General features: G+C 72.5%; 44 protein-coding genes (2 of these 44 cut by a window edge). 22 read left to right on the forward strand and 22 right to left on the reverse strand.

Annotated features, from left to right (window positions below; all coding sequences use genetic code 11):
* Both ACFZAT_RS23705 and ACFZAT_RS23710 read left to right on the forward strand, forming a co-directional pair.
* Positions 1-6,317: the 3' portion of an amino acid adenylation domain-containing protein gene (locus ACFZAT_RS23705; RefSeq protein ID WP_391267250.1), read on the forward strand. The gene continues 4,558 nt to the left of window position 1, outside the view; only the last 6,317 of its 10,875 coding nucleotides appear in the window; its start codon lies beyond the left edge, outside the window; the stop codon is at positions 6,315-6,317.
* Positions 6,304-8,004, forward strand: a complete 1,701-nt coding sequence (locus ACFZAT_RS23710; RefSeq protein ID WP_391266745.1) for an ABC transporter transmembrane domain-containing protein — start codon at positions 6,304-6,306, stop codon at positions 8,002-8,004. The genes ACFZAT_RS23705 and ACFZAT_RS23710 overlap by 14 nt, the downstream gene beginning before the upstream one ends.
* 12 nt (positions 8,005-8,016) lie before the next feature.
* Here ACFZAT_RS23710 and ACFZAT_RS23715 read toward each other — a convergent pair whose 3' ends face one another.
* On the reverse strand, positions 8,017-9,138 hold the full coding sequence (locus ACFZAT_RS23715) for an alpha/beta hydrolase-fold protein (RefSeq protein WP_391266746.1): 1,122 nt from the start codon (positions 9,136-9,138) through the stop codon (positions 8,017-8,019).
* 102 nt (positions 9,139-9,240) lie between these two features.
* Here ACFZAT_RS23715 and ACFZAT_RS23720 point away from each other — a divergent pair, with 102 nt between their 5' ends.
* Positions 9,241-9,453 (forward strand): MbtH family protein, encoded by a 213-nt coding sequence (locus ACFZAT_RS23720; protein WP_018102801.1) that lies wholly within the window; start codon positions 9,241-9,243, stop codon positions 9,451-9,453.
* A 5-nt stretch (positions 9,454-9,458) separates the two neighbouring features.
* Positions 9,459-9,965: a GNAT family N-acetyltransferase gene (locus tag ACFZAT_RS23725; protein ID WP_391266747.1), complete on the forward strand. Its 507-nt coding sequence runs from the start codon at positions 9,459-9,461 to the stop codon at positions 9,963-9,965.
* A gap of 48 nt (positions 9,966-10,013) precedes the next feature.
* On the opposite strand, the gene argB is transcribed toward ACFZAT_RS23725, so the two are convergent.
* A complete protein-coding gene (gene argB / locus ACFZAT_RS23730) occupies positions 10,014-10,856 on the reverse strand; it encodes an acetylglutamate kinase (RefSeq protein ID WP_391266750.1) in 843 nt (280 codons plus the stop codon).
* Positions 10,857-10,952: 96 nt separating this feature from the next.
* A complete protein-coding gene (locus ACFZAT_RS23735) occupies positions 10,953-14,327 on the reverse strand; it encodes a pyruvate carboxylase (protein ID WP_391266751.1) in 3,375 nt (1,124 codons plus the stop codon).
* A 265-nt stretch (positions 14,328-14,592) separates the two neighbouring features.
* On the opposite strand from ACFZAT_RS23735, the gene ACFZAT_RS23740 reads away from it, so the two are divergent.
* Positions 14,593-15,342 (forward strand): IclR family transcriptional regulator C-terminal domain-containing protein, encoded by a 750-nt coding sequence (locus ACFZAT_RS23740; protein WP_391266755.1) that lies wholly within the window; start codon positions 14,593-14,595, stop codon positions 15,340-15,342.
* Between the two features lie 14 nt (positions 15,343-15,356).
* Here ACFZAT_RS23740 and ligD read toward each other — a convergent pair whose 3' ends face one another.
* The 6 genes from ligD to ACFZAT_RS23770 all read right to left on the reverse strand — a co-directional run bounded on the left by ligD (position 15,357) and on the right by ACFZAT_RS23770 (position 19,150).
* Positions 15,357-16,325 carry a non-homologous end-joining DNA ligase gene (gene ligD / locus ACFZAT_RS23745; protein ID WP_391266757.1) on the reverse strand — a complete coding sequence of 323 codons (969 nt, stop codon included), beginning with the start codon at positions 16,323-16,325 and terminating at the stop codon, positions 15,357-15,359.
* A gap of 65 nt (positions 16,326-16,390) precedes the next feature.
* The gene (locus tag ACFZAT_RS23750; RefSeq protein WP_391266758.1) at positions 16,391-16,966 is read right to left on the reverse strand and encodes a hypothetical protein; all 576 of its coding nucleotides are present in this window, start codon (positions 16,964-16,966) and stop codon (positions 16,391-16,393) included.
* A gap of 3 nt (positions 16,967-16,969) precedes the next feature.
* Complete coding sequence (locus tag ACFZAT_RS23755) at positions 16,970-17,230, reverse strand: hypothetical protein (RefSeq protein WP_391266759.1); 261 nt, start codon at positions 17,228-17,230, stop codon at positions 16,970-16,972.
* A 128-nt stretch (positions 17,231-17,358) separates the two neighbouring features.
* Positions 17,359-17,991: a methyltransferase domain-containing protein gene (locus ACFZAT_RS23760; RefSeq protein ID WP_391266760.1), complete on the reverse strand. Its 633-nt coding sequence runs from the start codon at positions 17,989-17,991 to the stop codon at positions 17,359-17,361.
* Between the two features lie 114 nt (positions 17,992-18,105).
* Positions 18,106-18,840, reverse strand: coding sequence for an SDR family oxidoreductase (locus ACFZAT_RS23765; protein ID WP_391266761.1), 735 nt, complete (start codon positions 18,838-18,840; stop codon positions 18,106-18,108).
* A 142-nt stretch (positions 18,841-18,982) separates the two neighbouring features.
* On the reverse strand, positions 18,983-19,150 hold the full coding sequence (locus ACFZAT_RS23770; protein WP_391266762.1) for a DUF6381 family protein: 168 nt from the start codon (positions 19,148-19,150) through the stop codon (positions 18,983-18,985).
* Between the two features lie 150 nt (positions 19,151-19,300).
* On the opposite strand from ACFZAT_RS23770, the gene ACFZAT_RS23775 reads away from it, so the two are divergent.
* A complete protein-coding gene (locus ACFZAT_RS23775) occupies positions 19,301-19,987 on the forward strand; it encodes an RNase H family protein (protein ID WP_391266763.1) in 687 nt (228 codons plus the stop codon).
* Between the two features lie 152 nt (positions 19,988-20,139).
* Positions 20,140-20,871: a CDP-alcohol phosphatidyltransferase family protein gene (locus tag ACFZAT_RS23780; RefSeq protein WP_391266765.1), complete on the forward strand. Its 732-nt coding sequence runs from the start codon at positions 20,140-20,142 to the stop codon at positions 20,869-20,871.
* On the opposite strand, the gene ACFZAT_RS23785 is transcribed toward ACFZAT_RS23780, so the two are convergent.
* The gene (locus ACFZAT_RS23785; RefSeq protein WP_073969665.1) at positions 20,840-21,286 is read right to left on the reverse strand and encodes an adenylyltransferase/cytidyltransferase family protein; all 447 of its coding nucleotides are present in this window, start codon (positions 21,284-21,286) and stop codon (positions 20,840-20,842) included. The genes ACFZAT_RS23780 and ACFZAT_RS23785 overlap by 32 nt on opposite strands.
* 165 nt (positions 21,287-21,451) lie before the next feature.
* Here ACFZAT_RS23785 and ACFZAT_RS23790 point away from each other — a divergent pair, with 165 nt between their 5' ends.
* The 3 genes from ACFZAT_RS23790 to ACFZAT_RS23800 are packed head-to-tail and all read left to right on the forward strand — an operon-like array spanning position 21,452 to position 25,682.
* Positions 21,452-22,714 (forward strand): glycosyltransferase, encoded by a 1,263-nt coding sequence (locus ACFZAT_RS23790; protein ID WP_391266769.1) that lies wholly within the window; start codon positions 21,452-21,454, stop codon positions 22,712-22,714.
* Complete coding sequence (locus tag ACFZAT_RS23795) at positions 22,711-24,444, forward strand: lipopolysaccharide biosynthesis protein (RefSeq protein ID WP_391266772.1); 1,734 nt, start codon at positions 22,711-22,713, stop codon at positions 24,442-24,444. The genes ACFZAT_RS23790 and ACFZAT_RS23795 overlap by 4 nt, the downstream gene beginning before the upstream one ends.
* Positions 24,441-25,682, forward strand: coding sequence for a hypothetical protein (locus tag ACFZAT_RS23800; protein ID WP_391266774.1), 1,242 nt, complete (start codon positions 24,441-24,443; stop codon positions 25,680-25,682). Before ACFZAT_RS23795 ends, ACFZAT_RS23800 begins: the two co-directional genes overlap by 4 nt.
* On the opposite strand, the gene ACFZAT_RS23805 is transcribed toward ACFZAT_RS23800, so the two are convergent.
* A complete protein-coding gene (locus ACFZAT_RS23805; protein ID WP_391266776.1) occupies positions 25,657-27,129 on the reverse strand; it encodes a hypothetical protein in 1,473 nt (490 codons plus the stop codon). The genes ACFZAT_RS23800 and ACFZAT_RS23805 overlap by 26 nt on opposite strands.
* Before the next feature lie 114 nt (positions 27,130-27,243).
* Here ACFZAT_RS23805 and ACFZAT_RS23810 point away from each other — a divergent pair, with 114 nt between their 5' ends.
* Positions 27,244-28,428: a glycosyltransferase gene (locus tag ACFZAT_RS23810; protein ID WP_391266778.1), complete on the forward strand. Its 1,185-nt coding sequence runs from the start codon at positions 27,244-27,246 to the stop codon at positions 28,426-28,428.
* Here the strand turns inward: ACFZAT_RS23810 and ACFZAT_RS23815 are convergent.
* From ACFZAT_RS23815 to gmd, 4 genes are all read right to left on the reverse strand, one after another.
* A complete protein-coding gene (locus tag ACFZAT_RS23815; RefSeq protein WP_391266780.1) occupies positions 28,405-29,232 on the reverse strand; it encodes a glycosyltransferase in 828 nt (275 codons plus the stop codon). The genes ACFZAT_RS23810 and ACFZAT_RS23815 overlap by 24 nt on opposite strands.
* Positions 29,229-29,942 (reverse strand): hypothetical protein, encoded by a 714-nt coding sequence (locus ACFZAT_RS23820; RefSeq protein WP_391266781.1) that lies wholly within the window; start codon positions 29,940-29,942, stop codon positions 29,229-29,231. The genes ACFZAT_RS23815 and ACFZAT_RS23820 overlap by 4 nt, the downstream gene beginning before the upstream one ends.
* Positions 29,939-32,185: a LamG-like jellyroll fold domain-containing protein gene (locus ACFZAT_RS23825; RefSeq protein ID WP_391266782.1), complete on the reverse strand. Its 2,247-nt coding sequence runs from the start codon at positions 32,183-32,185 to the stop codon at positions 29,939-29,941. The genes ACFZAT_RS23820 and ACFZAT_RS23825 overlap by 4 nt, the downstream gene beginning before the upstream one ends.
* Positions 32,186-32,330: 145 nt before the next feature.
* Positions 32,331-33,344: a GDP-mannose 4,6-dehydratase gene (gene gmd, locus ACFZAT_RS23830; RefSeq protein ID WP_391266783.1), complete on the reverse strand. Its 1,014-nt coding sequence runs from the start codon at positions 33,342-33,344 to the stop codon at positions 32,331-32,333.
* 112 nt (positions 33,345-33,456) lie between these two features.
* Between gmd and ACFZAT_RS23835 the strand changes: the two genes are divergently transcribed.
* On the forward strand, positions 33,457-34,434 hold the full coding sequence (locus tag ACFZAT_RS23835) for an NAD-dependent epimerase/dehydratase family protein (protein WP_391266784.1): 978 nt from the start codon (positions 33,457-33,459) through the stop codon (positions 34,432-34,434).
* An 87-nt stretch (positions 34,435-34,521) separates the two neighbouring features.
* Here the strand turns inward: ACFZAT_RS23835 and ACFZAT_RS23840 are convergent, their stop codons facing one another.
* On the reverse strand, positions 34,522-35,976 hold the full coding sequence (locus tag ACFZAT_RS23840; RefSeq protein ID WP_391266786.1) for an exopolysaccharide biosynthesis polyprenyl glycosylphosphotransferase: 1,455 nt from the start codon (positions 35,974-35,976) through the stop codon (positions 34,522-34,524).
* 465 nt (positions 35,977-36,441) lie between these two features.
* Between ACFZAT_RS23840 and ACFZAT_RS23845 the strand changes: the two genes are divergently transcribed.
* The gene (locus ACFZAT_RS23845) at positions 36,442-37,704 is read left to right on the forward strand and encodes a D-arabinono-1,4-lactone oxidase (RefSeq protein ID WP_391266788.1); all 1,263 of its coding nucleotides are present in this window, start codon (positions 36,442-36,444) and stop codon (positions 37,702-37,704) included.
* 9 nt (positions 37,705-37,713) lie between these two features.
* Here ACFZAT_RS23845 and ACFZAT_RS23850 read toward each other — a convergent pair whose 3' ends face one another.
* The gene (locus tag ACFZAT_RS23850; protein WP_391266789.1) at positions 37,714-38,709 is read right to left on the reverse strand and encodes an MASE1 domain-containing protein; all 996 of its coding nucleotides are present in this window, start codon (positions 38,707-38,709) and stop codon (positions 37,714-37,716) included.
* A 67-nt stretch (positions 38,710-38,776) separates the two neighbouring features.
* Complete coding sequence (locus tag ACFZAT_RS23855; RefSeq protein ID WP_391266790.1) at positions 38,777-39,610, reverse strand: SpoIIE family protein phosphatase; 834 nt, start codon at positions 39,608-39,610, stop codon at positions 38,777-38,779.
* A 165-nt stretch (positions 39,611-39,775) separates the two neighbouring features.
* Between ACFZAT_RS23855 and ACFZAT_RS23860 the strand changes: the two genes are divergently transcribed.
* Positions 39,776-40,075 (forward strand): dsRBD fold-containing protein, encoded by a 300-nt coding sequence (locus ACFZAT_RS23860; RefSeq protein WP_391266791.1) that lies wholly within the window; start codon positions 39,776-39,778, stop codon positions 40,073-40,075.
* Between the two features lie 392 nt (positions 40,076-40,467).
* Entirely contained in the window at positions 40,468-40,959 is a 492-nt protein-coding gene (locus ACFZAT_RS23865) for a lamin tail domain-containing protein (protein WP_391266792.1), read from the forward strand.
* Positions 40,960-41,026: 67 nt separating this feature from the next.
* Here ACFZAT_RS23865 and ACFZAT_RS23870 read toward each other — a convergent pair whose 3' ends face one another.
* Positions 41,027-43,105, reverse strand: a complete 2,079-nt coding sequence (locus ACFZAT_RS23870) for a SpoIIE family protein phosphatase (protein ID WP_391266794.1) — start codon at positions 43,103-43,105, stop codon at positions 41,027-41,029.
* 192 nt (positions 43,106-43,297) lie between these two features.
* On the opposite strand from ACFZAT_RS23870, the gene ACFZAT_RS23875 reads away from it, so the two are divergent.
* Positions 43,298-45,187, forward strand: coding sequence for a rhamnogalacturonan lyase (locus ACFZAT_RS23875; RefSeq protein ID WP_391266796.1), 1,890 nt, complete (start codon positions 43,298-43,300; stop codon positions 45,185-45,187).
* A 53-nt stretch (positions 45,188-45,240) separates the two neighbouring features.
* Here the strand turns inward: ACFZAT_RS23875 and pgm are convergent, their stop codons facing one another.
* Entirely contained in the window at positions 45,241-46,881 is a 1,641-nt protein-coding gene (gene pgm / locus ACFZAT_RS23880; RefSeq protein ID WP_391266798.1) for a phosphoglucomutase (alpha-D-glucose-1,6-bisphosphate-dependent), read from the reverse strand.
* 46 nt (positions 46,882-46,927) lie between these two features.
* Entirely contained in the window at positions 46,928-47,662 is a 735-nt protein-coding gene (locus ACFZAT_RS23885; protein ID WP_391266801.1) for a 4'-phosphopantetheinyl transferase superfamily protein, read from the reverse strand.
* A 157-nt stretch (positions 47,663-47,819) separates the two neighbouring features.
* Between ACFZAT_RS23885 and ACFZAT_RS23890 the strand changes: the two genes are divergently transcribed.
* Complete coding sequence (locus ACFZAT_RS23890) at positions 47,820-48,299, forward strand: GNAT family N-acetyltransferase (protein ID WP_391266802.1); 480 nt, start codon at positions 47,820-47,822, stop codon at positions 48,297-48,299.
* A 30-nt stretch (positions 48,300-48,329) separates the two neighbouring features.
* Here the strand turns inward: ACFZAT_RS23890 and ACFZAT_RS23895 are convergent, their stop codons facing one another.
* Positions 48,330-49,058, reverse strand: a complete 729-nt coding sequence (locus ACFZAT_RS23895) for a TetR family transcriptional regulator (RefSeq protein ID WP_391266804.1) — start codon at positions 49,056-49,058, stop codon at positions 48,330-48,332.
* A 101-nt stretch (positions 49,059-49,159) separates the two neighbouring features.
* On the opposite strand from ACFZAT_RS23895, the gene ACFZAT_RS23900 reads away from it, so the two are divergent.
* The 5 genes from ACFZAT_RS23900 to ACFZAT_RS23920 all read left to right on the forward strand — a co-directional run.
* Entirely contained in the window at positions 49,160-50,020 is an 861-nt protein-coding gene (locus tag ACFZAT_RS23900; protein WP_391266807.1) for an NAD(P)H-binding protein, read from the forward strand.
* A gap of 329 nt (positions 50,021-50,349) precedes the next feature.
* A complete protein-coding gene (locus tag ACFZAT_RS23905) occupies positions 50,350-54,627 on the forward strand; it encodes a discoidin domain-containing protein (protein ID WP_391266810.1) in 4,278 nt (1,425 codons plus the stop codon).
* Positions 54,628-54,841: 214 nt separating this feature from the next.
* Positions 54,842-56,266, forward strand: a complete 1,425-nt coding sequence (locus ACFZAT_RS23910) for an extracellular solute-binding protein (protein WP_391266814.1) — start codon at positions 54,842-54,844, stop codon at positions 56,264-56,266.
* 91 nt (positions 56,267-56,357) lie between these two features.
* On the forward strand, positions 56,358-57,317 hold the full coding sequence (locus tag ACFZAT_RS23915; RefSeq protein ID WP_391266816.1) for an ABC transporter permease subunit: 960 nt from the start codon (positions 56,358-56,360) through the stop codon (positions 57,315-57,317).
* Between the two features lie 16 nt (positions 57,318-57,333).
* Positions 57,334-57,671 carry the 5' portion of an ABC transporter permease subunit gene (locus ACFZAT_RS23920; RefSeq protein ID WP_391266818.1) on the forward strand. Its footprint extends 622 nt past the window's final position, so 338 of the gene's 960 nt are visible here — the first part of the coding sequence; the start codon lies at positions 57,334-57,336; its stop codon lies beyond the right edge, outside the window.

Raw genomic sequence — 57,671 nt, forward strand, 5'->3', positions numbered from 1 at the left:
ATGTGGCCGCCCTGCGCGGCCCCGACGACGAGCTGGTCGTCTCCGCCCTCGTGAACGAGGGCGCCCCGCACTACCCGCTGACCCTGGTGGTGGAGCGCGCCCCCGACGGCCGCCCCCGCTTCAACCTGATCTACGACGGCGCCCTCCTGCGGGAACCGGCGGCCCGGCGCATCCTGGACGCCTTCACCCGCACCCTCACCGGGCTCCTCACCCGGCCCTCCACCCCGGTCCGGGAGCTGCCGGCCGAGGACACCGCGCGCCCTGCGGCCCTCGCCCCCACCACGCTGGACGCCCTGTTCGACGCCGCCGCCCGGCGCGACCCGGCCGCCACCGCCGTCACCCGGTGCGGGCTCGACGGCACCACCGACGCGCTGACCTACGGCGAACTCGCAGCCGCCAAGGACCGGTTGGCGGCGACCCTGCGCGCCGCCGGGGTCCGGCCCGGGCTGCGTGTCGCCGTCGCCGTACCGCGCTCGCTGGAGCAGGTCACCGCGCTGATCGCCATCGTCTCGGCCGGCGGCGCCTACGTACCGCTGGACCAGGCGTACCCCGACGAGCGACTGGAGTACATCCTCGGCGACGCCGCCCCGCAGGCCGTCCTGGTCGGCCCCGAGGAGCGCGAGCGCTTCACCCGGCTCCTGGAGCGGGCGGGCGTCCCGGCCCGGGTGCTCGTCCTCGGCGAGGAACCGGCCGCGACCGGCGAGGCACCCGCGACCCCGGCGGGTCCCGCCCCGCACGACCCCGCTTACGTCATCTACACCTCGGGATCGACCGGCCGCCCCAAGGGCGTCGTCGTCCCGCACCTCAGCGTGGTCGCGCTGCTCGCGAACACCCGCGCCGACATGGACTTCGGGCCCGACGACGTGTGGGTGCAGTTCCACTCGTACTCCTTCGACTTCGCCGTCTGGGAGCTGTGGGGCGCGCTGGCGCACGGCGGGGAGCTGCTGGTCCCGGACTACGCGCTGACCCGCTCCCCGGTCGACTTCCACCGGCTGGTGCGCGAGCGCGGGGTGACCGTGCTCAACCAGACCCCGTCCGCCTTCTACCAGTTCATCGAGGCCGACCGGCACGCCGGGGAACGGGTCACCGGACTGCGCCGGATCATCTTCGGCGGCGAGGCGCTGGACCCCGCACGGCTGCGCGGCTGGGCGGAGCGGTACGGCACCGGCTCGCCCGAGCTGGTCAACATGTACGGCATCACCGAGACCACCGTCCACGTCACCCACCGGGTCCTCACCGACGACGACCTCGGTGCCGACGTCAGCCCGATCGGCGGCCCCGTCCCCGGCCTCACCACCTATCTGCTCGACGACCGGCTCCGCCCGGTCCCGCCGGGCACGGTGGGCGCCATCTACGTGGCCGGCGACCAGGTGTCGCTCGGCTACCTGGGCCGCCCCGGCCTCACCGCCGGGCGGTTCCTCGCCGACCCCTTCGCGGACGACGGCTCCCGGATGTACCACACCGGCGACCTGGCCCGCCGCACCCTCGACGGCGAGCTGGAGTTCGCCGGACGCGCCGACGACCAGGTCCAGCTCAAGGGCTTCCGGATCGAGCTCGGCGAGGTCGAGGCGGCGGTCCGGGAGCTGGACGGAGTCGTCGACGTGGCCGTCACCCCGTCCGCCGAGGGCGACCAGCTCGTCGCACACGTCGTGGGCCGGGCACCCGGTGACCTCGCCGCACGGCTGGCCGCGAAGCTGCCCGTGCACATGGTGCCCGGCCGGGTCCTCACGGTCGACGCGCTGCCGCTCACGGTCAACGGCAAGCTCGACCGCAAGGCCCTGACGGTCCGGGCCGCCACGCAGCCGGAGACCGTCCCCGCACCCGAGGACGGCTCGCCGCTCGCCGCGCTGACCTCGATCTTCGCGGAGGTACTGCCCGGCACCGCCGTCGACGAGGACACCGACTTCTTCATGGCGGGCGGCGACAGCATCCTCGCGATCACCGTCATCAACCGGGCCAGGGCGCTCGGTCTGGCCATCGCGCCCCGGGACGTCTTCCTCCGCAAGACGCCGCGCGCCCTCGCCGGGGAACTGCGCTCGCGCGCCCCGCAGGCCGCCGCGCCCGAGCCCAGCCGACGCGACGACGGGCCCTTCGCGCCGACGCCGGTCATGCTGCGCCGACGCGAACTCGGCGGCAGCCTCGACGGGTTCGCCCAGGCCCGGACCATGGTCGTGGCCGAGGGGATCACGCCCGCCGACATCGAACGCGCCGCGCACGCCGTCGTGGCCGCCCACCCGGCTCTGCGGATGAGCCTGGACACCACGCACGGCGTCTGGACCCCGCGCATCGAGCCCGCCCGCGAGGCCACCGTCGTCCACGCGGACTTCGGCGACCCCGCGCTCGCCGCCGCCGCGGCCGCCGCACGCCTGAACCCGGAGACCGGCGACGTCGTCGCGTTCACCTGGCTGGCCGCCACCCGGACCCTCGTCGTCACCGCGCACCACCTCGCCGTCGACACGGTGTCCTGGCTGATCGTCCTGGACGACCTGGCGACCGTCCTGCGCGGCGCCCCCCTGCCGCCCGCGACCACGTCCTACGCCGAGTACGCCGACGCGCTCACCGCCCGGGCCGCGCACACCACCGAGGACCTGGGCGACTGGATCACGGTGCTCGACGCCCCCGCCACGCTGCCCGACGCCGGCGAGCTGCGCGAGACGACCGTGGTCCTCGGCCCCGAGGCCAGCGACCGGGTGACGCGTACCGCGCCCGCCGCCCTGGGCATCGGCCTCACCGAACTGCTCTGCGGCGCCCTGCGCACCGCCCTGACCCGCGTCCAGCCGGAGCCCACCGATCTCGCGGTCGACCTGGAGCGCCACGGCCGCGTCCCCGCCCTGGACGGCCACGACTACACGCGTACCGTCGGCTGGTTCACCTCGATCGCGCCCGTACGGCTCGGCCCGCACACCGACCCCGTCGCCGCCGCCCGCGAAGTCGCGGCGCGCCAGCCCGACGAGGACGGGCACGCCGCCTACGGCAGGCTCAGGTACCTCAACCCGCAGACCGCGCCCCTGCTGACCGCCCGCCCGCAGGTGCTGTTCAACTACCTCGGCCGGGGCGGCGAGTCCGACGTCCCGCGCATCACCGGGGGCGAGGGCGACAGCCCGTACGCCGTCGAGGTCAACGCCTGGACCGACGCCGCCACCGGCCGCCTGCACGCCGGGTTCGTGCTCGCCGAAGGCGTCCCCGAGGAGCTCACCGGCCACTGGCGGGCGGCCCTGGAACGCCTCGCCGACACCGCCGCGACCGCCGAGCGCACCGCACCGGTCACCCCGCTGCAGCGCGGCCTGTACTTCCAGGCCCAGCTGACCGGCGCGACCGGGCACTACGTCGCCCAGAGCCACTTCACCTTCGACCGGCGCCTCGACACCGACGCCCTGGCCGACGCGATGGCGCACGTCATCGCCCGGCACCCGGTCGTCGGCGCCGGCTTCACCACCGACGACGACGGCGACCCGGTCCAGATCCTGCGGCCCGGGACCCGCGTCCCCGTCCGCACGGTCGGCGTCGCCTCCGAGGCGGAGGCCGACGCCCTGCGCGCCCGGGACCGCGACACCGGCTTCGACCCGGGCGAGCCACCGCTGGTCCGGCTCACCGTGCTCCGCCTGCCCGACGGCCGCGACGGGCTGCTGCTCAGCTACCACCTGCTGCTGTGGGACGGCTGGTCCCGGGAGATCCTGCTGCGGGACCTCTTCGACGCCTACGCGACCCTCGTCGCGGGCGGACCCCTGAGCGACGCCACGCCCCGTACACCCGGCTTCGAGGACTACGCCCGCGAGCTCGCCGCGAAGGACCCCGCCGTGGCGGAGCGCTTCTGGGCGGAACACCTGAGCGGCCTCACCGGCCCGACGCTGCTCGCCGGGCCCCGGCCGCCCCGCACCGACGAACTGCCGCAGGCGCTCCTGCACACCCTGTCCGCCGAACTCTCCGACCTGCTGCGTGAGGCCGCCAAGGCGCACGGGGTCACCCTCAACACCGTGCTCACCGGCGCGTTCGGCCTGCTGCTCGGGGCGCACACCGGCCGCAGCGACGCGGTGTTCGGCGTGACCGTCTCCGGGCGCGAGGGCGAGGGCCTGGGCGACATCGTGGGCGTCCTGCTCAACACCGTGCCCATGTGGACCCGGGCCCGGCCCGGTGACACGGCCGGGGAGTACCTGGCAAGCGTCCAGGCGGCCCGGGTCGAGGCGATGGAGCACGAGCACCTGGGACTCGGCGAGATCCAGCGCGCCGGCGGCCACGACACCCTGTTCGACAACCTCTTCGTCCTCCAGAACTTCCTGGACCTGGACGCCCTCGCCGGGATCAACGCCCGGCACGGCATCACCTCGGTACGCGCCGACGACTCGACGCACTACCCGTACACCTGGGTCGTCACCCCCGGCGACCGGCTCACCGTCAAGCTGGAGCACCGCGACGACGACCCCGCCGCCGCCCGCCGTCTCCTCGACGACTACGTACGGCTCCTCGGGGACCTGGCCCGGGCCACCGGCCCGCTCGGCGCCCTGCCCGGCCCGGAGCGGGCACCCGAACCGGCCGGACGCACGGACGTCGGCACGGAGACCGTCGTCGACCGCTTCGACCGGGCGGCCGACCGCCACCCCGAGCGCGTCGCCCTCGTCGCCGACGGCGCCGCCATGACCTTCGGGCAGCTCCGGGACCGCAGCCGCGAGGTGGCCGGAGTGCTCGCCGGGCGCGGCATCGGACCGGAGCAGGCGGTGGGCATCGCCGTACCGCGCTCGCTCGACTCGATCGTGGCGCTGTTCGCCGTGCTGCGCACCGGAGCCGCGTACGTCCCGCTGGAACTGGACCACCCCGACGAGCGGATAGCGACGATCGTCGCGGACGCCCGGCCCGAGGTGATCCTCACCGTGAGCGCCGTCGCACCCCGCCTCACCGGCGAACTGATCCAGCTGGACCGCCCGTTGCCCGTCGCCGCGCCGTACACCACCTTCGCGCCCGGCGACCCGGACCGGCTGCGGCACCCCGCGTACACGATCTACACCTCCGGCTCGACCGGCCGGCCCAAGGGGGTGGTCACCGAGTACGCCGGGCTCACCAACATGCTCGTCAACCACCAGCGCCGGATCTTCGAACCCGTCCTGGCGGAGCACGGCCACCGCACCTTCCGGATCGCGCACACGGTGTCGTTCGCCTTCGACATGTCGTGGGAGGAACTGCTCTGGCTCGCCGACGGGCACGAGGTGCACATCTGCGACGAGGAACTGCGCCGCGACGCGCCCCGGCTCGTCGCGTACTGCCTCGACCACGGCATCGACGTCATCAACGTGACCCCGACCTACGCGCAGCAACTGGTCGCCGAGGGGCTGCTCGACAGCCCCGGGCGGCGGCCCGCCCTGGTGCTGCTCGGCGGCGAGGCCGTCACCCCGGCCCTGTGGCAGCGGCTCGCGGACACGGAGGGCACGGTCGGCTACAACCTCTACGGGCCCACCGAATACACCATCAACACCCTGGGCGTCGGCACCTTCGAGTGCCAGGCCCCGGTGGTCGGTGTGGCCATCGACAACACCGAGGTGTACGTCCTCGACCCCTGGCTGCGACCGCTGCCCGACGGGGTTCCCGGTGAGCTGTACGTGGCCGGCATCGGCATCGCGCGCGGCTACCTCGGGCAGCCCGCCCAGACCGCCCACCGCTTCGTCGCCTGCCCGTTCGGCGCGCCCGGCGAGCGCATGTACCGCACCGGCGACCTGGTCGTCCGGCGGCCCGACGGAAACCTCGCCTACCTCGGCCGCACCGACCAGCAGGTCAAGATCCGGGGCCACCGCGTCGAACTCGGCGAGGTGGAGGCCGCGTTCGCCGCGCACCCGGCGGTCCGGTTCGCCGCGGCCGTCGCCCAGCCCGATCCCCAGGTCGACGGGGCGTACCGGCTCGCCGCCTACCTCGTGCTCGACGGCGCCGATCCGGCCACCGTCGCCGCCGAAGTGGGCGCCGCGCTCCCGGACTTCCTGCGCCCGTCCCACTACGCCGAGGTGGACAGCATCCCGCTCACGGTGAACGGCAAGGCCGACACCAAGGCCCTGCCCGAGCCCAAGCCCCTCGGCGTCCTGGCCGGGGCGGGGGAGCGCGCACCGGAGACCGACACCGAGATCACGGTGTGCGAGTTCTTCGCCGAAGCGCTCGACCTGGACGACGACGAGGTGAGCGCGGTCAGCGACTTCGTCTCCCTCGGCGGACACTCCATGCTGGCGGTCCGGCTGACCGGGCTGCTCCGGCGGGAGTACGGTCCAGTGATCACCATCCGCGACCTGTTCACCCTGCGAACCCCCGAAGCGATTGCCGGCCACATCGATGACCACTCCTGACACCCCCCGGCCCCGCCGCGGCGCCGCCATCCTGCGCACCGCCCTGCGGCGCAACATCGGCGCCATGGCCTGGGGCACCGTCCTCATGGGCCTCTACCAGGCCGGGGAGACCGCGTTCCCGATCGCGCTCGGACTGATCGTCGAACACACCCTGCAGCACCGCAGCGCCGGCGCGCTCGGCCTGTCGATCGGCGCGCTGGCCGTGATCATCACGACCGTCTCGCTGTCCTGGCGGTTCGGGATGCGCATCCTGCAGAAGGCGAACACCACCGAGGCGCACCGGTGGCGGGTGCGGGTCGCGGCCTGCGGACTCCAGCCGGTGGCCCGGGACGTGGACCTGAAGTCCGGCGAGGTGCTGACCATCGCCACCGAGGACGCCGACCAGACCGCCGACATCATCGAGGTGGTGCCGCTGCTGATCAGCTCGATGGTGGCGGTCCTGGTCGCGGCCGTCGCGCTCGGGCTCGCCGACCTACGGCTCGGGCTGCTGGTGATCGTGGGCACCGTGGCGATCCTGTCCGTGCTGAGCGTGATGTCCCGGCGGATCGGCGCCAGTACGCAGGAGCAGCAGGCCCGGGTCGCGCGCGCCGGCGCCAAGGTCGCGGACCTGATCACCGGCCTGCGCCCGCTGCACGGCTTCGGCGGCAACCACGCTGCCTTCGGTTCCTACCTCCGGGTCAGCACCGAGGCCAAGGAGCAGTCGATCACCGTCGCCCGGGTCAACGGGGTGTACGCGGGCACGGCCCTGGCCCTCAACGCGGCCCTCGCCACCGCCGTCACGCTCACGGCCGGATACCTGGCCTTCGCCGGGCACATCAACATCGGGGAACTCGTCATGGCGGTGGGCCTCGCGCAGTTCATCATGGAACCGCTGAAGCTGTTCTCGGAGATGCCCAAGTACGTGATGATGGCGCGCGCTTCGGCCGAGCGCATGGCCCTCGTGCTCTCCGCGCCCCCGGTCACCACGCCGGGGACGGGGAGCCCGACGGCGGGCGGAACGCTGGAGATCGACGGCCTGCGGCACGGGACGCTGCGCGGGCTCACGTTCGAAGTGGCGGACGGGGAGTTCGTGGCCGTCGCCGCCTACCAGCCGCGCGCCGCTGCGGACTTCGCGGCGGTCCTCGCCCTCGCGGTGCCTCCGGAGGCGTACGGGGGAGTGGTACGGGCCGGCGGGCGCGACCTCGCGGACCTGTCGGCCGAGGCGGTCCGGGAACACCTGCTGGTGAACCCGTACGACGGGGAGATCTTCGCGGGCACCCTCCGTACGAACATCGACCCCTCGGGTACCAGCGCCATGTTCGCCGAGGCCGTCGAGGCGTCCCTGCTGACCGACGTGGTCGCCCTCCACCGCGAGGGCCTCGACTACCCCATCCGCGACCGGGGCGCGAACCTCTCCGGGGGCCAGCGCCAGCGGCTCTCCCTGGCGCGCGCCCTGGCCGCCGACGCGGAGATCCTGGTGCTGCACAACCCGACCACGGCCGTCGACGCGGTCACCGAACAGCTCATCGCCCGCAACATCGCGAAGCTGCGCCGGGGCCGGACCACCGTGGTCGTCACCAGCAGCCCGGCCGTCCTGGACGCCGCCGACCGGGTCCTCGTCCTGGACGACGGCCTCATCACGGCGCAGGACACCCACCGCAACCTGCTCTCCCGGGATGAGGCGTACTGCCTGGCCGTGGCGCGGTGACGCGGCGGTGACTCAGCCGAGCACCCAGGCGACGTCCCTCAGCAGCGCGTGCCGCCAGCCCGCGCGGTCGTGATCCGAGGGGGACCGCGACACGCGTACAGCAGCCCCGGCCCGCTCGGTCAGGGCCTCCACCGCCGTGCAGTGGGGGAGCATCCGCGTCTCGTGTTCCCCCAGGTCGAACGCGATCCGCAGGCCCGACAGGTCGGGGCGCTCCCGCAGCCGGCCGGCGAGGGCGCCGCCGACCGGGCCGTCCAGCGGGTCCGTACGGCCCGTGCGGTCGGGGGCCCACCAGAACGACCCCGACTGACACGCGACCCGCGACACCAGATCCGGGAACTCCAACGCGGCGTACAGCGCGCTGAGCCCGCCGAGGCTCTGCCCGGCGACCACCAGCGTGCCCACGTCGGCGGGCACACCGGACTCCGCCACCAGGGGCAGCAGTTCGTCGCGGACCGCCTCCCACAGCTCCGGCCGGCAGGCGAACTCGCCCAGCCGGTCCTTGGCCGGCAGGAAGACCAGCGTGACCGGCGGCAGCGCCCCGTCCGCCACGGCCGCCTCGAACGCGGTCATGGCCGGGTGCAGATACAGCCAGTCGTCCCCGTCGAGCAGCAGCACCACGGGCCCGCCACCGGCCACCGGGTGCACGCGCACCGTGCGGCGCCCGCCGAGCCGCGCGGAGGCCCAGCGCAGCCGGGTGCGGGGCACCGGCAGGACGTCGTCGGCCCCGACGAGGGGCCAGTACGGCTGCGCCGGAGTGTCCGGGGTGGCCGCGATCGAGCGGTCGCCCCCGGCGGCGGACGGGTTGAACGGGTCGGCGTGCGCCCCCTCGTCCGTGAGGAAGCGGTAGGTCACCCGCAGCCGCTCGGGCATGTCCACCTCCGCGTACCAGCAGTCCGTGGCGCCCCACCGGCGCAGCGGCAGCGGTTCCCGCTTCCAGCTCTCGAAGGCCAGGTCGGCCGGGCCGCCGCGCCAGAGGAAGAGAGTCGTCCAGCCGCCACCCCCACCGGGCCGGGACACCGGCGTCCGGGCCGCCGCCCAGAACGCCTCGGTGCCGGGTTCACCGGGCAGCCCGCATGCGGCGAAGGGGCTGCCGGTGGCGGCCAGGAGCTGACCCGTGCGATCACCGGAGGGCATCAGAGGTCTCCTTGTGCAGAAGGAAAGGAAAAGGCTAAGCTCACAGATTGTTAGGCGAGCCTAACCTAAGCTTGTTGTCCTTGACGAGGAGGCACTGCCCGCATGAGCACCAACCCGTTCGACGACCCCGAAGGCCGCTTCCTGGTCCTGGTGAACGACGAGGGCCAGCACTCCCTGTGGCCGTCGTTCGCCGAGGTTCCCGGCGGGTGGACGGTCGCCTTCGAAGAGAACACGCGCGAGGCGTGCCTGGAGTACGTCGAGGCCAACTGGACGGATCTGAGGCCCCGTTCGCTCGCCGCGTCGATGGACGCCTGACGCCCGTGACCACGGCCGCGCCGCGCCCCGTATCCCTGTCCCCGTCGCCCGGGCGGGCGCCGCGCGTCCGGACCGCGGGATCCGGCGACGCCGCCGCGCTCGCCGAGCTGTCCCGGCCGTTCGCCCGCTCGGGCGCCCTGCGCGAACGCCCCGACTCCCTCTACGCGGCACGCGCCGCCGAATTCCTCGTGGCCGTCGGCTCCGACGGCGGGATCGAGGGCTGTGCGGGCCTGCGGGTGCACGAGGGGGAGAGGGGCCGCGCGGGTGTCCTGTACAACTTCTGCGTGGCGGGCCACCGGCAGGGGTGCGGAGTCGGCGGCGCCCTCCTGCGGACCGCCCTGGCCCTGGGGCGCGCCCAGGCGCTCGGCGCCCTCTTCACCGCGACCACCGGGGACGGCCGGCTGTTCCGCCGGTACGGCTTCGTGCCCGTGACGGTGCGTCAGGCACCGCCTGTCTGGGCCGAATCCCTGGACCCCCGGCGCAACGCGCTGATCCTCTCCCGCACCCTCTGAACCGGGCGCCGGGCCGCACGTGAGCCCGGCCCGGCGCCCTCCCCCGTGTCAGACCGGGCTCACCGCGTGGTCCTCGTCCGGCACCACCGTGGTTCCCGCACCGTCCCCGCCGAGGACGCTTCGCAGCACCGCGTGCGGCACCCGGCCGTCCAGCACGTCCGCCCGGCCGACCCCGCCCCGTACCGCCCGCAGGCAGCCCTCCATCTTCGGCAGCATTCCGCTCGCCAGGCCCGGCAGCAGCCCGTCCAGGGCGTCCGCCGTCAGGCGACCGATCACCTCGGTGCCGGCCGGCCAGTCCGCGTACAGCCCCGCCACATCCGTCAGGACCACCAGCCGCTCCGCGCCGAGCGCCACGGCCAGGGCGGAGGCGGCGAGATCCGCGTTGACGTTGTAGACCTGACCGTCCGCACCCCGGGCCACCGGCGAGACCACCGGTATGTGACCCTGCGTCAGGAGCGCCCGCACCATGCCCGGGTTCACCTCCACGACGTCCCCGACCTGGCCGATGTCCACCGGCGCGCCGTCCACCCAGGCGGGCCGCCGCACGGCGGTCATCGTGTGCGCGTCCTCGCCGGTCAGGCCCACGGCGTACGGACCGTGGCTGTTGATGTGACCCACGAGTTCGCGCTGGACCCGGCCGGACAGCACCATGCGGACGACCTCCATGGTCTCCGCGGTGGTCACCCGCAGGCCCGCCTCGAAGTGGCTCTCCAGGCCGAGGCGGTCGAGCATGGCGCTGATCTGAGGGCCGCCGCCGTGCACGACGACCGGGCGCAGGCCCGCGTGCCGCACCTCCACGACGTCCTCGGCGAAGGCCTGTTGCAGCTGTGCGTCGACCATGGCGTTGCCGCCGAACTTGATGACGACGACCGGTCCCGAATCCTCTTCCATTTAGCTTAGCCTAACCTTAATTGGCTCGGTTTTGGACAAGAAGAGGCCCGCCGGCGGGAGAAGTTCCCCTCCGCCGGCGGGCGGCCCCGCGCGGGGTCAGCCGATCTCGATGAGCAGGTCGCCCGCCTCCACCTGCTGGACCCGGCCGATCGCCAGGCGGCGCACCGCACCGGCGGACTGGGCGGTGATCGACGCCTCCATCTTCATCGCCTCGATCGTGGCGACCGTCTGCCCGGCCGACACCGACGCGCCCTCCTCCACCTGGAGCGTCACCACCCCGGCGAACGGCGCCGCGACCTGCCCCGCATCGGTCCGGTCGGCCTTCTCCGCCGCCTTCACCTCGGTCGCCACCGACCTGTCCCGCACCGAGACCGGCCGCAACTGCCCGTTGAGCGTGGCCAGTACGCTGCGGAAGCCGCGCTCGTCCGCCTCGGAGATGGCCTCCAGCTCGAACAGCAGGGTGACCCCGGGCTCCAGCTCGACCGGGTGCTCCGTCTCCGGCTCCAGCCCGTACAGGAAGTCCGGCGTCGGCAGCACCGAGGTGTCGCCGTACGCCTCCCGGTGCGCGGTGAACTCCTTCGTCGGGCCCGGGAACAGCAGCCGGTTCAGCGTCGCGCGCGGCGATTCGCGCAGCGCCCGGCGGTCCTCGTCCGACAGATGCGGCGTCTTCGCCCTGTCCGGGCGGCCCTTGAGGGCCCGGGTGCGGAACGGCTCGGGCCAGCCGCCGGGCGGGTCGCCCAGCTCACCGCGCAGGAACCCGATCACCGAGTCCGGTACGTCGAACTTCCCGGGGTCCGATTCGAAGTCCGCGGCCTCCACGCCCGCGCCCACCAGGTGCAGCGCCAGGTCACCGACCACCTTCGAGGACGGCGTCACCTTCACCAGCCGGCCCAGCATCCGGTCGGCCGCCGCATAGCAGTCCTCGATCAGCTCGAACCGGTCGCCGAGGCCCAGGGCGATGGCCTGCTGCCGCAGGTTGGAGAGCTGGCCGCCCGGGATCTCGTGGTGGTAGATCCGGCCCGTCGGCGAGGCGAGCCCCGACTCGAACGGGGCGTACACCTTGCGGGTCGCCTCCCAGTACGGCTCCAGATCGCCGACCGCCTGGAGCGAGAGGCCCGTCGCGCGCTCGGTGTGGTCCGTGGCCGCCACCAGCGCCGACAGCGGCGGCTGGCTGGTCGTCCCGGCCATCGAGGCGACGGCCGCGTCCACCGCGTCCACCCCGGCGTCGATCGCCGCGATCAGCGTGCCCAGCTGGCCGCCCGCCGTGTCATGGGTGTGCAGGTGCACCGGCAGGTCGAACCGCTCGCGCAACGCCGTGACCAGGGTGCGCGCGGCCGGCGGACGCAGCAGCCCCGCCATGTCCTTGATGGCGAGCACATGGGCACCCGCCTCCACGATCTGCTCGGCCAGCCGCAGATAGTAGTCCAGCGTGTACAGGGTCTCGCCCGGGTCCGACAGGTCGGCGGTGTAGCACAGCGCCACCTCCGCGAGCGAGGTCCCCGTGGCGCGTACCGCGTCGATCGCCGGACGCATCTGCGACACGTCGTTGAGGGCGTCGAAGATCCGGAAGATGTCCATCCCGGCCGAGGCCGCCTCCGAGACGAACGCCTCGGTGACCTCCGTCGGATACGGCGTGTAGCCCACCGTGTTGCGGCCGCGCAGCAGCATCTGCGTACAGATGTTGGGCACCGCCTCACGCAGCTTGACCAGCCGCTCCCACGGGTCCTCCGCGAGGAACCGCAGCGCCACGTCGTAGGTGGCCCCGCCCCAGCACTCCAGGCTCAGCAACTGCGGGACGCTGTGCGCCACCTGCGGCGCCACCGCCAGCAGGTCCCGGGTGCGCACCCGGGTCGCCAGCAGCGACTGATGGGCGTCGCGGAACGTGGTGTCGGTGACCGCGACCGCCGACTGCGCCCGCAGCTCGGCGGCGAACCGCTCCGGACCCAGCTCGGCCAGCCGCTGCCGCGAACCGGGCGGCGGCGTGCCCAGGGGCAGTGCGGGCAGCTTGTCCGCCGGGTCGATGACCGAAGGGCGGGGCCCGTACGGGCGGTTGACGGTGGTCTCCGCCAGATAGCTGAGCATCCGGCTGCCCCGGTCGGCCGACGGCCGGGCCCGGATCAGCTCCGGGTGCTCGTCGATGAACGAGGTCGTGATGCGCCCCGCCCGGAACTCCGGGTGGTCGAGGACCGCGCCCAGGAACGGCAGATTGGTCGCCACCCCGCGGATGCGGAACTCGGCGATCGCCCGGCGCGCCCGGCGGGCCGCGTTGGCGAAGTCGTGGCCGTGACACGTGAGCTTGACCAGCATCGAGTCGAAGTGCGCCGACACCTCCGCACCCGTGTGCACGGTCCCGCCGTCGAGACGCACACCCGGACCACCGGGGGAGCGGTACGCGGAGATGGTGCCGGTGTCCGGACGGAAGCCGTTGACCGGGTCCTCCGTCGTGATGCGGCACTGCATCGCGGTGCCGTTGAGGGTGATGGTCTCCTGGGACAGGCGCAGTTCGGACAGCGTCATGCCCGCCGCGATGCGCAGCTGCGCGATCACCAGGTCGCGCCCGGTGACCTGCTCCGTCACGGTGTGCTCGACCTGGATGCGCGGGTTCATCTCGATGAAGACGTGGTTGCCGCGCTCGTCCACCAGGAATTCGACGGTGCCCGCGTTCACGTATCCGATGTGCCGGGCGAAGGCGACCGCGTCGGCGCAGATCCGCGCCCGCAGCTCCGGATCCAGATTCGGGGCCGGCGCGATCTCGACCACCTTCTGGTGGCGGCGCTGGAGCGAGCAGTCCCGCTCGTAGAGGTGCACCACGTTGCCCTCGGCGTCGGCCAGGATCTGCACCTCGATATGGCGGGGGTTGATCACCGCCTGCTCCAGGAACACCGTCGCGTCACCGAACGCGGACCGCGCCTCGCGCATCGCCGCGTCGATCGCCTCGCGCAGCTCACCGGCCTCCGCCACCCGCCGCATGCCGCGCCCGCCGCCCCCGGCCACCGCCTTCACGAAGACCGGGAAGCCGATCTCCTCCGAGGCCGCGACCAGCGCGTCCACGTCCTCGGACGGCTCGGACGACTTCAGTACCGGCACACCGGCCTCGCGGGCCGCCGCCACCGCACGCGACTTGTTGCCCGTCAGGTTCAGCACCGAAGCCGGGGGCCCGACGAAGGTGATGCCGGCCTCCGCGCACGCCGCCGCCAGGTCAGGGTTCTCCGACAGGAAGCCGTAACCGGGGTAGATCGCGTCCGCCCCCGCCTTGCGGGCGGCCTTCACCACCTCGTCCACCGACAGATACGCCCGCACCGGATGCCCCGGCTCACCGATCCGGTACGCCTCGTCCGCCTTGGCCCGGTGCAGCGAGTTGCGGTCCTCGTGCGGATACACCGCCACCGTGGAGATGCCCAGCTCGAAGGCCGCGCGGAACGCGCGGATCGCGATCTCCCCGCGGTTGGCGACCAATACCTTGTCGAACATCAAACTCCCCAGTCGTGTCGCGGCTGTGTGGCGTCGAGGACGGGCGGTACGGCACGGACACGCTGCTCCGCGTCGGAGACCGTACGACGGTGGCGAGGTGCTCCGTGACCTGCCGGGTACGGAGCGTTCGACACCGTACCGGAGAGTTCCCCCGAGATCGCGAGCGCAAAAGATGGCTTGCGTCACGCCCCAAAACGTCCCCCGTACGCAGTCCCGCCGCCGCGACGTTTTGCCGGTTCCCGGCAGCGGGGCCATGCTGGTGGGCATGGCCGACCACGCCGGCCCCGAACCCGTCGCCGCCGTCCGGCGCGCCCTCCGCCTGCTGGAGGCCGCGGGCGCGCACGGGGGCGAGGCCACCGCGCAGCAGCTGGCCCGGGAGGCGGGGCTTCCCTCGGCCACCGTGCGGGAACTGCTGCCCATGCTGATCGGCGACGGCTACCTGCGGGAGCTGGAGGACCACACCTACGTCCTCGCCGCCGACGCCCCGGGCGGCGGCCCAGCCGCGCAGCCGGTGCCCGCCCGGGTACGGCCCGCCCTCACCGCCCTGCGCAACGACCTGTGGGCGGCCGCCTATCTGACGCTCTACGTGGACGGCGAGATCCGGGTCATGGAGATCGTGGACAGCGCGCGCACCCCGCGCGTGGACCTGTGGGTGGGCCTCGAGGAGGCCGGGCACGCCACGGCGCTCGGCAAGTCCGTGCTGAAGGAGCTCGACGACGAGGCACGGGCCGACTACTTCTCCCGGCACGATCTGACCGGGCTCACCCCCCGGACCATCACGCACCCGGACGAGCTGGTCCAGCAGCTCGACGGCTCGCACGCACCGGTGGTCATGGACCGCGAGGAGTACGTACGCGGCACGACCTGTGTGGCGGTCCCGGTGTACAGCGGCGAGCAGATCGGCTCCCTCGGCATCTCCTTCCGGTCCGACCGGATGTACCGGACCTCGCGGGTCCGCGCGGAGCTCCTTTCGGCCGCCGTCAGTGTGTCCCGCAGGCTCACGCTGCCCGGCTGAGGGGCCGCCCGCGGTCAGTCCAGGCGGGTCAGGTCCGGCCGCAGCCGCTGCCACACCGGATGACGCAGCCGCCCCGCCGCCGTCCACTGCGAAGCGCTGACCTCCGCCACGAGCCTCGGCTCCACCCAGTGCGCCCCGGCCACGTCGACCGGCCCCGCGAACGGGGAGTCCGGACGCGCGATCACCGTCAAGTACTCCCTCAGCTCGCCCAGCTCCTGGTCGGACATCCCCGACCCGACGGACCCCGCGAACCGCAGCCCGGCCGGGTCGTCCAGCCCGACCAGCACCGCCCCGGGGACACCGGTGGGCGCGCCCTTGCGCTGGGTCCAGCCGCCGATGATCACGTCAAGCGTCTCGACCCGCTTGGTCTTGCGCCAGTCGGGTGAGCGGAGACCCGGCGTGTACGGAGACGAGAGCCGCTTGGCGACCACCCCCTCCAGGCCCCCGCGCACGACGGTGTCCCACGCCTTCGCACCCTGCCCGCGCACATAGGACGGCACCGACCAGTGCGGCCCCCCGGACAGCAGGCCGGACAGGACCGCGCGGCGCTCCTCGTAACCCAGCGCCGACAGCTTCCGGCCGTCCAGGTACAGCACGTCGAAGACCACCAGGTGGGCGGGGACGTCCAGCGCCAGGCGGGCGGCGCGGCGCGCGTTCAGGATGCCCATCCGCCGCTGGAGCAGCCCGAAGTCGGACCGCCCCGAGGCGTCCAGGGCCACGATCTCGCCGTCCAGGACCACGCTGCGGCCGCGCAGGACCTCGCCGAGCGCGTGCAGCTCCGGATAGGTCGGGGTGACGTCGTTGCGGGCCCGCGAGGTCAGCCGCAGAGTGCCGTCGCCCGGAGTCGCGACGACGCACCGGGCACCGTCCCACTTGGCCTCGAAGGCCCACTCCGTGTCCGGTACGGGGAGCGGGCCGGGCACGGCCAGCATCGGTGCGATCCACGGGGGTGCCCCGGAGGCGTCGGCGGGGATGGGGGCCATAGCCTCCATGATCGAACGGGCGGCGGTTCCCCGCAGTCCGAGTCCTGGGCCGTGTCCGGAGAGGCCTACGCCGCCCAGGCGGACACGGTCAGGGTCTGGGCCAGGACCTGCCACAGGGCCCAGGCGCCCGCACGGCTCGCGGCGCCGCACAGCACCTGCCTGGTGCAGTCCGTCTCCCGGTCCTGCCACGCGGCGACGTCCAGGTAGTGGAAGCCGAGTGAGCGGGTGAAGGTGAACCGGATGTGCAGGCCGTTGCCCAGGTCGTGGCCCGGGAGTGTGGCGATCTGGAGGTGGTCCCCGGCGGCGGACTGCACCCGCACCGGATTGCCGCCCAGCAGATCGCAGGTGTCGCCCGTGCGGACGCGGCCCGGGCAGCTCCCGCTCACCGGGAACAGCTTGAAGTTGTCGGTGAGCTGCCGGCGTACCGCCTCCGGCGTGGTGAACGGGTGTACGCCGAGCCCGTAGCCGTACCAGTACAGCAGGCGCCTGCCGTCGAGGCAGCGCTCATGGTCCGGGTCGCACGCGGTGGCGCGCCCCGCCCCGGTGTCCGCTCGGGCCGCCGGGGCGGCGAGCGCCAGGGCGAGGCACGGGGCCACCGCGAGCGCCAGGACGCGCCGGGCGGCCCGGCGCTCACGGGGCACGGCTCAGCCCGGTGACTCGTCCGGCACCGGATGCTCCGGGTGCACTCCGGCGTTACGGGCCGAACCGTGTCCCGAGCCGGACTCGTCGGGGTCGGGCAGTTCGTCCCCGCCGTCGTCCGCGTCGCCCCCGGTGCGCGGCGGCGCCTGCACGTCCATCGGGTCCTCGCCCTCCTGGACCTGCTGGTCGGGCATGTCCGCGGGCACCGGAGGGGGACTCGGGGAAGCGCCCTCGTGGACAGGGCCCTCTGGTCTGCGGTCGGTCATGGAAGATCCTCCGTCGTCGTCCCCGCGGGCAGCCGGCGGGGCATCGGTAGCCTCGCGGTGCCGGGTACCCACGGCGGGTCGGCCAACTCATTGTCGGCCGGTGCGGACCGCACGGCATGTCCGGCCGTTCAGCGCCGCCGGGCGAGCAGGAACATCTGCGGTTCGGGCACGGCCGCCGGGACGGCGGGCACGAACATCGTGCTCTCCCGGGACAGGACGGTGAACCCGGCGTCCTCCACCAGCGCCGCGAACGCGTCCTCGCCGAAGCTGGTCACCTCGACCTGCTGACCCATGAACGTCCCGCTGACGCCCTCCACGTCGAACGGCACCGTCGCCACGGCCAGATGGCCGCCCGGCCGCAGCACCCGCGCGATCAGGCGCAGGACCTCGCCCTGGTCCTCCCGCGGCATCTGCAACAGCGCGAAGTACAGGCACACCGCGTCGAAGGAGCCGTCCTCCAGCGGGAGCGTGCGGATGTCGGCGCAGCGGAACTCCGCCCCCGGCACCTGGCGCGAGGCGATGTCCACCATCACCGGCGAGACGTCGACCCCCAGCACCTCGTGTCCGGAGTCCACCAGGGTCTGCGCCGTCGGCCGGCCCGTGCCGCTGCCCACGTCCAGCACCCGCGCGTGCGGCGGCAGTACCTCCAGAAGCCGCTCCAGCGAGGCACGATGCGGGGCCGAAGCGGCGAACGCCGCCTCGTAATCGGTGCCGAGAGCGTCGAACACGGCGGCGGCGGTGCGACCTCGTCCCGCTGACATGGCAGGCCCCTTCCTGTCGGTTCCGGTGCACCACCACTTCTACTGCAACAGCCGCACCCCCGCCGCGAAACCACCGGAAACCGGTGTGCCGTGGCGAACGCGCCCCACCGGCCCTCAGCGCCCGCCCGACACCCGCAGCACCGTCCCCGTCGCGTACGAGGCGTCCGAGGAGAGCAGCCAGGCGACGGCGCCCGCGATCTCCTCCGGTTCGCCGGGGCGGCCGAGAGGGGTGGCGGGGCCCAGCTTGTCGGGGCGGGCCGGGTCCGCGTGGAATTCGGTGCGGATGACGCCGGGGGCGACCGCGTTGACGCGGATGCCGGACGGGCCGACCTCCTTGGACAGGCCGACGGTCATCGTGTCGACGGCCCCCTTGGCGGCGGCGTAGTGCACGTACTCGCCGGGGCTGCCCAGCGTGGCGGCGGCCGAGGACACGTTGACGATCGCGCCGCCGCCCGAGGCCGTCATGGAGCGGACCGCGCGGCGTGCGCAGAGCAGATAGCCGAGGACGTTGACCTCCAGGGCGCGCCGCATGCCCGCCGCGTCGGCTTCGGCCAGGGGGCCGACCGGGCCGCTCATGCCGGCGTTGTTCACCAGGCCGGTGACCGGGCCCAGCTCGGCGGCGGCGGTGTCGAAGAGGCGGTCCACGTCCGCCTCGTCCGCCGTGTCCACCCGGACCGTCACACAGCGCCGCCCCGTCCCGCGTACCGCCTCGGCGACCTTCTCCGCCGCCTCGGCGTCCGAGCGGTAGGCCAGCGCGATGTCGTGGCCCTCATCCGCCAGTCGTAGGCAGACCGCCGCACCGATGCCGCGGCTGCCTCCGGTGACCACGGTGACCGGTTGACCGTTCATGGCAGGCCCCACTTTCCTCGTACTCGCTTGCGGAGCCATCGTAGGCGCGGGTGATCGTCCACCCCGGAGGGGGCCGGAACGCGGCGGTGGACTGTCACCCACTCATGGAAGAGTGACAGTCCACCGGTCTGTGCGCCCTGCTTCACACGGGCATGCCGTCCTGGCGCTCGCTCTGCTCCTGGAGCTTGCGGGCCTTCTCCTGGAGCCGGCGGCGCTGCTCCGGGTCGCTGGTGCGCTCCGCGGCCTCGGTCAGGTGCCGCGCCTTCTCGCGCATCTGCTGGGCTCGGTTCACCTCTCGTGCAACGCTCATCGTCACTCCTCGGGGACGGTAGGGGAGAGCGGGCCCCTTCAGAGAAGCAGCGCCCCGTCACCGACGCACGCCGAAGCATCACACAACGTGAAGGCCGCAGGTGGGGGCGGGCGGACGGAACCGGTCCCGCGCGCTGGCATGATCGAGGGTATGAACGAGCGCATGATCGCCGCGTGTGACGGGGCGTCGAAGGGTAATCCGGGGCCGGCTGCCTGGGCCTATGTGGTGGCCGACGCCGAGGGCCGTCCCCGGCGGTGGGAGGCGGGGCCGCTCGGCACCGCCACCAACAACGTCGCCGAGCTCACCGCTCTCCAGGAGCTCCTGGAGTCCGTGGACCCCGCCGTGGCGCTGGAGGTCCGGATGGACTCGCAGTACGCGATGAACGCGGTCACCAAGTGGCTGCCCGGCTGGAAGCGCAACGGCTGGAAGACCTCGGGCGGCAAGCCCGTCGCCAACCGTGAGCTGGTGACCCGCATCGACGCGCTCCTGACCGGGCGCGCGGTGACCTTCGTCTACGTGCCCGCCCACCAGGTCGACGGCGACCCGCTCAACGCACTCGCCGACCAGGCCGCCAGCGAGGTCGCCGTCAGCCAGAGCGCCGCCGGCACCGCGCACGGCTCGGCCACCCCCGTCCCGGCCCCCTCCCGCGCCACCGAGGGCCGCCGGACCGGCGCAACGGCGAAGAAGACCACGGCACGGAAGACCGGGAGCGGGGCCACCATCCGGGCCAAGTTCGCCGGCCGCTGCCACTGCGGACGGCCCTACGCGGCCAAGGACATGATCGCGAAGAACGACCACGGCTGGGGCCACCCGGAGTGCCGGACCGCCTCCGCCTGAGGGCTGCTGTTCCCGGCCAACTGCCCCCGTAAGCCCACCAGATGGGGCGTTCCGCCCGCGCGGTGGACCTCCCCGTGCCATGATGCGCTCCGGCGGTGCGCGGGGAGCGCCGCCGGGGGAGCGGTGGCGACACCGGGACGCCTGGGGGGCGGATGGATACCACGACGACAGTGCTCGGCCGACTGCGCGGGGCGCAGAAGACGGCCAAGGGGGTCTCGCTCTACTCGCGGTACGTGAACCGCCCGGCCGGCCGGGTCTTCGCGGCCGCCGCGTACCGGCTCGGCATGACGCCCAATCAGGTCACCCTGACCAGTGCGTCGTTCACCTTCGCCGCCATCGCCTGCGTGGCGCTGGCGGCCCCAGGCCACGGGGTGGCCGTCCTGGTGTACCTGGGGCTCGCCGTGGGCTTCGCCCTGGACTCGGCCGACGGGCAGCTCGCCCGGCTGACCGGGCGCGGCGGGCCCGACGGCGAATGGCTGGACCATGTGGTCGACTGCGCCAAGATGATCCTGGTCCACACCGCCGTACTGATCGCGTTCCAGCGGCACTTCGCCCTGCCCGGCGACGGCTGGCTGCTGCTGCCGCTCGGCTTCCTGTTCGTCGCCGTGCTGACCTTCTGCGCGGGACTGCTGCGCGAACAGCTCGGCAAGGCGGCGGCGCACGGCGCGACACCGGCCCCCGGACCCGCCGCCCCGCCGTCCCGGCTGCGGGCCGTGGCGCTGCTGCCCGCCGACTACGGCGTGTTCTGCCTGGTGTTCCTGCTGCTCGGCGACGAGACGGCGTTCCGGATCGGATACGCCGTACTCGCCGCCGTGCACGCGCTGTTCCTCGTCCTGTTCCTGGGCAAGTGGTTCAGGGAGCTGAAAGCGCTCCGGGCGCACTGACGAGTGTGTCCAGCGCCCGGCGCAACTGGGTGCTGGAGGTGTGCACGGTGTACGGGAAGTACACGACCTCGACCCCCACCTCGGCGAAGTCGCGTTCGAGCTTTCTGCCCTTGTCCGTGTCCCGCCAGTCGTCCCCCTTGAAGATGACGTCGAACCTGACCTGCTGCCAGGTCTCCACCTTCTCCGGCACGGTCTCCACGAAGGCGGCGTCCACGTACCGCACGCTCCGCACGATCTCCAGCCGTTCCGGGAGCGGGATCACCGGCCGGTGTCCCTTGGCGAGCGTGGCCATCTCGTCGGAGACGACCCCCGCGACCAGGTAGTCGCACTGGCTGCGCGCATGACGAAGGATATTGAGGTGTCCCACATGGAACAGGTCGTAGACCCCCGGCGCGTAACCGACCCTGTGCACCATCCGTTCTCTCCCCCCACGGTGAACGCGATGTCCGCGATAGTCCAACGACCTTACTGTGAAGACCACTTGCTCATCTCATGAACGGATAAGCTCGCTTTTGGGGCTGTTCCTCGGTGGACACAGCCGGTGGAACACAGGTGGCTCCGGGGGGAAGGCGATCGTCCGATGGCAGACGAAGAGCACCACAGACCGTTCGAGCGGCGCCGCCTGCTGGTGGTCTCCACGAACTACGCGCCGGAGCTGACCGGCATCGGCCCGTACGCCGCCCAGCTCGCCGAGCACTGGGCCGCGTCCGGCGCCGACACCCATGTGCTCACGGGCATGCCGCACTACCCGGCCTGGCGGACCGACGCGGCCTACCGGGGGGTGTGGCGCACCGAGGAGCGGCGTGCGGGCGTCACCGTGCACCGCAGGCGCCACTACGTGCCGCCCCGCCAGAGCGCCCTGCGCCGGGCCGCCTTCGAGGGGAGCGTCCTGGCGCACGGCCTCCTCGCACCGCCCGGCGTCCGGCCGGACGCGGTGGTCTCCCAGATGCCCAGCCTCGCCGGCGGGGTCATCGGCGCCCGCCTCGCCCGCCGCCACCGGGTGCCGTACATCCCCGTCGTCCAGGACCTGATGGGCGCCGCCGCTGCCCAGAGCGGCATCCGGGGCGGGGACGGGGCGGCGGCCCTCGCCTCGAAGGCCGAGCGGTTCGCCCTGCGCGCCGCGACCCTCGTCGGCGTCATCCACGAGAGCTTCGTGCCCCGGGTCACCGCCTACGGAGTGGACCCGGAGCGCATCCGCGTCGTGCCCAACTGGAGCCATGTGAGCACCCCTTCGGCCGACCGGGCCGCGACCAGGGCCCGGCTCGGCTGGCGCGAGGGCACCCCCGTCGTCCTGCACTCCGGCAACATGGGCCTCAAACAGGGGCTGGAGGTCCTGGTCGACGCGGCCCGGCTCGCCCCCGAGATCCGGATCGTCCTGATGGGCGACGGCAATCAGCGCGACGCCCTGCGCGCCCGTGCCGCAGGGCTGCCCAACCTGGACTTCCTGCCCCCGGCCGACGCGGAGGAGTTCACCGACATCCTGGCCGCCGCCGACGTCCTCGCCGTCACCCAGCGCGCCTCGGTGCTCGACATGAGCGTCCCCTCGAAGCTCACCTCGTACTTCGTGTCGGGGCGCCCCGTCGTCGCCTCGGTGGCCGAGGAGGGCGGCACCGCCGAGGAGGTGCGGCGCTCCGGTGCCGGGCTCCTGGTCGCGCCCGAGGACCCGGCCGCCGTGCTCGGGGCCGTACGCAAACTCGTCGAGTCACCCGCCGAGGCCGACGCGCTCGGCGCCCACGGGCCGCGCTACGTGGCCCGCCATCTGGGACGGGAAGCGGCGCTGGCCCGCTTCGACGCCCTGCTCACCGAGGCCCTGCGGGACGGCCGGGAAGGCCCACGCCGATGACCGAAGCGATCCGCACCCTGGACGAGCAGGACGAACCCGCCCTGCTCCGGGACCAGTTCCGCCAGCTCCTGCGCTACCGGACGCTGCTCGTCACCGGTGTGCTCCTCGGACTCCTCGGCAGCGGCTGGCTCGCCCTCACCGGGGACGACACCTACGCGGCCACCGGCGAGGTGTCCGTACGGTCCGCCACCTCCGACCCCTTCGCCGCCGGGTCCTCCGCCGACAAGGGCATCAACATCGGCTCCGAACGCCAGACCGCCGTCAGCGACGCCGTGGGCACCATCGCGGCCGGTACCCTCGCCAAACAGGGCGACACCGTCGAGGTCGGCGCCCTGCTCTCCGGCCTCCAGGTCACCAACCCGCCCAACACCCTCGTCCTCAAATTCGCCTACACCGGCCGCACTCCCGAGCAGGCCAGGTCCCGGGCCGAAGCCCTCGCCGAGGCCTACCTGGAGATACGCCGGGAGCGCACCGAGGACAGCATCGACAACATGATCGACGGCTACCGCGCCCAGCTCAAACCCCTCACCGAACAGCGCGACCGGCTCGCCGAGCAGGAGACCGGCACCGGCAACGACGTCACCAGCGCCCGCGCCAACCTCATCGTCGCCATCTCCGCGCTCAACCAGAAGATCTCCGAACTCCGCGCCCTGGACACCACACCCGGCTACCTCAACAAGAAGCCCGTCGCCCCGCAGCACCCCACCGGGGCCGGCCTGCCGCTCCTCCTCGGACTCGGCGGCGTCGTCGGACTCGCCCTCGGGCTGCTGATGTCATGGGTGCGCCTCGTCTTCGACCCGGCCGTCCGCTCCACCAGGGAACTCGTCCGCTCCCTGGGCGCCCCGCTGCTCGGCACCCTGCCCCGGGAGCGCGGGACCGCCGGCACGCTGCTCGCGATCGGCCGTCCCGGCAGCAGGCTCGCCGAGGAGTACCGGGCGGTCGCCTTCCGGCTGGCCTACGACCCGTCCTTCGCCGAACGCCGCCGCCTCCTGGTCACCGCGCCCCGGGGCGACAACGACATGGCGCGGGCCGCCGCCGCCAACCTCGCCGCCGCCTTCGCCGAGATGGGCCGCGACGTCCTGCTGGTCGAGGCCGACCTGCGGACCCCGTCGCTGGCCGACGACCTCGGCGCCGCCCACCCGGGCCGCAGCCCCCGCTGGGCGACGGGCGGCCAGGACCGGGGCTGGCCCTCCGACAGCCGGGCCAACGTCGACGTGCCGGGGTCCGGCGCCTTCACCCTGGTCGCCGGCCGCCGCACCGACAACGTGCCGCGCGCCCTGACCTCCGCCCCCGTCGGCCGCATCATCGCCGAGGGCGGCAGGCCCGGCGCGGTCGTCATCGTGCTCGCCCCGCCCGTCCTGTCGTACGCGGACGCCGTCGCCCTCGTCGACCGCGTCGAAGGCGTCGTCATCGTCTGCCAGCCGCGCGAGGTGCACCGCAGCGACCTCGAACGCATCCGCGAGATCATCGGCGCGGCGGGCGGTTCCGTCCTCGGTACCCTGCTCCACCCCGGCCACGGAAGGCTGGACCGGCGGGCCCGCGGGAAGCGGGGCGGCGGCGGGGCAGCGGGACACCGTCCCGCCGGACCGGGGCCCGCCACCCCCGGCGGCCGCTACGGCGACCCCGACGTGACCGGCCGCACCGGCGACCCCGCCGAGACGCTGGGCCTGCGCACCGTGGACGGCGGCCACGGACGCGACGGCCACAACAGCGCGGCCGGACACCGATGAGAGCCCGTACCGCGATCGTCTGCTCGGTCGCGGACCAGGGGGTGGCCGCCCTCACCAACATCCTGGTGCTGGTGGCCGCCGCCCGGCTCTCCACCGTGGCCGGCTTCGCCCGCTTCTCCGCCGTCTACCTCGTCTTCACCGTCCTGCTCGGCGTCTCCGGGGCCTTCACGGGGCAGCCGCTCGTGCTCCGCCGGGGCGGTGGCGAGGACACCCGGTCCGCCTGCCGGTCCGCCGTCTGCTTCACGCTGCTCGCCGCCACCGCCCTCGGCGGCCTGCTCGCCGCCGTCTGCGTCCTGCTGCCCGGCTCCACGGCACGCGCCCTGCTGACACTGGGCCTGGTGCTGCCGGTGGTGCTGGGGCAGGACATCGCCCGCTACGCCTTCGCCACGCTGCACGCCCAGCATCTCGCCCTGGCCGCCGACACCCTCCGGCTGGTCGGGGTCATCGGCGCCCTGGCCGTACAGCCGCACGGGGCGCCGGCCGCCCGGCTGGTCGCGGTGTGGGGGCTCTCCGCCCTCCCCGCACTGCTGCTGTCCGCGGCCGCCCTGCACCGCAGGACCAGGGGCACCCCGGTGGTGCTGAGGCCGATGCTCGCGAAGGGGCACCTCGGCCGGAGGTTCGTGGTCGAGTTCGGCGTCGGCAACGCCACCTCCCAGCTCTCCGTGCTCGGCCTCGGCACCGTCGGCAACCCCCTCGTCGTCGGCGCCCTGCGCGGCGCCACCACCCTCTTCGGCCCGCTCAACGTGCTGTTCACCTCCGCCACCGGCTTCGGCCCCCCGCTCCTCGGACGGCTCACGACCGACCGGCTCCGGGTCCGTGCGACCGCCGCGCTCGCCGCCGTCCTGGCCCTGACGGCCGCCGCCTGGGCCACCGTCCTCGCCCTGCTGCCCGGCTCCGTCGGCCGCCACCTGCTCGGCGCCACCTGGCCCACGGCGGCGGCGCTGCTCCCGGCCACCGGCAGCCAGTACGCGGCGATGGCCGCCGGCACCTGCGGGCTGCTGGCCCTCCGGCTCCTCGACCCGCGCACCACCCTCTCGATCCAGGTGGTGTTCTCGCTCGCCGCCGTCGCCTTCCTCGCCACGGGCTACGCGATCGGCGGGGTGCCGGGGGCCGCCTGGGGCCTGTGCCTGGGCTCCGTCTGCAAGGCCGTCGCCACCTGGAGCCGGGTGGCCCGGCTGACCCGGGCGGGCGGCGCGCGGGCGCCGGAGCCGGTCAGCGCGGACGCCGCCCGGACCTGAAGCTCGTCACCAGGGCCAGGCACAGGGCCGCGATGGCCAGCTTCCCCGCCGCCTGCAACAACGGGCCGCGCAGCAGGATGAAGGTGTACCCGGCGATCAGCGGCGCCGCGATGGCCAGCACACTCCCCGGACCCGGCCCGTCCCGCGAGACCGCCCGCGCGTAACGCCGGTCGGTGCGCGCGGCCCCGTAGCCCGTCAGCGCCAGCCCGCCGACCAGGCCCACCATCCCGAAGTCGACCCACAGCTCCGTCCACAGCGGCGCGGAGAGGTTGGTCATGTTCATCCCCATCCACTGACCGACCCGCACCCCGGTGTCCTCCGGCTTCCCGCTCCACGCCGCCCTCGGCACGAAGAAGAACGCGGACCCCGCCAGCTGCCGCCCGTAGGTGTGTCCACGGGTGCCGACCCAGGTGACGGTGTTGGCGAACATCACCGTCTGGTCGTAGTCCTTCGTGGCCAGCGGCTCGAACACCGAGGACGACTGGACCGGCCGGTACCCCTCGTCGTCGTACCGGAACCGGTCCGCGTAAGGGAACAGCACCAGCGCCCCGATCACCCCGAGGGCCAGCACCGACCGGTACATCGCCGCACTGCGCGGGAACGCCGTGAACAGCACCGAGACCAGCACCGTCAGGAACCAGTAACGGGCATTGGAGATGGGGTTGTTCACGACCAGGTTGACGGCCACGAGGCCGCACCAGACCAGCACGGTCGACGGCGAGCGCCTGGCCCGGCGCGAGGTCACCAGCCTGCGCGTGTAGAAGAGCAGCGCAAGGAGGGCCGGCACCGTGCCGAAGCCTTTGAGGAACGCCGAGCCCACATTGGACTCGCCCGACGCCACTCCGCTCTCGGCGACCGAGGCGCTGATCTCCTGCCTGCTGGAGAAGAAGACCGCGGGCCCGCCCAGCTTCAGCACGTAGTACCCGCTCGCCGCGAACGCCACCAGCACCAGCAGCCGCAGCCGCACCGGGTGCGCGGTGGCACCGTGCCCGTCCCCGCGCGCCGTGCGGCGGCGGCGCAGCGGGCGCCGCGAGGCCAGAAGTGCCCCCAGGTCGAAGGCCGCGCATCCCACAAGCACCAGCGCGACGGCGGTCACCAGGTCGGCGCGCGGCCCGACCGCGGGCGTCGGCGTCTGGCCGATGACCACCTGCGCGAACGGCGCCACCCCCATCGCGATGTACACGAACATCCAGAAGACGCCCTGGAGGAGCCGCCGACGCGTGGACAGGATCATCGTCGCGAGCCGCGCCCCCGAGTAACAGGTCAGGACGAGCTGCAGCCAGTACGCGGTGTCCCGCACCCCGGTCCCGGGCTGGGCGGCGATCAGCGCGGGCAGGAAGCACACCAGGCCGAGGAGGATCGGCACGGCCAGCGCCCGCGACAGCATCGCCCAGGACAGCGGGCGGGCCGTCGCGGAGGGCGCCGCACCCTCATGCACGGATGCCATCAACTCCCCGTCCCCGAAGCTTGGTTGTCTGACCACACATTAACGAATCACCACACGTGAGGAGATGTGACGACTAGTCTGGGCAGGGCCGGAACGAGGGCAAGGGGGACCCTGGTGAAGATCCTGCACATCGTCACGCTGCACACCCCGGACCACGCCTTCGGCGGTCCGACCCGGGTGGCCCTGAACCTCTCCAAGGTCCAGCGCGCCGGGGGCGACGACGCGAGGATCATGGCGCTCGGCGACGGCTTCGACGGGCCCCTGCCGCGCGAGGTGGAGGGCGTCCCCGTCCACCTCTTCCAGGCCCGCCATCCGCTGCCGATGTTCGAGGTCAGCGGGATCACCTCCGCCGCCCTGCTGCGGACCGCCCGCCGCATGATGCGCGGCGCCGACCTCGTCCACGTCCACCTGATGCGCGACCTGGTCACCCTGCCCGCCGCCCTCCTCGCCCTGGCCTCCGGCACCCCGCTGGTCGTCCAGACCCACGGCATGGTCGACCCGACCGAGAAGCGGGTCGCCCAGCTCACCGACCTCCTGGGCGTCCGCCGGGTGCTGCGCGGCGCCGACGCGGTGCTCCACCTCACCGAGGCCGAACGCGTCGACGTCAACGCGGTCGCCGCCCCCGTGCCGCTGACCCGGACCGTACGCCTGGTCAACGGGGTGCGCCCGCAGCCGTTCAAACCGGCCCGTGAGCCCGGCCGGCCGCCGACCGTGCTGTTCCTCGCCCGCATCCAGGAGCGCAAGCGCCCCGAGGACTTCGTCGCCGCGATGCCGGCCGTCCTCGCCGAACACCCCGACGCCCGCTTCGTCCTCGCGGGCCCGGACACCGGCGCCCTGCGCGGCACCCTCGAACTCGCGCACCGCCTCGGCGTGACGGACTCGCTGGACCACGTGGGGCCGCTCGGCCACGAGGAGGTGCTGGCGGCGGGCCGCGAGGCCGACGTGTACGTCCTGCCGTCCATCGAGGAGCCCCTGGGCGTCTCGATCCTGGAGGCGATGTCCGTGGGCACCCCGGCCGTCATCACCCGCACCTGCGGGCTCGGGCCCGATGTGGCGCGGGCCGGGGCGGGCCGGGTGATCGACAGCCGAGTCGGGGAGGACGCGGCCAACGCGGACAAGGTGGCGCGGGCGGTCCTGGAACTCCTCGAACCGGGCGCCAACGCCGAGGCCGGCAAGGCCGCCTGGGAACTGGTCAACGAACACTTCACCATCGAGGTCGTCACCCGTACCCTCCGGCGGACCTACGAGGACGTGGTCCGCCGGAGGAGCGACGTGTCAAGGAGAGGGCTTCTCCCGTGACTTGAGGGCGATCTGCCAGCGGTAGAAGCTCATCGCCAGGGCGAAGTCGAACCCGGCGCGCCCGTCGAGGAACCCCCGCCGGTACACGTACATGTAGGCGAAGGACATCAGCGGCTTGAACGGCGCCTTGTGGAACAGCTGCCCCTGCCGCGACTTGGCGCGGCGCACCTGCTCCTTGACCTCCGGATGGTGGTTGAGCCACGCCTCCCAGTCCGAGTAGCGGTTGTGCCGCTCGAACCAGGCGGTCACCGGGTCCAGGTCCTGGTGTTCGATCGGGTGGCGCAGCGCCGCCGTGCTCTGCGCGACCGGCTGGTAGTGCCCCTCCACCTCCCCGATGCCGGGCGCGTCCAGATCGCCCACCTCCGGGTAGTGGCAGCGCGTCCGGTCGGTCAGCGAACGTTTGCGGATGGTGTAACCGTGCCGCAGCCGCTTCCCGGAGAACCAGTAGCCGAGCGGGATGTCGTACGCGGCGGGCTTCGGCGTGTCCGGATCGGCGAAGATCCCCCGCAGCTCGCCCAGCAGCCCGGGGCTCAGCCGCTCGTCCCCGTCGAGCAGCAGGATCCAGTCCAGGTCCGTGCGCACCTGGTCCAGGCACCACTGCTTCTTGCGCGGGTGCCCGCCGTCCCAGGTGTACAGGACGACCTCGGCGCCGCACTCGGCGGCGATCTTCGCCGTGTCGTCGGAGCTGTGCGAGTCCACGACGACCACCGCCTCGAAGTGGTCGATGACCGACCGCACGGCCTCCGCGATGTTCAGCCCCTCGTTCTTCGTGGGGATCGCCACGGCTATCGGCAGCTTCTTCATCCCTTGTCCCCTTCGGGCAGCCAGGCCCAGCAGCCTGTGGAGGTGAAGGCGAGCGCCGCCTCCGGAATCGTGATCGTGGTGCGCTTCCCGTCGTGCGAGGAGCCGGAGCCCAGCACCTTCCCGCCCGGGCCGGTGACCTCCCAGGTGCAGTTCGAGGTGGGGGAGACGTCCCGGTAGCGGCCGGGCCGCACCTTCCCGTCCCGGTGCGCACCGTCGGCGTACCCGTGCGAGGCCCGCTCCACCAGGTCCTTGTGCCGGGGGCACAGATGGGCGACGGCGGGCTCCGCGCCGTTGATCTCGCCCGTCACCACGGCACCCACCGCCGTGTCCCGGTCCACCTTGACCAGGTAGTCGAGGCGGTCGCAGGTCTCCTGTCCGGTCTGGAGCACCGCCGCCGGGTCCATGCCCACGGGCACCCGGTCGGTCAGGTACTCCTTCTGCTTCCTGGTGAACGTGCCGGTGGCGGGCGTCAGCCGGTCGGTGGGGATCTTGGGCGGCTCGCTGCTCCGGGTGTCCTCCGGGCCGGCGGGCGCGGAGGAGCCGGCCTCCGCTCCGGCCGCGGGCGCGGACGGCGCCGCGCTGCTCGAAACCGCGGGGCGCGCGGCCTTGCCGGTCCCGCCCCCGCCCCCGTCACCGGAGGACGAGCCGCAGGCGGCCAGCGCCGCCGTCGCGAGAACGACGGCGGCGCCGGCCAGGAACGTGCTCCTCATCCACTGTTCCTCAGCGCGTAGTGCGCACTGACCTGGGCGGCGGTCAGCGCGGTCGGGTAGACGGCGGTCTCGTCGATCTGGCCGGCGAAGAAGTCGCTCGTCGGCCGGTTCGGCCAGGACGCGAGGTTGTCCCCGCCCACCCGCCAGTAGCCGGTGTAGCTCTGGTTCTTGGTGTACCGCGAGTTCGACGCGCGCAGCTGCCCGTCCACGTACAGGGCCATGCCACCGGAACCCTGGGTGGCGACGACATGGTGCCAGGCACCGTCGTTGTACGCCCCGGTCGTGCTCACGGTCTGGCCGCCGCCGTTGGAGGTGCCGAACGTGAGACGCCCGTTGTTGAGCATGTACACATGCTTGTCGTACTTGCCGCTCAGCTCCATGGTGTTGCTGCCGAAGCCGATGATCTTCCCTCCCCGGGTCGTCGTGGTCTTGATCCAGGTCTCCACCGAGAAGGCCGTGGGCTGGGGCCGGCCGCGGTTGCTGTACGCGTACTGCGTGGACCCGTTGAACCCGATGGCGGTCGAGGGCCCGGCCACCGCTGCCGGGGTCTGCCGGTACGCGGGGGAGTTGCGCAGGAAGCCGTTGTCCAGCCCCGGCCCGGTGTCGGCGGCGAAGGTGGACGTGCCCTCGTCGTAACGCCAGTACAGGCTCGCCCCGTCGGCCACCACCTTCGCCGGATAGCTCTCCGCCTTGGCCGCCACGGTCGCGCTCACCGCCGGCGACTTGGCGCTGGTGTTGGTGCCGTCACTCGCGGTGATCCGGTACGTGTGGGTTTCACCGGGCGCCACGTCGGTGTCCGTCCACCGCAGCTGCGGACGGTCCCAGAACACGGAGTACCCCGTGGTCGTGTGGACCGGGGTGGTCGCCCCGTCCTTGTAGATCCGGTACGTGAGCACCCCGTCGTCGGTGTCGAAACTGGTCTGCCAGTTCACGTCCACCTTGTCCGGGGCGACCGTGGAGACGCTCACGTTCGGCACCCAGGGCGCCCCCGTGTCCGGGCCGTCGGCGAACCGGGTGAGCCCCTGCTGCGCCTTGCTGTTGACCGTGGTGAACTCGCCGCCCACCCACAGGTAGTGGTGGCCGCCCTTGTCGGTCTGCGCCATCACCCGCGGGCCGACCGGCTCGCCGATCCCGTCGTTGGTGTCCGGGAACCACGGCAGCAGCTTCGGGTCGTTCACCGACTGGGCCAGCAGATGCTTGCGCGGCTGGTCGGGGAACTCGCCCATGGACGCGCAGTCGTGCGCGTGACTGCCGCTGTAGAGCACCCCGTTGTGCACCAGCAGGGCCTGGGTGGCGCCCAGGCAGGTGTCGCGCCACACCTGGTTGAACGTGGTGAGGTCGAGGGCGATCCGCCCGTCGAACACCCCGCCGCCGGTGCCCTCGTTGGCGGTGTAGAACTGCTTGGCGTCGCTGGTGAGGTCCTGCACCGTGGAGGTGTTCGGAATAAAGCCCGGGTAGCTCTTGTCCAGCGCGCCACTGGTGGCGTCCACCACCGCCAGCGCGTGCGAGCCGGTGCCGTTCACGGTGAAGAAGTCCCCGCCGAGCACCACGTGCTGTCCGTCCGGTGTGACCTCCACCGCCCGGCCCACCTCGTCCGCGTTCGCCGCCCACGGCTTCAGCGCGGCATCGGTGGTCACGGCGGCGAAGAAGTTGCGGGGCTGCCCCGCCACGCTCTTGAAGTCGCCCCCGAGGTACACCGTGTCGTCGGTGACCGCGAGCGCCCGCACGGTGGCGGAGACGGCGACCTTGAAGTCCTGCCGCGGGGTGCAGGTGGCGGTGTCGATGGCGGCGATGTTGCTGACGCCCACCCCGTTCACCGCACCGAACTGCCCGCCCGCGTACAGGGTTTCACCGTCCGGCGACAGGGCCAGCGCGCGTACCGTCGCGGTCCCCGAGGAGAGCGTGAACGACAGGGAGCAGCCGGTGGGCGCCCCGGTCGCGGTGTCGAAGGCGGCGAAGTTCACCGCGGGCTGCTCGGAGGTCCCGGCGGCCGCGCCCGGGGGCCGTACGGTGGAGAAGGTGCCGCCCGCGTAGACCACACCGTCGTCGGACGCGGCCATCGACCAGACGATGCCGTTGGTCTGCCAGGTGGACAGGTCGTCCGCGGTGATCGCGATGGGTGCGGTGAGGGCGGCGGCCGGTGGACTGCCCGCGGCGGCGGCGCTCAGGGCACCCGCCAGCAGGCCGAGCGCCGCGGCCGCGGCCCGCGTCCGGCCGCGTCGGCGCCCTGTGGTTCGGTTCATCATTCAGCTCCGAAGGTGAGAACGAGCTGCGGCCCGTTGGCCGCGGTCGAGTGGGAGGGGCCGGTGCCCCGCCCGAACCGGCGCGTGCGGCCCCACCGCGTCGCCGGTGGGGGTGGGGGTGCGCGCCGGAGTCCTGGGGTGCGTCCTATCTGTCCACGCGCACGGCGGCCCCCGCGAGTTCGTCGGAGAGCCGGCGCACATCGGCGTCGACCATGATCCGGGCCAGCTCCCGGGCCCGCACGGCCGGTTTCCAGCCCAGCAGCTGCCCGGCCTTCGAGGCGTCCCCGATCAGCGCGTCGACCTCGCTGGGCCGTTCGTACTTCGCGTCGTAGCGGACGTACTCGCGCCAGTCGAGGCCGGCGTGCTCGAAGGCGTACTCCAGGAACTGACGGACGCTGACGCCCTCCCCGGTGGCCACCACGTAGTCGTCCGGGGTGTCGCACTGGAGCATGCGCCACATCGCGTCCACGTACTCGGGGGCATACCCCCAGTCGCGTATCGCGTCCAGATTGCCCAGATGCAGCCGGGACTGGAGACCCGCCTTGATCCGGGCCACCCCACGGGTGATCTTCCGGGTCACGAAGGTCTCCCCGCGCCGGGGCGACTCATGGTTGAACAGGATGCCGTTCACCGCGAACATCCCGTACGCCTCACGGTAGTTGACCGTCGCCCAGTACGAGTACACCTTGGCGACGCTGTACGGGCTGCGCGGGTGGAACGGTGTCAGCTCGTTCTGCGGGGGCGGGCTCGCGCCGAACATCTCCGAGGAGGACGCCTGGTAGATCCGGGTGTCGATGCCACTCGCCCGGACCGCCTCCAGCAGCCGGATCGTGCCCAGACCGGTCACGTCCCCCGTGTACAGCGGTGCGTCGAAGGAGACCCGTACATGCGACTGGGCACCCAGGTTGTACACCTCGTCGGGCCGGATGTCCCGCAACAGGTTCACCAGCGCGACCCCGTCGGCCAGATCCGCGTGGTGCAGCACGAAGGACCGGTGCTCCTGCTCCGGGCCCTGGTAGATGTGGTCGATCCGCTCCGTGTTGAAACTGGACGAGCGGCGGATCAGGCCGTGGACCGTGTACCCCTTCTGGAGCAGCAGCTCCGACAGGTACGAGCCGTCCTGTCCGGTCACCCCGGTGATGAGCGCGGTCTTCGCCACGTTTCCCCCTTCTGCGGTCGCCCGTAAGGCAGTTGGTCATGGAATGTCAATGTCTGAGGGATCCGGGGCAAAACATCACCGTTTCTCCCGGCTGCTGGCACAATCCGAAAACATGACGACTGATCTCCCCGGCCCTCCCCGGGAACGCGTCCCGTCCCTGCTACGCCCCGGCGCCCGCGTGTTCGTCGCCGGTCACCGGGGCCTGGTCGGGTCGGCGGTGGTCCGCCGCCTCACCGCCGACGGGCATGAGGTGGTCACCCGCGGCCGCGACCGCCTCGATCTCCGGGACGCCGAGCGCACCGCCGCCTTCCTGCGCGGCATACGCCCGGACGCCGTGGTGCTGGCCGCCGCCCGGGTCGGCGGCATCATGGCCAACAGCACGTATCCCGTGCAGTTCATCGAGGACAACCTGCGCATCCAGCTGAGCGTGATCGCGGGCGCGCACGCGGCCGGCACCGAGCGGCTGCTCTTCCTCGGCTCGTCCTGCATCTATCCGAAGCACGCCCCCCAGCCGATCCCCGAGAGCGCGCTGCTCACCGGACCCCTGGAACCCACCAACGAGGCGTACGCACTGGCGAAGATCGCCGGCATCGTGCAGACGCAGTCCTACCGGCGCCAGTACGGCGCCTCCTACATCAGCGCCATGCCGACCAATCTCTACGGCCCCGGCGACAGCTTCGACCTGGAGACCTCGCACGTCCTGCCCGCCCTCATCCGCCGCTTCCACGAGGCCCGCGAGTCCGGCGCACCGGCCCTCACGCTCTGGGGGTCCGGAAACCCCCGCCGCGAGTTCCTGCACGTGGACGACCTCGCCGCCGCCTGTGTGCTCCTGCTGGAGCGTTACGACGACGACGCACCGGTCAACGTCGGCTGCGGCGAAGACCTCACCATCCGCGAACTCGCCGCCCAGGTAGCCGAGGTGACGGCCTATCAAGGGGAGATCCGCTGGGACACCGGCAAACCCGACGGCACCCCGCGCAAACTCCTGGACGTCTCCCGGCTGACCTCCCTCGGCTTCGCACCGCGCGTCCCGCTGAAGGAGGGCATCGCGGAGACGTACTCCTGGTGGCTGCGGCAGCAGGCCGCTTAGCCGCCCCCGCCCGGCCGGGCGGCCCGTCCCCGTCCACGACGGGCGGACCACCCGGCCCCCTTCCCCGATACTCATCCGCCCCCGCCCTCAGTACGCCCCGCGGCCGTCGGTGACGGCGCGCAGCGTCCGGGCCATGAGCCCCATGTCCGTGGCCACCGACCAGTTGTCGACGTACCAGAGGTCCAGTGACACCGTCTCCTGCCACGAGAGGTCGGACCGGCCGCTGACCTGCCACAGGCCGGTCAGCCCCGGTTTCACCGCGAGCCTGCGCAACTCCCGCTCGTCGTACCGGGACACCTCGTCCGGCAGCGGCGGACGGGGGCCGACCAGGGACATGTCACCCTTGAGTACGTTGATGAGCTGGGGCAGTTCGTCCAGCGACGAGCGCCGCAGCAGCCGGCCGAGCCGGGTCACCCGGGGGTCCCGGCGCATCTTGAACATCGGGCCGTCGTTCTCGTTGGCCTCGGTGAGCCGCGCCTTGTGCCGCTCGGCGTCCACCACCATCGTGCGGAACTTCCACATGACGAACGGGTGGTTGTGCTGCCCCTGGCGGACCTGCCGGTGGAAGACCGGCCCGGCCGAGGTCAGCCGGACCGCCACCGCGATCAGCAGCAGCAGCGGGGCCAGTGCGACCAGCCCGCAGGCGGCACCCGTCCGGTCCACCGCCGCCTTCAGGGCCGGCTGAAGACCCCGGCGCAGCGGCGGCACGATGTGCAGCAGGGTGAGCCCGGCCGCCGACGTGGGCCGGATCCGGTCCGCGGCGGTCTCCGAGAGGTGCGAGAGCACCGACACCTCCAGACCGCCGTCGTGCAGCCCCCAGGTCAGCTGCCGCAACCGCTCCTCGGCCAGCCCCGGACCCGGGACCACCAGCGCGAGGTCCGCCTCGTGTGCGAAGGACGCGCCCAGCACCGTCGAGGCGTCGTCCCCCGCCGGTGCCGGGGCCAGCCGCCCCGGCACCGGGACCTCGCAGCTCAGCGCCGCCGCGCCCACCGGCAGGGCTGCCACGACGCGATAGCCGTGGTCCTCCCGCGAGGTGAGCAGCCGCACCGCCCGGTCCACCCCCGCCGCCTCGCCGACCACCAGCACCCGGCGCGTCGTCCGGCGCCTCCCGGACCAGGCCAGCCGGCGCGCCCCAGAGGTGCCCGCCCCCACCAGGAGCCCGGGGATCAGGGCGACGACGGCCGTCGCCGGATCGATCGGTGCGCCGAGCGCGGTCCACAGCACCGCCAGCACACCGATGAGCAGCAGCCAGTCGCCGGGTGTGGTCAGAGCCCCGGGCGGGCGGCCCGGCACACGTAAGACGTACCGTCCCCGCGCGGCCCGGACCCCGCACCACACCACCGTGGCCGCGAGCGCCCCGGCCAGGGCCTCGGGCTGCCCGTCGGCGCGGAGTACGAGCCAGGCGGGTACGCCGAGTCCGGCGGATTCGGCGCACACCACCAGGGGCAGCAGGCCCGGACGCCTGCCGGGCGCCCCGGCGCCGCGTTCCCGCCGTACGTCCGGAAGCTGCCGCGGCCGGCCGATGTCCTGGCCGCGCGGCATTCCTGAAGAGGTCCGCGGACGTGGCGCCCCCGCCAGTCCCACGGGCCTCGGTATATCGGATTCGGGTAGCTCGACATGCCCCATGAACCCCCCAGTCACAGTCGCATCGCCACAAACGGGGCGCATCCGCCGATCCAGTGGACTGACGGACGCGCCCTCGCTCGGTGCACGATATCCACACACATGGCATTTCGCTGGAGTTCCGGTGAAGTTCAGACAGGCACGTTGTTCCGTGACTCGTCCCGATCCGTACCGGATCACAGGTTCTGTGCTCACCTGTTGGTATGTGTGCCATGGGCCAAAGGGTTGGTGTGCGGATATGTACCTCGGTCGCCAACTACCGTACGTGCTCGCGCGGTTGCGCGGGTGGTATTCGGCCTGCTCGGCTCGGGCGGCCACCGGGCGGTCTGGGAGAATGCGGTGTCGGGAGCACATACCCGGCCACGAGTGGAAGAGGGACGTACGGTGACCCCCGCGGAGAAGAACTGGGCCGGCAACATCACCTTCGGTGCGAAGCGGCTGTGTGTGCCGCGCTCCGTCCGCGAACTGCGCGAGACGGTCGCCGCATCCGACGCGGTCCGCCCCCTGGGCACCCGGCACTCCTTCAACACCGTCGCGGACACCTGCGGCGACCATGTGTCGCTCGCCGGACTCCCGCGCGTCGTGGACATCGACGTCCCCGGCCGGACCGTCACCCTGTCCGCCGGACTCCGCTTCGGCGAGTTCGCCGCCGAACTGCACGCGCGCGGTCTCGCCCTCGCCAACCTGGGCTCGCTCCCGCACATCTCCGCCGCCGGGGCCGTCGCGACCGGCACCCACGGCTCGGGTGTGGGCAACCGCTCACTGGCGGGTGTCGTGCGCGCCCTCTCCCTGGTGACGGCCGACGGCGAGCAGCGCACCCTGCGGCGCACCGACGAGGACTTCGCGGGTGCGGTGGTCTCCCTCGGTGCGCTCGGTGTGGTGACCTCGCTGGAACTGGATCTGGTGCCCGCCTTCGAGGTGCGCCAGTGGGTGTACGAGGACCTGCCGGAGGCGACACTGACCGCGCGCTTCGACGAGGTGATGTCCGCCGCCTACAGCGTCAGCGTCTTCACGGACTGGCGTCCGGGACCGGTCGGCCAGGTGTGGCTGAAGCAGCGGACCGGCGACCAGGGCACCGCCGCCGCGATGCCCGCCGAGTGGCTGGGCGCACGGCTCGCCGACGGCCCCCGGCACCCGATCCCCGGCGTGCCGGCCGGGAACTGCACCGCGCAGCAGGGTGTGCCGGGCCCCTGGCACGAGCGGCTGCCGCACTTCCGGATGGAGTTCACCCCGAGCAACGGCGACGAGCTCCAGTCGGAGTACTTCGTGGCCCGCGCGGACGCCGTCGCCGCGTACGAGGCCCTGGCCCGGCTGCGGGACCGGATCGCCCCGGTGCTCCAGATCTCCGAGCTCCGCACCGTAGCCGCCGACGACCTGTGGCTGAGCCCCGCCCACGGCCGGGACTCGGTGGCCTTCCACTTCACGTGGGTCCCGGACGCGGCGGCCGTCGCGCCGGTGGCCGCCGCGATCGAGGAGGCCCTGGCCCCGTTCGGCGCCCGCCCGCACTGGGGCAAGGTCTTCTCCACGGCCCCGGAGGTGCTGCGCACGCTGTACCCGCGCTACCCGGACTTCGAGGAGCTGATGGCCCGCCACGACCCGGAGGGCACCTTCCGCAACGCGTTCCTGGACCGGTATTTCCGCCGCTGATCCGCGTGGTCAGCGGCTGCCGCGCTCGTCCTCGGCCCGGGACGGCCAGGCGGCGGCAGAGCGGCCCGGGGCGAGCTGGTCGACCACCTCGGCCAGCTCCTCGCAGGCGCGCTCGATGCGATGCCGGATGTTCTGCTGCTCGGTGACCATGGCGGCCAGCAGCAGAGCGGTGAGGGCGACGGCCCCGTTGAGCACCGTGAGGTTGATCATCACTTCCACGATGGTGTGCCCCACGAACGGTCCGGCCCGGTCCGTCCCCGCCATGATCGCCAGGACGGACACCAGCAGGGCGCAGGGCGCGCTCCCCGCGAGCCGGAAGCGCAGGGCCGCCCAGATGACGATCGGGAACACCAGATAGAGCATCGACAGCGAACTCCGGGTGGCGACCAGAGTTCCGGCGACCGCGACGGCCGACAGCGCCCCGGCCTCCGCCCAGCGGTCCGTGACCCTGGGCGGTCGTGCCCGGCCGAGCACGAGCACGACGGGCGTGACCACCAGGACCCCCATCACGTCACCGGCCCACCACGCCGCCCAGACGGACCAGAAGTCCCCGGCGGGCAGTTTGCCGTCCACCACGAGCATCGCCGTCCCGGCGGTCGCGCTGATCACCATGGCGGCCATCGCCCCCAGGAACACCAGCACCACGCCGTCGCGCAGCCGGTCCAGCTCCCGGTGGAAACCGGTCCGCCGCAGCATCGCGTACGCGCAGAGGGGTGCGAGCGTGTTGCCCGCCGCGACGACGAGCGTGGACGGCGTCACCGTGCCGCCCAGCATGCCCACGACGACAAGCGAGCCGACCGCGATCCCGGGCAGCGCGCGCACCCCGAGGTACAGCAGGCAGCCCAGCGCGATCCCGGTCGGCGGCCACAGCGGCGTCACCACCGCGCCATGGACCGTCACCTCCCGCAGCAGGCCGAGCCTTGCCGCCCCGTAATAGGCGGCGGCGACGCCCACGGCACGCAGGACCGCCACCAGGTACCGGCGGTTCCTCTCGCTGTGGATCACGCCTCTCATCAGACACCGGTACCGGGGCGCACGGTGCGGTGACACGCACGGACGGCCGCGGTCCGCCTCACCCTCCGCGGGGGCCGAAGCCCCCGTGCCGCAGGACGAGCACCGCCGCGTCGTCCTGGTGCCCCGTGCGCTCGGCGGAGCCCATGACGGCGTCGGCCAGCGCGTCCGCGTCCTCGGTCACCCGGGAACGCACGAGCCGCACCACCTCGTCCAGCCCTTCGTCCAGGGAGTACGAGGGACCCTCGACCACCCCGTCGGTCAGCAGCACGAACGCCCCCTCACCGCTGAGCGAGCGCGCGGTGACCGGGTACTCCTCGCCCGGCTGCACCCCGAGCGGCAGCCCGCCCTCGTCGTCCGTGGCGCCCGCCCGGCCGTCGGCGGTGGCCCGGACGGCGGCCACATGACCGGCCCGGGCGCTGCGCAGCTCCCGGGTGGCCGGGTCGAGACGTACGAAGGTGCAGGTGGCCAGCAGCCCGGTGTCGGCGGCGAGCAACAGGTCGTTGGTGCGGCTCATGACCTCGCCCGGATTCTCCGCCGTGAGCGCGAAGGCCCGCATCGCGATCCGGATCTGGCCCATGAAGGCGGCGGCCTCCACATCGTGCCCCTGGACGTCCCCGACGGCGAACGCCAGCGCCCCGTCGGGGAGCACGAACCCGTCGTACCAGTCGCCGCCGATGTCCAGGCCGCTGCGCGCCGGTGCGTACCGGGCGGCTGTCCGCAGGCCCGGCAGCGAGGGCAGGCCGGGGGGCAGCATCTCCCGCTGGAGCGCCTCGGCCAGTTCCACCCTGGCCTGGTGCAGCTCCACCTCGCGGCGGGCCCGGGAGGTGAGGTCGTGGAGGGTGGTGAGCAGTTCGTCGGAGCTGGCCGACCGGGAAGGACGACGCCGGTTCATGGGCCGCTCCGCGGGACGGGGGATGGCGGGCCGGGTCCCTGCATCTTATTTCGGCGGGGGGCCGGGCGCAGGCCGGGCGGCGGCGGAGGCCGGTCGGGTGGATGCTGGAGGTGGACCCGTGCGTCGGCCCGCGCCCGCCGGCCGGTGCGGGCCGGGAGGTATGCGATGAACCGCACGCTGGAATGGACGGTGCGCGTCGAGCTCTCCGAGGAGGGCGGGACGACCAGGGCGGAAGCGGTGCTGGACACAGGCGCCGCGAGACTCACCGGCCAGGGGATCGCCCGGCTGAGCCCCCAGGACCCCGACGTCCCCACGATCGGCGACGAGGTCGCGGCGAGCCGTGCGATGCACGACGTCGCCGGACAGCTGATGAGCGTGGCCGACCGCGCCATCGGCGAGGCCGGTGCCGGCCGCCCGGACGGCCCGGTGCCACCGCCCTACGCCTGGTCGGACGCCACGGCCTGAGCACACCCCCGGCGTTCGAATGAACATCCGTGCGCCCGTTCCGGCGGTAACGGAACGGGCGTTCAACAGGCCTCGCGGTCTGTTTGTTACGAACCCGCAGGCCCCGAGCGCGGGGCCGTCGGCGGGGCGCCCCGCGGCATCGCCCGCACGGTCGACCCCGTCAATCCGGCACCGCACGGCTGGTTGCAGCGGACAGGGATTGACAGGTACCCGCAGATTTCCCTCCATGCCGCCTACAGCCGTGTGTGACGGAAATGTCCGCACTTCGTAACACGCCCCGATGTGGTTCCCGCCGGGTCGCCGGCGGGTCCAAGGTGTGGCTCCCGGCAGGACGCCGGGAACGTTGAACCGCCCGGATCCCACCGGTCCGGGCCTGCACCTGAGGGGTCTTCATGTCCCGTTCCGCACGGCGGATCACCGCAGCCGTCCTCGCTTCCGGCGCACTGGTCGCCGCCGCCGCCCTCCCCGCGGCCGCCGACGGCCGTGACCACGGCCGCGACCACGGCCGGGGCCACCACGCCCCCCGTTCGGCCGTAGTCCTGGGCAAGATCCAGTACGACAGCCCCGGTCGCGACAACGGCTCGAACCGGAGCCTGAACGGTGAGTGGGTCACCGTCACCAACACCGGGCGGCACACGGTGAACCTGCGCGGCTGGACGCTCAGCGACGAGAGCCACCGCACCTACGAGTTCGACCTGCGCCTGCCCGGCCGCTCCTCGGTGCGGGTCCACACCGGCGTCGGCCGCGACACCCGCCACGACGTCTACCAGGACCGGCGCAGCTACGTCTGGGACGACAGCGACACGGCCACCCTGCGCGACGCGCACGGCCACAAGGTCGACTCCAAGTCCTGGGGGCACCGCCACCACGGCCCCCGCCGCTGACCCGCGGACGGCTCATCGCGGCGCATTCCGGCCCACCGGGCCGGGGTGCGCCGCACCCGTATGCCCGTCAGACGTCGGGATCGTCGTCCCGGAGGTCCTGCTCCGTCCACAGCGCCTTGCCGTTCGGGCCGTAACGGGTGCCCCAGTGGTTGGCGAGCTGCGACACGATGAACAGGCCGCGCCCGCCCTCGTCGACCGTCCGCGCATGCCGCAGATGCGGGGCGACCGGGCTGGTGTCGTGCACCTCGCAGGTCAGCACGCGGTCCAGCAGCAGCCGCAGTTGCAGGGGCGGCGTACCGTAGCGGACCGCGTTGGTGATCAGCTCGCTGACGATCAGCTCGGTCGCCTCGACGGTGTCCTCGTCCAGGTCCCAGCCCTCCAGCCGGTCCCGGACCAGGGTGCGGGCGACCGCCGGCGTGGTGCCGTCGTGGGCCAGCTCCCAGGTCGCCACCCGGTCCGGCGGCACCACGCCCGTCCGGGCGAGCAGCAGCGCGGCTCCGTCCGGATCCGCCTCGGCCGGCAGGTTGTACACGATGGCGTCGCACAGGTCCCGCAGCCGGCGCTCCGGAAAGGCCAGGGCCTCCCGCACCCGCTCCACCGACCGCTCCTCGGGCACCAGCGAACCGGTGAGGAACGCCAGCACACTGCCCTCCTCCAGCCGCACCGAACCCGTCGCGAAGGGCGCGCTGTCCGCCGAGAAGAGCGCCGGCCCCTCCGGCACGTCCAGCACGAGCGGGCGCCCGTCCGGCCCGACGGCCACCGGCGCGGGATGCCCGGCGCGCGCCACCGTGCACAGCTGCGTGAACGGGTCGTAGACCGCGTACAGGCAGGTCGCGGTCAGCGGCTGGCGGTGCAGCGAGTCCCCGGGCGGCAGCGACCGCCGCTCGTCGACCAGCCGGTCCGCCGTGTCGTTGAGCCGGGCCAGCACCTCGTCGGGCTCCAGGTCGAGCCCCGCCAGCGCGTGGATGACGGTGCGGAGCTGCCCCATCGTGATGGCGGTCTGCAGCCCGTGCCCGGCGACATTGCCGATGATGAGCGCCGTGCGGGCGCCGGAGAGCCCGATCGTGTCGAACCAGCAGCCGCTGTTGCGCCCCGGCAGCAGGACCTGCGCGGTCTCGATCGCGACCCGGTCGCCCTCGTGCTGGGGGAGCAGCCGGCGCTGGACGGTCGAGGCGATCACGTGCTCGCGGGCGAAGCGGAGCGCGTTCTCGATGCTCAGCGCCGCGTGCGCGGCGGCGTTCAGGGCGAGGGTGAGATCGCGCTCGTTGTACGGATCGCCCCGGTGCCGGAACAGGCTGACCAGGCCGAGGACGGAGCCGTGCAGCTTCAGGGGCGCCACGATCATCGAGTGGGCCCCGGTCGTCTCGATCATCCGGCGCGTCGCCGGGTCGGCGTCCAGCCAGGGCGTGTCCGGGCCCAGCTGGACCAGCCGGGGCCGAAGATCCGTGACGGCGAGGGCGAACGGGGTCCCCTCCGGCAGCCGGCGCAGCTCACCGACCAGGTTGTCCGACGCCGTCTCCGTGCCCCGTACCGCCGCACGCCGCAGCGGGACGTCCCGGCCCAGCGGGCTCAGCGGCGGATCGGCCCCCCGCAGCACCTCGTCCACCACCTCGACCACGGCCAGGTCGGCGAAGGCGGGCACCAGTGCCGACACGAGGCCCTCGCAGGTCGCCGCCACATCCAGGGAGTGGCCCGCCCCCCGGCGCACCGCCGCCAGCACATCGGCCCGGACATGCGCCTTGTCCCGTTCGTTGACGTCGACCACGGCCGCCAGCAGCCCGAGAGGGCGGCCGTCCTCGGCGTCCAGCCGGTGCAGGGTGACGTTCAGGTTGCGGTCGGGACCGGGGGCCCGGGCAACGCGCCCGCGCACCGCGAAGTTGGTCACCGGCGCACCGGTCTTCAGGACCTGGCGCAACAGGCGCTCCGCCTCGGCCGGGTCGTCGAGCCGGTAGGCCTCGGTGAAATGCAGGCCGACGATCTCCTCCGGGTCCACCAGCTCGGTGAGGGCGTTGACGCGGACGACCCGCAGCTCCAGGTCCAGGACGTGCAGACCGACGGCGGACTGGTTGAAAAGGGTGTCCAGCAGCGCCCCCGCCATGGCGTCGCCCGGGTCCGGTCCAGGGGCCGTGGTACCGGTGTCCGACACGTCGCACCCCCAACGGGCTCCGCCGCCCCTGGCGATCGGCAGCTTTCCGGACAGCCTGCGCGTCCCCGGGCCGCGCCCGCCACCGCGCGGCGCCGAACGGGTGAGGGCGTACGAGAGCGCAGGGGGCGGCAACCTTTCCGCGCCCGGCGGCCACTCAGGAGTACCGCACCCCCACTCCGGAAGGCTCGTACCGTGGCTCTCGCGCATGCCCGCACCTCCCGCAGACGCCGTACCACCCGTACCCGGACCCTGCTCGGCGCCGTCACCGCCGGAATCCTCGCCGCCGCAGGACTGGCCGTCACCGGCCACACCTCGCACGCCGCTACCGCGCGCCAGGTGGAGGCGCTGGACCGGGGCGTCGTCAGCGTGCACACCGACTCCGGCAACCTCATCAGCTGGCGCTGGCTCGCCACCGACCCCGACTCCGTGGCCTTCAACGTCTACCGCGCGGGTACGAAGGTCAACTCCTCGCCGGTCACCGGCTCGACCAACTACTTCCACACCGGCGCCCCCGACTCCGCCGACTACACCGTGCGCGCGGTCGTCGACGGCGTCGAGCAGAGCGACTCCGTGCACGCGGTCCAGTTCCGCGCCGGCTACAAGGACGTGCCCGTCAGCCCGCCCCCGGGCGGCACGACCCCCGACGGCGTCGCCTACACCTACGAGGCCAACGACGCCTCCGTCGGAGACCTCGACGGCGACGGAGCGCTCGACTTCGTACTGAAGTGGCAGCCCACCAACGCCAAGGACAACTCCCAGTCCGGCTACACCGGCAACACGGTCGTGGACGGAATCAGGCTCGACGGCACCCGGCTGTGGCGGATCGACCTGGGCCGCAACATCCGCTCCGGGGCGCACTACACGCAGTTCCAGGTGTACGACTACGACGGCGACGGCCGGGCCGAGGTGGCGATGAAGACCGCCGACGGCAGCGTCGACGGCCGGGGCACCGTGATCGGCAGCGCGTCGGCCGACCACCGCAACTCCTCGGGCTACGTCCTGTCAGGACCCGAATACCTCACCATGTTCAACGGCTCGACGGGCGCCGCCATGGGCACGGTCGACTACGTCCCCGCACGCGGCACCGTCTCCTCCTGGGGCGACAGCTACGGCAACCGCGTCGACCGCTTCCTCGCCGGCACCGCCTACCTGGACGGTGGCAGGCCCTCACTGATCATGGCGCGCGGCTACTACACCCGCACGGTGATCGCCGCCTGGGACTGGCGCGGCGGGGCCTTCACCCGGCGCTGGACCTTCGACACCAACAGCTCCACCAACTCCGGCCGGGGCTACGACGGCCAGGGCAACCACCAGCTGTCGGTCGCCGACGTCGACGGCGACGGCAAGGACGAGATCGTCTACGGCGCCATGGCCGTCGACGACAACGGCAGCTCCCTGTGGACCACGAAGAACGGCCACGGCGACGCCATGCACGTCGGCGACCTGGACCCGGCGCGCCCGGGCCTGGAGGAGTTCAAGGTCGACGAGGACGGCTCGAAGCCCTCGTCCTGGATGGCCGACGCCAAGACGGGCCGGATCATCTGGTCCACGCCCGCCGGAGGGGACAACGGACGCGGTGTCAGCGACGACATCTGGGCCGGCAGCCCCGGCGCCGAGTCCTGGTCGTCCGCCGCCTCCGGGATACGCGACCCGCACGGCACGGTGGTCGCGAGCCGCAAGCCCTCCAGCACCAACTTCCTCACCTGGTGGGACGGTGACACCACCCGGGAGCTGCTGGACGGCACCCACATCGACAAGTACGGCACCTCCGGCGACACCCGCCTGCTGACCGGCGCCTCCGTCCACTCCGACAACGGCACCAAGGCCACCCCGGTCATCTCCGGCGACCTCTTCGGCGACTGGCGCGAGGAGGTGGTCTGGGCGACGACGAACAACACCGCGCTGCGGATCTACTCCACGCCGTACGAGACCACCACCAGGATCACCACCCTGCTCCACGACACCACCTACCGCACCGCGCTGGCCTGGCAGAACACCGCGTACAACCAGCCGCCGCACCCCGGTTTCCACCTGGGGAACGGGATGGCGACCGCCCCGAGGCCCACGGTGTGGACGCCGTGAGCTGAGGCCCGCCCTCCCGGTACCGCCACCGGGAGGGCGGGCGCCGCGCCGGGTCAGGCCTCCAGCGCCGCCGAGACCACGGACTTGGCCTCCTCCTGTACCTGGGCCAGGTGCCCGGCGCCCCGGAAGGACTCCGCGTACACCTTGTAGACGTCCTCGGTGCCCGAGGGGCGGGCCGCGAACCAGGCGTTCTCCGTGGTCACCTTGATCCCGCCGATCGCTGCCCCGTTGCCCGGTGCCGTGGTCAGCACGGCGGTCACCGGCTCCCCGGCGAGGGTGTCGGCGCCGACCTGCTCGGGGGAGAGGCGCGCCAGCACCGCCTTCTGCTCGCGGTCGGCGGGGGCGTCGATCCGCGCGTAGGCGGGCTCACCGAAGCGGGCGGTCAGCGCGGCGTAGTGCTGGGACGGCGACTCGCCGGTGACCGCCTGGATCTCGGAGGCCAGCAGCGCGAGCAGGATGCCGTCCTTGTCGGTCGTCCACACCGAGCCGTCCCGGCGCAGGAACGATGCCCCGGCCGACTCCTCGCCGCCGAAGCCCAGCGACCCGTCGGCCAGCCCGTCCACGAACCACTTGAAGCCGACCGGCACCTCGACCAGCTCCCGGCCGAGGTCGGCGGCGACCCGGTCGATCATGCCGGACGACACCAGGGTCTTGCCGACGCCCGCCCCGGACGGCCAGCTCTCCCGGTGCGCGTACAGGTAGTTGATGGCGACGGCGAGGTAGTGGTTCGGGTTCATCAGCCCGGCGTCCGGGGTGACGATGCCGTGCCGGTCGGCGTCGGCGTCGTTGCCGGTGGCGATCTGGTAGCGGTCGCGCTGGGCGATCAGCGAGGCCATCGCGTGCGGCGACGAGCAGTCCATCCGGATCTTCCCGTCCCAGTCCAGCGTCATGAAACGCCAGGTGGGGTCGGTCAGCGGGTTGACCACGGTCAGGTCGAGCCGGTGCTGCTCGGCGATCCGCCCCCAGTACGCGACCGACGCGCCGCCCAGCGGGTCGGCGCCGATCCGTACCCCGGCCGCGCGCACCGCGTCCAGGTCCAGGACGGACGGCAGATCCGCCACATAGGTGCCGAGGAAGTCGTACCTGCCGGTCGTGCCGGCGGCGAGCGCCCGGGTGTACGGCACCCGGCGGACGTCCTTGAGCCCGCCCGTGATGATCTCGTTGGCCCGGTCCTGGATCCACCCGGTCGCGTCCGACCCGGCCGGACCGCCGCTCGGCGGGTTGTACTTGAACCCGCCGTCGCCCGGCGGGTTGTGCGAAGGGGTGACCACGACGCCGTCCGCGAGGCCGGAGGTGCGGCCGCGGTTGTACGTGAGGATGGCGTGCGAGACCGCGGGCGTCGGGGTGTACCCGTCCTCGGAGTCGATGAGGACGCGCACGTCGTTGGCGGCGAACACCTCCAGGGCGGTGATCCGGGCCGGCTCCGACAGGGCGTGGGTGTCCGCCCCCAGGAACAGCGGCCCGTCCGTGCCCTGCTGGGCCCGGTACTCGCTGATGGCCTGGCTCGTCGCCGCGATGTGGTCCTCGTTGAACGCGGTGGCCGTCGACGAACCGCGGTGCCCGGAAGTGCCGAACGCCACCCGCTGGCCGGGCTCGGCCGGATCGGGGTGCAGCGCGTAGTACGCCGTCACCAGCCGTGCCACGTCGGTCAGATCCTCGGGGCGCGCCTGCTGTCCGGCTCGTGCGTGCGGCATCTGCCACTCCTCCGTATCGGTCGGTCGGTGCGATGTGCCCGTGCGGTCATTTTCGCCGGTCATCGTCCTCGGCGGGCGGTCGCCCCGCCGCCCGTACGGCCACCGCCGCCGCGTACCCGGCGCGGACGGCGACATCCGTGACGGCCCAGCCCGGCGGGCCGAGCGGGCGTGGGCCGGTGCCGACGTGCTCGCGGTGCAGGCCGCCCGCCAGGCCGGTGCCCTCACCCTTGAGGTACGCCTCCTTGCGGGTCCACACCCGGGCGAAGGCGGCGGGCCGTTCCTCCTGCGGCAGCGCCGCCAGCTCGGCCGCCTCGGCGGGGTGCAGCTGCGCCGAGACCTCCTGGACCACCCGCGCCTCGGGGACGTGCTCCACGTCCACCCCGACCGGGACACCCGCGAAGGCCAGCAGCGCGACGCCCCGGGTGTGGGAGAGCGAGAAGTGCGTGCCGCCGCCGGTCGCGGGCCGGCCGTGCGGGCCGTCGCAGGAGGGGCAGCGCTCCCGTGTCAGCCGTACGGCCTCCGGGGCGACGCCCTGGTGGGCGCCGAGGAGCAGCCGCAGCGCCAGGTGGGCGGCGGTGTAGCACGCCCGGTCCGCGGGGAAGGCCAGCCGCTCCGCCCGGGCGAGTTCCGAGGCGTCGAGGATCCTGGGCGCCAGCAGCCGGGCGGCCTCGGCCGCGCGTTCCGTGTCGACCAGCCAGAGGGAGGGGACGCCGGAGCTCCAGGAAGGCGCGGGCCCCCGGTAGCCGTCCTCGGTCAGCGTGAACACGTGGGGCTGGTACACCGTTACGTCGTTTCCTCGGCGGGGACGGGCGCCTCGGGCGGGCACCGGCGGGGCAGGGCGCTCTTATCCTATGGAGATCCGGAACGTGCCCGACGTATGTTCGATCACCGTGCGCCCCGCCCTCCTGGCGGCGGCCCCCTCGGACAGGAGACAACCCATGCCGTCGGACAGCCGTCCCGCCGTGCTCCGGGATGCCCGCGCGGACGACGCCGAGCCCCTGACGCGGCTCTTCCTCGCCTCCCGCGCCGCCGCCATGCCGTATCTGGCGCGGGTGCACAGCGACGAGGCGACCCTCGCCTGGCTGACCCATGTGGTGCTGCCCGGCACCGATGTGCGGGTGGCGGAGACCCGCGAGGGCGGGAACGTGCGGATCGCCGGTTTCCTCTCGCTGGCCGGTTCCGAGCTGGAACACCTCTACATCGACCCCGGTCTGCGCCGCCGGGGCATCGGCTCGCTCCTGCTGGCGGCCGCCAAGGAGGCCAGCCCCGCAGGACTCTCCCTGTACACCTTCCAGCGCAACAGCGGTGCCCGTTCCTTCTACGAGCGCCACGGGTTCACCGCGGTCGCGTTCGACGACGGCAGCCGTAACGAGGAGCAGGAGCCGGACGTCCGGTACCGGTGGGCGCCCGGCGAGTGAACCACCCCGGCTGAGCCCGGCCGACGGGTATCAGCGCTGCGGCCTGCCGCCGTCCTCCGCCAGGCGCGTCAGCCACTCGTGCAGCAGGCGCTGTTCGGCTTCGCTCAGGACGCCGGAGTCGTCGGGGAGGGCGGCGCGCAGCGCGCGGGCCGCCGGGGCGGGGCCGGACTCCGTGGCGGGGACCACCGGCTCGGCGCGGGTGACCGCGGCGATCATCGACTCGCGCAGGACGGTCAGCAGGGCCGGATCGCGGTGCTCCACGGGGGTGGCGTGCCAGGTGGTGACCCCGCCCTGGCCGGTGGCCCGGATGATCTGGGCGGCCAGCTCCTCATCGACCCGCAGCCACCCCGCGGCCGCCAGCCTGCGCACCCGGCCGCGCAGGATCTCCAGGCCCGCACGGTGCGCCGCGTCCGACGCCGAACCGGTGGCCCTGTTCATCACGGCGAAGAGCTCCGGGCGCGAGATCCCGAACTCCACCACGGTGTCCCAGGCACGACGCAGCTCCTCCACCGGATCCTCCGGCGCGGGGTCGAGCCGGGCGCGCTTGCTCTCCAGGAACTGCGCGTAGCCGTGCTCGGCGACCGCTTCGAGCAGCCCGTCCTTGTCGCCGAAGTGGCGGTAGATGGCCGGCGGCTGCATCCCGGCCGCCGCGGCGACCGCGCGGGTGCTCACCGCGCCGGGCCCGCCGTTCTCCAGCAGCTCGACGGCTGCCTCGATGATGCGCCGGCGCGGGTCGGCAAGGGTCTCACGGATAGGCATGTATCGATGATATCGACAGTTTGCTATCGGTGTGAGTTCCGGTGTTACCGTGAAAGTGATTCCACTGGAAATGCCGCTGGAAGCACTGCTGGGAGAACCCTGTGATCATCGTTACCGGAGCCACCGGAAAGCTCGGCCGCCGCACCGTCGAGCGCCTGCTCGACCGCGTCCCCGCCGACCGCGTGGGCGTCAGCGTCCGCGACCCCCGCAAGGCCGCGGACCTCGCCGCCCGCGGCGTCCGCGTCCGGCAGGGCAGCTTCGACGACCCCGCCTCGCTCGCCCACGCCTTCGAGGGCGCCGGGCAGGTGCTGCTCGTCTCCCTGGACCGCACGGGCGAGGAGTGCGTCACCGGCCACCGCACCGCGATCGACGCCGCGGTGAAGGCCGGCGCCGACCGCATCCTGTACACGAGCCAGATGGGCGCCGCCCACGACTCCCGCTTCCAGGCGTGCCGCGACCACGCCCGGACCGAGGACCTGCTGCGCGCCACCGGTCTGCCCTGGACCTCGCTGCGCAACGGCTTCTACGCCGCCAGCGCCCTGCGGTTCCTGGAGGCCGCCCGCGGCACCGGTGACATCGCCCTCCCCGCCGACGGGCCCGTCGCCTGGACCGGCCACGACGACCTCGCCGAGGCCACCGCGGCGATCCTGGCCGATGAGGGCCGCTTCGAGGGGCCCACCCCGCCGCTCACCGGTCCGGCGGCCCTCGACTTCGACGCCGTCGCCGCGCTGGCGGCCCAGGTCACCGGGCGGCCCTTCACCCGTACCGTCGTCCCCGGCGACGCCTTCCGCGGGCAGGTCCTGGCGCACGGGGCCCCCGCTCCGGTCGCCGACCTCATGCTGAGCATCTTCGCGGCGGCGCGGGGCGGGGAGTTCACCGCCGTCGACCCGGCCCTGGCCGGCCTGATCGGACGGGAACCCACCGCCTTCCGCACGCTGCTGGAACGCGCCTGGGCCGAGTAGCCCCGGCCCGATGCGGGCACCCCGTCCGAGCTGGCACCTTTCATCGGCTTGCATATTCGCGCAAATTCCTTGCGGGCCCGGGCGGCTCCGGCCGCCTGGACCGGTCCGTCAACAAATGCCCTTCTTGTCAGGCCAGTTGAGCCACAGGGGCACTGTCCGCACGGCTGCGAACTTCTGCCGGAGTGGTGGACTCCACGTCAATTCTCTGCAACTCTCTGACCGCAAAACGCAAAAGGTCATCCCGGCAGTGCAGAAACTCATGTACTGGCGGGGTCGCAGACTGAGCCGCGCCTCGGCCGCCCTGCGCCGAGGCAGCAGATCGGGGACAGATGAGAACGCGACGCTGGAGATGGCGGATCCTTTCCGCGACCGTCTCCACCAGCCTGATGATGGTCGCCTGGCCGGCGCTGAACGCCTCGGCCGCCGGCGGCCCGAACATCGCCGCCGGCCACCGCGCCGCCGCGAGCAGCGGGAAGTCCGCCGGGAACATCGCCGACGGACAGCAGTCCACCTACTGGGAGGGGTCGGGCAAGTCCCTGCCCCAGTGGGTGCAGAGCGACCTGGGCAAGGTCACTCGCATCGACCAGGTCACGCTGAAGCTCCCCGCCGACTGGTCGGCCCGCCGCCAGACGCTCTCCCTCCAGGGCAGCGTCGACGGCACCAGCTTCTCCACGCTGAAGACCTCGGCCTCCTACTCCTTCGCACCGGGCAGCTCCAACAAGGTCACCATCAGCCTCCCGGCCACCCGGACCCGCTTCGTCCGGGCCGACATCACCGCGAACACCGCCTCCGACAACGGCCAGCTCGCCGAACTGGAGGTCCGGGCGGCCGCCGAGTCCTCGGTGAACCTCGCCGCCGGGCGCCCGCTCACGGCCAGCAGCAACACCCAGACGTACATCGCGGCCAACGCCAACGACGGCAACCGGGCCAGCTACTGGGAGAGCCGCAACAATGAGTTCCCGCAGTGGCTCCAGGCCGACCTGGGCTCCTCGGTGCGCGTCGACCGCGTGGTGCTCCGGTTGCCCGACGGCTGGGAGACCCGCAGCCAGACGCTGAAGATCCAGGGCAGCGCCAACGGCTCCGACTTCACGGACCTGACCCAGGCGAAGGCGTACACCTTCAGCCCCGGCTCCGAGACGGCGACGGTCACCTTCGACGCCACCACCACCCGCTACGTCCGCGTCCTGGTCACCGCCAACAGCGTCCAGCCCGGCGCCCAGGTCTCCGAGCTGGAGATCTACGGCCCCGAGACCGGCGACACCCAGGCACCGAGCGCCCCGACGCAGCTGGCGTACACCGAACCGGCCACCGGGCAGATCAAGCTGACCTGGAAGGCCTCGACGGACGACACCGCCGTCACCGGCTACGACATCTACGCCGACAACACCCTGCTCACCAGCGTCGCCGGCAACGTCACCACGTACACCGACACCCGCCCGGCAAGCTCCACGGTCTCGTACTACGTACGGGCCAAGGACGCCGCGGGCAACGTCTCGGGCAACAGCAACACCGTCACCCGCAAGGGGGACTCCGGTGACACCCAGGCACCCACCGCACCGGCGAACCTGAGCTTCACCGAGCCCGCCTCCGGGCAGATCAAGCTGACCTGGACGGCGTCCACCGACAACAAGGGCGTCACCGGGTACGACATCTACGCCAACAACGTGCTGCGCAAGACCGTGGCCGGCGATGTCACCACGTACACCGACACCCAGTCCGCCGGCACCACCGTGTCGTACGTCGTCCGGGCCAAGGACGCGGCGGGCAACGTCTCGGGCGACAGCAACACCGTCACCCGCAACGGCTCCACCGGCGCGGCCTCCAACCTCGCCGTCGGCAAGCCCATCACCGCCTCCTCCGTGGTGCACACCTTCGTCGCGGAGAACGCCAACGACAACCAGCTCTCCACCTACTGGGAGGGCGCAGGCGGCAGCTACCCCAACACCCTCACGGTGAAGCTGGGCGCCAACGCGGACACCCAGAGCGTCGTCGTGAAGCTCAACCCGGACAGCAGCTGGGGGGCCAGGACCCAGAACATCCAGGTCCTCGGCCGTGAGCAGAGCGCCTCGTCCTTCACCAGCCTGGTCGCCGCCAAGGACTACGCGTTCAGCCCGGGCAGCGCCAACACGGTGACGATCCCGGTCGACGCCCGGGTCGCCGACGTCCAGCTGAAGTTCACCTCCAACACCGGCGCGCCCGCCGGGCAGGTCGCGGAGTTCCAGGTGCTGGGAGCCCCGGCTCCCAACCCGAACCTCCAGGTCAGCGCGTTGACGGTGAGCCCGGCCGCACCCGTCGAGTCGGACCCGGTCACGCTCACCGCGACGGTGCGCAACACCGGCGCCGTCGCCGCTCCGGCCGGCAAGCTCGAATTCCGGCTCGGTGACACCAAGGTCGCGACCGCGAACGTGGACGCGCTGGCAGCCGGGGCCTCCACGCAGGTCAGCGCCGGCATCGGGGCGCGGGGCGCGGGCACGTACACGCTGAGCGCGGTCGCCGACCCGGACAACCAGATCATCGAGCAGAACGAGACCGACAACACCTACACCAGCGCCTCCGGCCTGGTCGTCAAGCCGGTCGCCAGCTCCGACCTGGTGCCCACCGCGGTCACCACCTCGCCCTCGGCCCCGGCCCAGGGTGACAACGTCACCTTCTCCGTCGCCATCCGGAACCAGGGCACGGTCGCCTCCGCCTCGGGCGGTCACGCCGTCACCGTCACGCTGCTCGACGCCAAGGGCGCCACGGTGAAGACGCTCACCGGCAGCTACAACGGCTCCATCGCCGCGGGCGCCACCAGCTCCCCGGTGAACCTGGGCTCCTGGACGGCGGCCAACGGCTCGTACACCGTGAAGACGGTGGTCGCCGACGACGCCGAGGAACTCCCGGTCAAGCGCGAGAACAACACCGTCAGCAGCTCCTTCTTCGTCGGGCGCGGCGCCAACATGCCGTACGACACCTACGAGGCGGAGGACGGCGTCACCGGCGGCGGCGCGAAGGTCGTCGGACCGAACAGGACCGTCGGCGATGTCGCGGGCGAGGCGTCGGGCCGCAAGGCGGTCACGCTGAACAGCACCGGCAACTACGTCGAATTCACCACCCGGGCGAGCACCAACACCCTGGTGACCCGATACTCCATCCCGGACTCCGCGGGCGGCGGCGGCATCGACTCCACGCTCAGCGTCTACGTGGACGGCACCTTCCTCAAGACGATCGACCTCACCTCGAAGTACGCCTGGTTGTACGGCGCCGAGACCGGCCCCGGCAACTCCCCGGGCTCCGGTTCACCCCGGCACATCTACGACGAGGCCAACGTGATGCTGGGCAAGACCGTCCCGGCGGGCAGCAGGATCCGGCTCCAGAAGGACGCGGCGAACACCAGCACCTACGCGATCGACTTCGTCAGCCTGGAGCAGGCCACCCAGATCGCCAACCCGGACCCGGCCGCCTACGCCGTTCCGGCCGGCTTCACCCATCAGGACGTCCAGAACGCCCTGGACAAGGTGCGCATGGACACCACGGGCAAGCTGGTGGGCGTCTACCTGCCGGCGGGCGACTACCAGACCGCCAGCAAGTTCCAGGTGTACGGCAAGGCCGTCAAGGTGATCGGCGCGGGGCCCTGGTACACCAGGTTCCACGCGCCCTCGACCCAGGAGAACACCGACATCGGCTTCCGGGCCGAGGCGAGCGCCAAGGGCTCGACGTTCGCGAACTTCGCGTACTTCGGGAACTACACCTCGCGCATCGACGGACCGGGCAAGGTGTTCGACTTCTCCAACGTGTCGGACATGGTCATCGACAACATCTGGAACGAGCACACGGTGTGCCTCTACTGGGGCGCCAACACCGACAGCATCACCATCAAGAACTCCCGTATCCGGGACACGTTCGCCGACGGCATCAACATGACCAACGGCTCGACCGACAACCACGTCGTCAACAACGAGTCGCGGGCCACCGGTGACGACAGCTTCGCGCTGTTCTCGGCGATCGACGCCGGCGGCGCGGACATGAAGAACAACGTCTACGAGAACCTCACCTCGCTCCTGACCTGGCGCGCGGCCGGTGTGGCCGTCTACGGCGGCTACGACAACACCTTCCGCAACATCCGCATCGCGGACACCCTGGTGTACTCGGGGATCACGGTCAGCTCGCTCGACTTCGGCTACCCGATGAACGGCTTCGGGACCGGCCCGACGACGGTCGAGAACGTCTCCGTGGTCCGCTCCGGCGGCCATTTCTGGGGCACGCAGACCTTCCCCGGCATCTGGCTGTTCTCCGCCTCCAAGGTCTTCCAGGGCATCCGGATCAACCACGTCGACATCGTCGACCCGACGTACAGCGGCATCATGTTCCAGACCAACTACGTGGGAGGCCAGCCGCAGTTCCCGATCAAGGACACCATCCTGACCGACATCTCGATCTCCGGCGCCCACAAGAGCGGCGACGCCTTCGACGCCAAGTCCGGCTTCGGGCTGTGGGCCAACGAGATGCCCGAGGCCGGCCAGGGACCCGCCGTCGGTGAGGTCACCTTCAACGGGCTCAGGTTCAGCGACAACGCGCAGGACGTGAAGAACACGACGTCCACCATGAAGATCAACATCAACCCGTAGCAACCACCGCACACAGGGGCGCCGTCCGGTCCGCCGGGCGGCGCCCCGTGCTGCGCTCACGCCGGATTCCGCATGCGGCGTACCCGTGGCTGTCAAACTTTTACGAAAACTGCGCGAGATATTGCGTTCACATGTCGACGCTGGTTGAGTGTGCCTCGCCCCGGCAGTCAGTCGGCCGAGGGCCATCCACGCTCATGCCCGAAGGGGACCATCGATGAGAAGTGCTGGGTTGCGCCGCACACGCCGTATCAGCCGTGCCTCCGCGGCTGCCCTTGTCACCGCACTTGCGCTGACCTCGCTCGCGTCCTGCGGCACGAGCAGCAGCAAGGACGACGACTCGAGCAGTTCGTCCAAGGGTTCGTCCGACCCCTCGGCTCCGCTGGACCCGAAGACCAAGGTGACGATCTCCATCGACTGCATGCCGCCGGCTGCCAAGGCCGCGGAGCTGCGGGAGTGGAAGGAGGACATCAAGACGTTCAACCAGAAGTACCCGAACGTCACGATCAACGGTAAGTCCACCCCGGGCCAGTGCAACGAGCCGCCCCGCTTCACCGCCATGCTGAAGGGCAAGTCGCAGCCCGACGTCTTCTACGCCTACTTCAGCGACCTCCAGCAGGTCCTGGACAACGACGGGGCCGAGGACATCTCCGCGTACGTCAACGACAAGACGGTCCCGGCGCTGAAGGACATCCAGCCCCAGGTCGTGGACGTGGCCCGCAAGGACGGCAAGCTCTACGGCCTGCCGACCAGCAACTACACCATGGGCCTGATGATCAACCGGAAGCTGTTCAAGCAGGCCGGTCTCGACCCGAACACCCCGCCCGCCACCTGGGACGAGGTGCGCGCCGCCGCCAAGAAGATAGCGGGCCTCGGCAAGGGCATCTCCGGCTACGGCGAGTACAGCGCCGGCAACAACGGCGGCTGGCACTTCGCCGCGACGCAGTTCGGCCTCGGCGGGGAGATCGTCGACGCCTCCGGCAAGAAGGCCGCCTTCAACAACGAGACCGGCAAGCAGGTCCTCCAGCAGCTGCACGACATGCGCTGGGAGGACGACAGCATGGGCAAGACCCAGCTGCTCAAGTGGGGCGACCTCCAGAAGCAGATCGCCAGCGACAAGCTGGGCATGTTCCTCGCCGCCCCCGACGACATCGCGTACATGGTGCAGCAGCTCGGCGCCCAGTACGAGACCTTCGGCCTCGGCCCCATCCCCGGCGGCAAGGGCACTCTCTTCGGCGGCAACAACTACCTGATCAAGAAGGGCAGCTCGCCCGACCAGATCAAGGCCGCCATCGCCTGGCTGAACTTCAAGAACCTCACCCCCGGCAAGGGTCAGTTCGACTGGGCCCGCACCAAGGCCGACAAGCTCCCCGTGGGCCTGCCGCAGCCGAACTTCTTCCTCGGTGAGAGCAAGACCAAGGACGACGCCGCACGCGCCCAGAACGCGACGATGCCCGTCGAGAACTTCAAGGCGTTCATGGACAACCCCGTCCCCGGCAAGGCCGAGCCGCCGAAGGCCCAGGAGATCTACAAGATCCTCGACAACGCCATGTCCGGTGTTCTGACCAACAAGAACGCCGACGTCGACAAGCTGCTCTCCACCGCCGAGCAGCAGGTCAACCAGGTTCTGGCGAACCAGTAACGGACGCGCGGGGCCGGGTCACGCGGACCCGGCCCCGCATCCGGACCCCGTCCGCTACGCGCTCGTCGTACACCGGCACCGAGGAGACACCATGTCGGCCCCAACCCTGTCCCCCCGCAAGGCGACCAGGCCTCGCCCAGGACACCGAAGCTCCGCCCGCCCGGACTCCGCCCGCGAGGAGTTCCTGCGCGCCCTGCGCCGCAACATCTCAGCGCACGGCTTCCTGATCGGAGCGGTGCTCTGCTTCTCCCTCTTCTCCTGGTATCCGATGGTCCGGGAATTCATCCTGGCCTTCCAGAAGAACGAGGACGGCACCACCACCTGGGCCGGCTGGTCCAACCTCACGTACGTCTTCAACGACCCGGCCTTCTGGCAGGCCTGGCGCAACACCCTGCTGTTCACGGTCCTCGCCCTGCTCCTCGGCTTCGTCGTCCCGTTCGCCGTCGCCGTCGTGCTCAACGAGTTCCGGCACGGCCAGGGCTACCTGCGGCTGCTCGTCTACCTCCCCGTGATGCTGCCGCCGGTCGCCTCGGTCCTGCTCTTCAAGTACTTCTACGACCCCGGCTACGGGCTCTTCAACCGCATCCTGGGCATCTTCCACCTGCCCGAACAGCAGTGGCTCCAGGACACCAGCACCTCGATGCTCTCCGTCGTCATCGCGGCGACCTGGATGAACATGGGCGGAGCCACCCTCATCTACCTCGCCGCGCTCCAGGGCATCCCCGGCGAGCTGTACGAGGCCGCCGAGCTCGACGGCGCCGGGCTGCTGCGCAAGATCTGGCACGTCACCATCCCGCAGACCCGCCTCATCCTCTCGCTCCTGCTGCTCATGCAGATCATCGCGACGATGCAGGTCTTCACCGAGCCCTTCCTGCTCACCAACGGCGCCGGCCCCGAGGGCTCCACCACCACCGTCGTCTACCTCATCTACCAGTACGCCTTCAACTTCAACAACTACGGCAGCGCGGCGGCACTCGGCCTCGTCCTGCTCGTCGTCCTCGCGGGATTCTCCGCGGTGTACGTACGACTGAGCCGCAACAGCGAAGACTAGGACGGGAGCCAAGACCATGGCATCGAACACGCTTGTCTCCCGGCACGGGAGCACGTCACGCAAGTCCGCACGCCGCAGGTCCGAGGGCGGCGCCGAACGGGCCCGCCAGCGCACCCTGATCTCGCCGGCCCAGCTCGGCCGGCCGCGCGGCAAGGCCGTCTACTGGATCGTCTTCGGCCTGGTGATGGTCCTGTTCACGGCGGTCTTCCTCGGCCCGCTGTACTGGATGGTCACCGGCGGCCTGAAGACCACCCAGGAAGTGGTGCAGAGCCCGCCCACGGCCTTCCCCAGCTCCATCCACACCGAGAACTACAGCCAGGCATGGACGGTCATGGACCTGTCCAAGCTGCTGTT

It is taken from the genome of Streptomyces sp. NPDC008163, assembly GCF_042956885.1.
GTDB lineage: Bacteria > Actinomycetota > Actinomycetes > Streptomycetales > Streptomycetaceae > Streptomyces > Streptomyces drozdowiczii_A.

Excerpts from the sequence above, each read along its gene's own strand:
- ACFZAT_RS23710 (WP_391266745.1), top strand. The coding sequence starts at position 6,304 with ATGACCACTCCTGACACCCCCCGGCCCCGCCGCGGCGCCGCCATCCTG.
- ACFZAT_RS23715 (WP_391266746.1), bottom strand. The coding sequence starts at position 9,138 with ATGCCCTCCGGTGATCGCACGGGTCAGCTCCTGGCCGCCACCGGCAGC.
- ACFZAT_RS23720 (WP_018102801.1), top strand. The coding sequence starts at position 9,241 with ATGAGCACCAACCCGTTCGACGACCCCGAAGGCCGCTTCCTGGTCCTG.
- argB (WP_391266750.1), bottom strand. The coding sequence starts at position 10,856 with ATGGAAGAGGATTCGGGACCGGTCGTCGTCATCAAGTTCGGCGGCAAC.
- ACFZAT_RS23735 (WP_391266751.1), bottom strand. The coding sequence starts at position 14,327 with ATGTTCGACAAGGTATTGGTCGCCAACCGCGGGGAGATCGCGATCCGC.
- ACFZAT_RS23740 (WP_391266755.1), top strand. The coding sequence starts at position 14,593 with ATGGCCGACCACGCCGGCCCCGAACCCGTCGCCGCCGTCCGGCGCGCC.
- ligD (WP_391266757.1), bottom strand. The coding sequence starts at position 16,325 with ATGGCCCCCATCCCCGCCGACGCCTCCGGGGCACCCCCGTGGATCGCA.
- ACFZAT_RS23755 (WP_391266759.1), bottom strand. The coding sequence starts at position 17,230 with ATGACCGACCGCAGACCAGAGGGCCCTGTCCACGAGGGCGCTTCCCCG.
- ACFZAT_RS23760 (WP_391266760.1), bottom strand. The coding sequence starts at position 17,991 with ATGTCAGCGGGACGAGGTCGCACCGCCGCCGCCGTGTTCGACGCTCTC.
- ACFZAT_RS23765 (WP_391266761.1), bottom strand. The coding sequence starts at position 18,840 with ATGAACGGTCAACCGGTCACCGTGGTCACCGGAGGCAGCCGCGGCATC.
- ACFZAT_RS23770 (WP_391266762.1), bottom strand. The coding sequence starts at position 19,150 with ATGAGCGTTGCACGAGAGGTGAACCGAGCCCAGCAGATGCGCGAGAAG.
- ACFZAT_RS23775 (WP_391266763.1), top strand. The coding sequence starts at position 19,301 with ATGAACGAGCGCATGATCGCCGCGTGTGACGGGGCGTCGAAGGGTAAT.
- ACFZAT_RS23780 (WP_391266765.1), top strand. The coding sequence starts at position 20,140 with ATGGATACCACGACGACAGTGCTCGGCCGACTGCGCGGGGCGCAGAAG.
- ACFZAT_RS23785 (WP_073969665.1), bottom strand. The coding sequence starts at position 21,286 with ATGGTGCACAGGGTCGGTTACGCGCCGGGGGTCTACGACCTGTTCCAT.
- ACFZAT_RS23790 (WP_391266769.1), top strand. The coding sequence starts at position 21,452 with ATGGCAGACGAAGAGCACCACAGACCGTTCGAGCGGCGCCGCCTGCTG.
- ACFZAT_RS23795 (WP_391266772.1), top strand. The coding sequence starts at position 22,711 with ATGACCGAAGCGATCCGCACCCTGGACGAGCAGGACGAACCCGCCCTG.
- ACFZAT_RS23800 (WP_391266774.1), top strand. The coding sequence starts at position 24,441 with ATGAGAGCCCGTACCGCGATCGTCTGCTCGGTCGCGGACCAGGGGGTG.
- ACFZAT_RS23805 (WP_391266776.1), bottom strand. The coding sequence starts at position 27,129 with ATGGCATCCGTGCATGAGGGTGCGGCGCCCTCCGCGACGGCCCGCCCG.
- ACFZAT_RS23815 (WP_391266780.1), bottom strand. The coding sequence starts at position 29,232 with ATGAAGAAGCTGCCGATAGCCGTGGCGATCCCCACGAAGAACGAGGGG.
- ACFZAT_RS23820 (WP_391266781.1), bottom strand. The coding sequence starts at position 29,942 with ATGAGGAGCACGTTCCTGGCCGGCGCCGCCGTCGTTCTCGCGACGGCG.
- ACFZAT_RS23825 (WP_391266782.1), bottom strand. The coding sequence starts at position 32,185 with ATGAACCGAACCACAGGGCGCCGACGCGGCCGGACGCGGGCCGCGGCC.
- ACFZAT_RS23835 (WP_391266784.1), top strand. The coding sequence starts at position 33,457 with ATGACGACTGATCTCCCCGGCCCTCCCCGGGAACGCGTCCCGTCCCTG.
- ACFZAT_RS23840 (WP_391266786.1), bottom strand. The coding sequence starts at position 35,976 with ATGCCGCGCGGCCAGGACATCGGCCGGCCGCGGCAGCTTCCGGACGTA.
- ACFZAT_RS23855 (WP_391266790.1), bottom strand. The coding sequence starts at position 39,610 with ATGAACCGGCGTCGTCCTTCCCGGTCGGCCAGCTCCGACGAACTGCTC.
- ACFZAT_RS23860 (WP_391266791.1), top strand. The coding sequence starts at position 39,776 with ATGAACCGCACGCTGGAATGGACGGTGCGCGTCGAGCTCTCCGAGGAG.
- ACFZAT_RS23865 (WP_391266792.1), top strand. The coding sequence starts at position 40,468 with ATGTCCCGTTCCGCACGGCGGATCACCGCAGCCGTCCTCGCTTCCGGC.
- pgm (WP_391266798.1), bottom strand. The coding sequence starts at position 46,881 with ATGCCGCACGCACGAGCCGGACAGCAGGCGCGCCCCGAGGATCTGACC.
- ACFZAT_RS23890 (WP_391266802.1), top strand. The coding sequence starts at position 47,820 with ATGCCGTCGGACAGCCGTCCCGCCGTGCTCCGGGATGCCCGCGCGGAC.
- ACFZAT_RS23895 (WP_391266804.1), bottom strand. The coding sequence starts at position 49,058 with ATGCCTATCCGTGAGACCCTTGCCGACCCGCGCCGGCGCATCATCGAG.
- ACFZAT_RS23905 (WP_391266810.1), top strand. The coding sequence starts at position 50,350 with ATGAGAACGCGACGCTGGAGATGGCGGATCCTTTCCGCGACCGTCTCC.
- ACFZAT_RS23910 (WP_391266814.1), top strand. The coding sequence starts at position 54,842 with ATGAGAAGTGCTGGGTTGCGCCGCACACGCCGTATCAGCCGTGCCTCC.
- ACFZAT_RS23915 (WP_391266816.1), top strand. The coding sequence starts at position 56,358 with ATGTCGGCCCCAACCCTGTCCCCCCGCAAGGCGACCAGGCCTCGCCCA.